Origin of the sequence: Polaromonas sp. (genome assembly GCF_029945895.1) — a bacterium.
Taxonomy (GTDB): Bacteria; Pseudomonadota; Gammaproteobacteria; order Burkholderiales; family Burkholderiaceae_C; genus Polaromonas.
Genome location: NZ_JAQSDL010000090.1, coordinates 1 through 57671, shown reverse-complemented (window position 1 = coordinate 57671; position 57671 = coordinate 1). Strand labels below are relative to the sequence as shown.

The window sequence follows — 57671 nt, the reverse complement described above, 5'->3', positions numbered from 1 at the left end:
CCAGATCGTTGGACTCAAAGTAGGTGCGACAGAAGTCAGTGAAAACCACTTTCAGGTCCTTGAAGCTGACGTTCTGGCCTATCCAAAGGCCCTCACACTGGTGAAACATCGGTGAGTGCGTGGCGTCGCTGTCCACCCGGTAAGTGCGGCCCGGCGCAATCACGCGGATCTCGGGCATCACGCCGCCGGCGTCAATCAGCGCGCGGTGTTTCTTGACATGCTGCACCGCATAGCGGATCTGCATCGGACTGGTGTGTGTGCGCAGCAGGTTGGGCGCGGCTTCGGTGCCGCCTTCCACATAAAACGTGTCGTGCATGGAGCGAGCCGGATGGTCTTCGGGCGTGTTCAACGCCGTGAAGTTGAACCAGTCGGTCTCGATCTCCGGGCCCTCGGCCACATCGAAACCCATGGAGCCGAAAATCGCCTCGATCCGCTCGAGCGTGAGTGACACCGGATGCAGGCCGCCGCCTGGCCGCTGGCGGCCCGGCAACGAGACGTCCAGCGCCTCGGCCTTGAGCTGCACCTGCAGTTCAGCGTCTGCCAGTGCCTGCCTGCGCGCGGTCAGCCCGGCTTCGATGGCCTGCTTGGCCAGATTGATGGCGGCGCCGCGTGATTTTTTCTCTTCCACGGGCAGCGCGGCCAGGCCCTTCATCAGCTCTGTGATGCGGCCGGATTTGCCGAGGAACTGCGCCTTGGCATTTTCCAGGTCAGCGGGCGTGACGGCCTGCGCAAAGCTGGTTTTGGCCGAATCCACCAGGACATCGAGTTCGTTCATATATTTCTTGTGATTGACAAACCAGTCCGGACGCCGCCTTCGCCTGCCGCCCGGACAAAGAAAAAGGGCCAGAGCCTTTTCAAGCTCTGGCCCCCGTCTTTTGTGCGCAACCAGCTATCAATTCAATAGCTGATTGCCCCTCAAAAATCAAGCAGCAAGCTTGGCCTTGACCTGCTCCACGATGGCACCAAAGGCAGCGCTGTCGTGAATCGCCATGTCGGAAAGGACCTTGCGGTCGATCTCGATACCGGCTTTTTTCAGACCGTTGGCGAACTGGCTGTAGGTCATGCCGAATGAGCGGCTGGCAGCGTTGATACGCGCAATCCACAACTGGCGGAACACACGCTTTTTGTTACGGCGGTCACGGTAGGCATATTGCCCGGCCTTCATCACCGCTTCTTTGGCGATGCGATAGACATTGCCGCGGCGGCCGCGGAAACCTTTTGCAAGGGCTAAAACTTTTTTGTGGCGGGCGCGAGCCGTTACACCACGTTTGACGCGAGGCATGTGAGTACTCCTTGTTCGTCGTTAATTAAATGCCCATGCCGGGCAGCATCTGTGCCATGTGACCCATATTGGTCTCATGGACAGCAACTGCACCACGCAGGTGGCGTTTGTTCTTGGTGGTCTTCTTGGTCAGGATGTGACGTTTGAAGGCTTGGCCGCGCTTGACGGTACCACCTGGACGAACGCGAAAACGTTTCTTCGCGCTGCTCTTGGTCTTCATTTTGGGCATGTAAATGCTCCTTTTCATTTGTGCTCGTGAGGCGCTGCGAACCTTCCGCAGACTTGATGGCCCCGAGCCACTTGTAGTGGCGAGTGTTTAATTCACCACTTGTCAGTGGCGAGTTTCAGGCTCACCACTGGCTGGTGGCGGGCTTTGACACCTGCCACCTTTGCAAAGGCCGGATTTCCCTGCCTTCACCGGAGACGCTTTCGCATCCCCGAAAAACCTGCCGGTGAAAACACCCGCAGGTTGAAATCCTTCCCGGCGACAGCCGCCCTCAGGCGCCTGTCGGTGCAGCCGGTGCCGTTTCCGCGGGCGCCGCTAGGGGCTTGGCAGCCACCTTCTTCTTGCCCGGCGCGATCATCATGACCATCTGCCGGCCTTCGAGCTTGGGAAACTGCTCCACCAGAATCAAATCCGCCAACTCGTCACGGATACGCGCCAGCAAGGCCAGGCCCAGTTCCTGGTGCGTGATTTCGCGACCGCGAAAGCGCAAGGTGATCTTGCACTTGTCGCCCTCTTCCAAAAAGCGCTTGATGTTGCGCAGTTTGATGTTGTAGTCACCATCATCGGTGCCGGGCCGGAACTTGATTTCCTTGACCTCGATGACCTTCTGCTTGGATTTCGCGTCCGCGGCCTTTTTCTGCTCGGCGTACTTGAATTTGCCGTAGTCCATCAATCTGCACACCGGCGGTACCGCCGTGGGCGAGATCTCAACCAGATCCACATCATATTCACCGGCAAGGCGCAAGGCTTCCATGATGCTGACAACACCCAGAGGTTCGTTGTCTGGCCCGGTCAGACGTACTTCAGGGGCCATGATTTCACGGTTCAAGCGATGCTTGCGTTCTTCGCGGTGGCGGCGGTCACGAAATTCAGTAGCGATGGTTCAAATCCTTTAACGTTTGCTATAAAAGCTATAGCAGCTTGCGCCCACCCAGCAAGGGCGACAGGCCAAAATCATCAACAAATGTGTCAGAAATCAGGCTTTTTGGGTAATGTCAGAAGCAATTGTCTGGACAAAGGCTTCGAGTGACATGACGCCAAGGTCTTTGTTACCCCGGGCGCGCACGGCAACTGCGCCAGCTTCCTTCTCCTTGTCGCCTACGACCAGGATGTAAGGCAGCTTTTGCATCGAGTGCTCGCGTATTTTATACGTAATTTTCTCGTTGCGCAGGTCAAGATTGACCCTAAGCCCTTGATTTTGAAGCCTTTTAGCTATTTCACGACAGTAATCGGCCTGGGCATCGGTGATATTGAGCACCGAAACCTGCACTGGCGCCAGCCAGGTAGGCAGCGCGCCGGCGTGCTCCTCGATCAGGATCCCGATGAATCGCTCCAGGCTGCCGACGATGGCCCGGTGCAACATCACCGGGCGATGGCGGGCACCGTCCTCGCCCACGTATTCGGCATCGAGCCGCTCCGGCATCGAGAAATCAACCTGCATGGTGCCGCACTGCCATTGCCGGCCAATCGCGTCTTTCAGCGTGTATTCGATCTTGGGGCCGTAAAACGCGCCGTCGCCGGGCGCGATTTCGAACTCGCAGCCGGAGGCCCGCAGACTTTCCATCAGCGCCTGTTCGGCCTTGTCCCAGCTTTCGTCGGAGCCAATACGCGCTTCGGGCCGCGTGGCCACCTTGTAGATGATGTTCTTGAAACCGAAGTCGGTATAGACCTTCTGCAGCAGGGTCGTGTAGTCGACACACTCCTTGAGTATCTGCTCTTCGGTACAGAAGATGTGGCCGTCGTCCTGCGTGAAGCCGCGCACACGCATGATGCCGTGCAGGCCGCCCGAGGGCTCGTTGCGGTGGCACTGGCCGAACTCGCCGTAACGCAGCGGCAGGTCGCGGTAGCTCTTGATGCCCTGCTTGAAGATCAGGATGTGGCCCGGGCAGTTCATCGGCTTGAGCGCGTACTCGCGCTTTTCGCTCTCGGTGGTGAACATGTTGTCGCGGTACTTGTCCCAGTGGCCGGTTTTTTCCCACAACGTCTTGTCGATGACCTGCGGACCCTTGACCTCCTGATAGCCGTTGTCCTGGTAGACCTTGCGCATGTACTGCTCGACACCCTGCCACACCGTCCAGCCCTTGGGATGCCAGAACACCAGGCCTGGCGCATGGTCGTCGATGTGGAACAGGTCGAGCTCACGGCCCAGCTTGCGGTGGTCGCGTTTTTCCGCTTCCTCGAGCATCAGCAGGTACTGCTGCAACTCGTCCTTGGTCGCCCAGGCCGTGCCGTAGATGCGCTGCAGCATCTCGTTGTGGTGGTCGCCGCGCCAGTAGGCGCCGGCCAGCTTCATGAGCTTGAAGAACCTGAGCTTGCCGGTGCTCGGCACGTGCGGGCCGCGGCACAGGTCTTCGAACTTGCCTTCGCGGTAGAGCGACACGTCTTCGTTGGCCGGAATGCTCGCGATGATCTCCGCCTTGTAGTGCTCGCCCTGCTCCTTGAAATAAGCCACAGCCTCGTCGCGCGGCAGCACGCGGCGTGTCACCGGCTCGTCTTTGGCCGCCAGCTCAGTCATCTTCTTTTCGATGGCTGTCAGGTCTTCAGGGGTGAAGGGGCGCTTGTAGGAAAAATCGTAGAAAAAGCCGTTCTCGATCACCGGGCCGATGGTGACCTGGGCATCCGGAAACAGCTCCTTGACCGCATAGGCCAGCAGGTGGGCGGTGGAGTGGCGAATCACCTCCAGTCCTTCCGGGTCCTTGGCGGTGATGATGGACAGCGGGCTGTCTGCAGAAATCAGGTAGCTGGTGTCCACCAGCTTGCCGTTGACCTTGCCGCCCAGGGCGGCCTTGGCCAGGCCGGCGCCGATGGAGGCGGCGACCTCGGCCACGGTCACGGGCTGGGGAAATTCGCGGATCGAAGCGTCTGGCAGCGTAATTTTGATCATGGTGGGCAAGCTCTGAAAAACAAAAAAGCGCGGAAACTGCCGCGCTTGGTAAAGGATGGGGATGGAGGGTTGCTATCTATTGAGTAGCTATAAATCACCAGGGGATGCGGCTAGCGCCCGGGTTGACTCCAAACTGGAGGCGTGATCGTAGTTCGCGGTGTCATAACCCGGACTATCCTTCCTGTTTCCAGTTTGATTGATTGCATGGTGTTATTTTACGGCAGCTTCAGCCCGCAGGACAGGGACAGGCCGCGCCAGGCCCAGCCCCATAAAAAAACCCGGCTGGCGCACAGGGCGCCGGCCGGGCCGCAGCCGCCTGGAAGCGGCGGCGTTCAGGGATGGTCAGTTCAGTGGAACTGCTCTTCTTCGGTGGAGCCGGTCAGCGCGGTCACGCTGGACTTGCCGCCCTGGATCACCGTGGTCACTTCGTCGAAGTAGCCGGTGCCCACTTCCTGCTGGTGCGACACAAAGGTGTAGCCACGCTCGCGTGCTGCGAACTCGGGCTCCTGCACCTTCTCGACATAGGCCGACATGCCGCGCTTGACGTAGTCCTGGGCCAAGTCAAACATGTTGTACCACATCGAGTGGATGCCGGCGAGCGTGATGAACTGGTACTTGTACCCCATGGCGCCCAGTTCTTTCTGGAACTTGGCGATGGTTGCATCGTCAAGGTTTTTCTTCCAGTTGAACGAGGGCGAGCAGTTGTAGGCCAGCATCTTGCCGGGGTGCACCTTGTGCACGGCGTCGGCAAACTTCTTGGCAAACGCCAGATCCGGCGTGCCGGTTTCGCACCACACCAGGTCGGCGTAATGGGCGTAGGCAATCGCGCGGCTGATCGCCTGGTCAATGCCCTTTTTGGTCTTGTAGAACCCTTCGGAGGTGCGCTCGCCGGTCAGGAAAGGCTTGTCGTTCTCGTCGTAGTCGCTGGTCAGCAGGTCGGCGGCTTCCGCATCGGTGCGGGCAATCACCAGGGTGGGCACGCCACAGACGTCAGCGGCCATGCGCGCAGCGATCAGCTTCTGGTTGGCTTCCACCGTCGGCACCAGCACCTTGCCGCCCATGTGGCCGCATTTCTTGACCGACGCCAGCTGGTCTTCCCAGTGCACGCCGGCCGCGCCGGACTTGATCATGGCCTTCATCAGCTCGAAGGCGTTGAGCACGCCGCCGAAACCGGCCTCCGCATCGGCCACGATGGGCGCAAAGTTGTCGATGTAGCCCTTGTCGCCGGCATCAATGCCCTTGGAATGCTGGATTTCGTCTGCACGGCGGAAAGTGTTGTTGATGCGCTCTACCACCTGCGGCACGGAGTCGACCGGGTACAGCGACTGGTCGGGGTACATGGACGAGTAGCTGTTGTTGTCGGCAGCGACTTGCCAGCCCGACAGGTAAATCGCTTTCACGCCGGCTTTCACCTGCTGCATGGCCTGACCGCCGGTCAGTGCGCCCAAGCAGTTGACGTAGGGCTCGGTGTTGACCAGGTCCCAGAGCTTTTCGGCACCGCGGCGGGCCAGCGTGTATTCGATCGGGAAGGAGCCGCGCAGGCGGATCACGTCGGCCGCGCTGTAACCGCGCTTGATGCCCTTCCAGCGGGGGTTGGTCGCCCAGTCTTTTTCGAGGGCGGCGATTTGCTGTTCGCGGCTCAGTTGTTCGGTGAGGGTCTGTGGCATGAGGTCACTCCGGAAGTTGAAAAAAATGGCGGGACAAACAGCCTTGCACTATCCATGCCCCTGCCGTTTGCTCTGGGATCAACTTTAAGTCTTCTACAAGACTTTGTGAAGCTCTTATGTCTTATATAAGATAAAATTTATTCTTAACAAAATCATAGATCTTTTCACAATATTTCAATATGTGAAAAGTATTTTCTTGTATTGAGAAATATTACTGCGCTGCAGCATTTCCAGATTTCGCAATACGGAAAGCTTTTACCGGATCATGAAATCAAGGGCTGGGCGTTCGTCCCGTCCATCCCGTTCATCGCTGTGGCCAAAGTGCGGCCAGGCAGCGGAAAACGGGCCCGGTCCGGGTTCATCCCCCCTCCTCTCCCGCCATCGACTGGTTCAGGAACGCTGCCCAAGGTGTTCGAGCCAGTCGCCGCCCATGATGAGCGGCTTGCCGGCCGTGCAGGCCGGGTTGATTTCATAAACCAGACAGTCCAGCGCCATCGCCCCGGGCGAGACCAGCGGCCGGTCCAGCTGCACCCTCACCGTCTGCTTGCGGTACTCGCCGGTCTGCTGCGGCCAGACTTCCTCGATGACATCGAGCTGGCGCTCGAGGTCGGCGCTGATGGCGTAAACCTCGCCGGTCACGCGGGCCGCGCCGCCCAGCACCACGCCGGGGTAAGGCCCCAGGTCGTAAAGGACGCCGGCCACACTGGCCAGGCCGACAAACTGCGGCGCCGGACGCAGCCGCGTGATGTCACGCACATCGCCGCGGCGCAGCGTACCGTAGACAAAAACATGGCGGCTGGCGGGAGGCGGCGTCGGTTCAGGCATGAAAGTAAGGCATGATTTCGGGCAAGAAGAATAAGCAAGCTGGAAGAACAAGCATCCTGGACTCTGCGCCGCCCCGGCAGCCGACGCGCTGACGGCAGCCGCAGCGGCCGCTCACCCTTTACGGAAACCCGGTGGAATGAACCGCATTGTGGCCTACGCCTGCCTGGCGCTCAGCATGTCCCTGGTCGGCAGTTATGTCGCGCTGTCCAAACCGCTGGTCGCGGTTTTCCCGGTCTTTCTTCTGGCCTGGCTGCGTTTCGGCATCGGCGGGGCGGCCATGCTGCACTGGCTCAAAAAACCGGCCGGAGAAGCCCCGATGACGCGGCAGACCCGGCAGCTGGTGTTCCTTGAATCCTTTCTCGGCAACTTTCTGTTCTCGATCTGCATGCTGTTCGGCGTGAGCCTGAGCAGCGCGGTGGCCGCCGGCGTCATCATGGCCGCCATCCCGGCCGCGGTGGCGGTGCTGAGCCGGCTCTTTCTTGGCGAGCGCATTCGCCCGCGGGTGGCGCTAGCCATTGCCTGCGCGGTCTTCGGCATCATGCTGGTTTCGCTATCAAAAACAGAGCTGTCTGCGCAGGCACCGAAAGGGCTGGAGGCCGATTTGGCATCCAGCCAGGCGTGGCTGGGCCATCTGCTGCTGGTCGGCGCCGTGCTCTGCGAAGCCGCTTATGCGGTGATCGGCAAAAAACTCACCGGCGCGCTCGGCCCCAAACGCATCACCGCACTGATCAACCTCTGGGGCTTTGCACTGGTGACACCACTCGGTCTGTGGATGGCCTGGGGTTTTGACTTTGCCGCTGTGGCACCCGGCAGCTGGCTGCTGCTGCTGTTTTACGCGCTGGCCGCCAGCGTCTGGACCGTGTGGCTGTGGATGACGGGCCTGAAAGGCGTGCCCGCCAGCCAGGCCGGGGTGTTCACCGTGATGCTGCCGATCAGCGCGGCGCTGGTCGGCGTGGGTGTGCTCGGGGAATCCGTAGGTGCGGCGCAACTGGCCGCTTTTGCCCTGGCGCTGGCGGGTGTGGCGCTGGCCACGCTGCCGGAAAAAACACGCGCCTGAAAGCAGGCCGGCAAATCGCCGGGCTGTCAGGCTTCAGGCAAACAGGGCCTTGTGCTGCTCGCGCAGAACGTTTTTCTGGACCTTGCCCATGGTGTTGCGCGGCAACTCGCCGACGATGAAGCAGCGTTTGGGAATCTTGAAGTTGGCAAGCTGCGCCTTGAGCCGCGCGATGATCTGCTCGGCATCCAGCTTTGCGCCAGGCTTGGCGATCACGATGGCGACGCCAACTTCACCGAAGTCCGGGTGCGGCACACCGATCACCGCGCTTTCGGCCACGCCCGACATATCGTTGATGTAACCCTCGATCTCGGCCGGGTAGACGTTGTAGCCGCCGCTGATGATCAGGTCCTTGCTGCGCCCGACAATGGTGATGTAGCCGCGCTCGTCGATCTTGCCGACATCGCCGGTCTTGAAATAACCATCGGCGGTGAACTCTTCTTTCGTCTTTTCAGGCATGCGCCAGTAACCCTTGAAGACGTTCGGCCCCTTGACCTGGATGCCGCCGATCTCGCCCGTGGGCAGGGGCTGGCCGGCATCGTCCTGCACCCGCAGGCTGACGCCGGGCAAGGCAAACCCGACGGTGCCGCCGCGTCGCTCGCCCTTGTAGGGGTTGGAGGTCAGCATGGCGGTCTCGCTCATGCCGTAACGCTCGAGAATGGTGTGGCCGGTGCGCTCCTGCCATTCGGTGAAAGTTTCAATCAGCAGCGGCGCCGAGCCTGCGATGAACAGGCGCATGTGGCGGCAGGCTTCGCGCGTCAGTCCGGGCTCGGCCAGCAGGCGCACATACAGCGTGGGCACGCCCATGAAGACCGTGGCCTCGGGCAGTTTCTGCACCACCAGCCTGGGGTCGAACTTCGCCAGCCAGATCATCTTGCTGCCGTTGATCAGCGCCCCGTGGATCGCCACGAACAGGCCGTGCACGTGGAAGATGGGCAGCGCATGGATCAGCACGTCGCCGGGTTCCCAGGCCCAGTAGTCCTTGAGCACCAGTGCATTGCTCAACATGTTGCCGTGCGAGAGCATGGCGCCCTTGCTGCGGCCGGTGGTACCGCTGGTGTAGAGAATGGCCGCCAGGTCGTCCGCGCCGCGCTGCACCACCTCGTGTCGGTCGCTGCCCTCGGGTAGTGCTGCGGCCCGCTCCAGCAGCGAGCCGGTGCGGTCGTCGTCGAGCGTAAAGACGTTCTGCGTGCCCGCCTTGAAGGCGATCTTGCTGACCCAGCCGAAGTTCTTTTTGCTGCACACCACCACCGAGGGTTCGGCGTTGGCGATGAAATATTCGATCTCGGCGCTCTGGTAGGCGGTGTTGAGCGGCAAAAACACATAACCAGCCCGCAGCGTGGCCAGGTAAAGCATCATGGCCTCGACCGATTTTTCAACCTGCACGGCGATGCGCGCGCCTGGCGGCAGGTCCAGCGACTGCAGCAGGTTGGCCAGCATGGCAGTGGAGCGTTCGAGGTCGCGCCAGGAGTAGTTCAGGCCGGTGTCGGTTTCCACCGCCACCGCATCGAGGTCTTTGGGAAAGGCTGCGCGCAGGGCGGCAAACAGGTTGTTGTTTTTCATCGCGTGGTTACCTGGAAATCGAAAAAAATCAAAGCTCGCTGCCCGCCCGGAAATGCGGGGGACGCTTTTCAATAAAAGCCGACACACCTTCGCGGTGTTCGGCGGAGTTGGCGTAGGCATACGCCGTTGCTATCAGATCAGTAGCAGCTTGCGCCCGCCCTTCCCGGGCCAGAGCCCGAAAAGTCTGCTTGTTCAGGCGTGCAGCCGCGGGCGCCAGCCTGGCCACACGGCCGGCCGTCGCCAGGCCCTGCGCGCCGACCTCGCCGTCCGGCAGCACGTGGTTCAGAAAGCCGCGCTGCAGCATGGCAGCCGCATCAAGCACCGCTGCTGCCAGCAGCATCTCGCGCGCCGTCAGCGCGCCCGCGGCGCGCATCACCAGCGCGGCCTCTCGCGGCGCCATCGGAAAACCGAGCTTGCCTATCGGCGCGCCAAAGGTCGCCGACACGCTGGACAGCCGGATGTCGCAGCAGCTCGCGATCTCCATGCCCGCGCCCATGCAGGCTCCCTCGATCTGCGCGACGATGGGAACGTCGCAATCGAGCATGGCCTGCAGGCCGCCCCAAACCTCGTTTTCATGGAAGCCGCGCAGGGCGGCCTCGTCAAAACGGAAGTCCGGGTACTCGGCGATGTCGCCGCCCGCGCAGAAACTGGCGCCCTCCCCGCGCAGCAGCACGCAGCGCACATCGCCGCGCTGTTGCAGGCCGGTGAACACCTCGCGCAGCTGCTGCCACATGGCACGCGACATGGCGTTGAGCTTGCCCGGGTGGGACAGGGTGACCATGGCGATGGGGCCGTCCGTGGCCAGCAGAACCTGTCCTGTCATGCAAGTCCTGAGCTCAGTCCAGCTTCGCGCCGGACGCCTTCACCACCTGCGTCCACTTCTTGACTTCGGCGCTGACGAAGCTGCCGAACTGCGGGCCGCTCAGGCCGGCAAACTCCGCTCCCTGGCGTGCCCAGACGGCCTTGGCTTCGTCGGTGGTGCAGGCCTTGCGGATTTCCTCGATCGCGCGGGCCTGCGCATCGGCCGGCATGCCCTTGGGGCCCCAGACGCCGTACCAGGTCGTCACGTTGTAGTCGGGCAGGCCCACTTCGGCGGCGCTCGGCACGTCCGGAATGGCGGGATTGCGTTTGTTGCCCGCCACCATCAGGGCCTTGATGCGACCGCCGGCAATATGGCTGGCCGATGAGCCCAGGCCGTCGAACATCATCTCGACATCGCCGGCAATCAGGCCCTGCAAGGCCGGGCCGGCACCGCGGTAGGGAATGTGGGTGATAAAGGTCCTGGTCTGCTGCTTGAACAGTTCGCCGGCCAGATGGTGGGAGGTGCCGGCGCCGGCCGAGCCGTAGTTGAGCTTGGCCGGATTTTTGCGGGTGTACTCGAGGAATTCCTTGAAATTGGCCACTGGAAGTTTCTGCGGGTTGACAACAATGACCTGCGGCACGCTGGCCACCAGGATCAAAGGCACCAGGTCTTTCTCGATGTCGTAGTCGAGCTTGGGGTACATGCTGGGCGCAATGGTGTGGTGCACCGCGCCCATGAACAGGGTGTAGCCATCCGGCGCGGCCTTGGCGGCGATGCTGGCGCCCAGCGTACCGCCGGCGCCACCGCGGTTGTCGATGATCAGTTGCTTGCCGGTCAGGCGCGCAAACTGCGCCGACATGGGACGCGCAAATGCGTCCGTGCCACCGCCCGCAGGAAAGGGAACAATCATGGTCACCGGCTTGGCGGGCCAGCCCGATTGCGCATGGCTGCCCAGTGAAAACGCGGCAACGCCGGCGGCCGCCGCACGCAGCACATTGCGTCGGGACGCGTTGATGTCAAAGTTCGATGTCATGTCTGTCTCCTGTCGTTGTTGAAATACGGCTTGGTTAGTGCGCTTACGAAATATACAAATCTTCGATGTCACCCGATACGGGGATTTTCCCCTGTGAAAGCAGCGCCCTGTGCTTGTCCAGGCGTTTGAGGTCGTAGAGATAGTTGACCATCAGGCCGCAGGACTGCCTGAGCCCCTTGGCTGACGGATCGCCCATCCAGTTGAGCCGCTCGATGCGTGCACCGTTGCCGAGGTGGAAACGCGCCACGGCGTCCAGTGGTTTGCCATCGTCGAGTTCGCGCCCCAGGTAATGCGCCGCGCAGCGCAGCAACATGCGGCGCACCGGCGACTTCTCGTCCAGCTGGGGCGCATGGTCGGTGGCGCTGAGGAAATGCTGCGCGGTGGGGGGTTCAAACCCGATCGCCCTGCCCAGCGCGGCGCGCTCCTTGTCGTCGATCTGCGTCAGCATCGCAGCAGCGTGTTTCCCCAGCCAGTGACGGAATCCGGGAATCGGCGAGAGGGTCGCAAAGTGTTTGAGCCGCGGAAATTCGGCACGCAGCGTTTCCACCACCCGCTTGATCAGCGAGTCGCCGAAACTCACGCCGCGCAGGCCCGCCTGCGTGTTGCTGATGGAGTAAAAAATTGCCGTGGTCGCCTTGGCCAGATCTGCCGGCGCGGCCGACTCGTCGAGCAGCGGTGTGATGCCGGCAGCCATCTCGTCCATCAGCGCCACCTCGACAAAAATCAGCGGCTCATCGGGCATGCGCGGATGAAAAAAACCGTAACAGCGCCGGTCGCTGTCGAGCCGGTTTTTCACATCGGCCCAGCTTTTGATGTCATGCACCGCCTCGTACTTGATCAGCTTTTCAATCAGCGATGCCGGAGAGTCCCAGCTGATGCGGCGCAGGTCCAGAAAACCCACGTCAAACCAGGTCGAGAACATGTACTCCATCTCGACATCGAGCGCCTGCAGCCGCCTGTCTGCCTTGAGATAAGGCAGCATGTCTGCGCGCATGTCGACCAGAAAGCGTATGCCTTCCGGAAATGCGCTGAAGCGCTGCAGCAAACGCCTGCGCGGGGACACGGTGGCGCGGCGGTAACGCACCTCGGCAACAGCCTCGTCGGGTGTCCCCACGGCGGCGGCAAACTGGGCCTGCGCGAGCTTGACCTTCTGTGCATCGGCGACAAACTGCTCGCTCATCAGCAGCCACATGTCGCGCCGCTCGTTCAATGCGGCGCCGGCATACCAGCCGGCCACACCCTTGGCGCGGCGACCGCCCTCAACCTCGCTGACCTGCGGGTCCACGATGGCCCTGAGTTCCTCCAGCGTGCGGCGCAACACACGCGGCGACAGCGCCTCTTCTTTTTGCCGCAAGGTAGCCTTCAGGCGTTCGCGGGTGGAACGGGCCGGCGACGGTGTCTCCGCTGGAGCCCCGGGCGCTACTTTTTTGGGCGCCTCATGCGCAGGCCCCATGGCGGCTTCGGCCGGTTTCGATGCCGTCTTTTTGTCGCCTGAAAAACGCGACACGCTACGGTTGATCCAGTCGGCAGCGGTCATGAGGCCACCCGCGTGCGCTGATGGCGGGCCAGTTCGCGCAAGGCTTCGCGCTGGCGCGTCAGGTGGGTGCGCATGGCGGCGTCGGCGCCTTCGCTGTCACGGGCCTTGAGCGCGGCAAACACCGCCATGTGCTCCGACAGGCTTTGCGCCAGACGCCCAGGCGCATGCAGCTGCTGCGCACGCGCCAGCTTGAGGATCTTGCGCAGATCGGCAATCGCCGTGGCCAGCCAGCGGTTGTCGGCCAGCGTGATGATGGCTTCGTGGATCGCGAAATTGGTGTCGTAGTACTCGTTGATGCGGCCGGCCCCGGCGTGCCCGGCCAGCCGCTCGTGCAGCGTGGTCAGCGCCGCCAGGTCGGCGTCGCTCGCATTGCGTGCAGCCTCGTAGGCGCAGCGCCCTTCCAGCAGGGCAATCACCGGAAAGATGTCGTCCAGGTCCTTCTCGGTGACCTCGCTGATGAAGCAGCCGCGCCGCGGCTCGTGGCGGAGCAACCCCTCCGCCGTCAGCACCTTCAGCGCCTCGCGCAGCGGCGTGCGGGAAATCTGCAGCCGCTCGCACAGGACCAGCTCGTCCAGAAAGCTGCCGGGCGCATAGGTGCCGGCAAAAATCTGCTCACGCAGGGTGGCAGCCACTTCCTGGTGCAATGAATTCTGGACGAGTCGCATGGTGGATATCCGTTGGTCGTCGTGTGCGGCACAGTGCCTGGGCGGTTGCGGTTGCGGGCGCCTCGCTTCTGCGAGCACCCGTCCCACCTTTTTTGGGCATCTGATTCGTAATTTTATGTAATTACACATAATTATGATGAACGACTCTGTCGGGCGCAAGCGGCTTCCGCGACAAACCAACAGGTAAAAACCCGCAGTCTCCGGAGCTTAAAAAAATGGCGGGTGAGCGCTGTTGCAGGTGGGGCGGGCCTGAAGTCAGCTACCAAAAAGATAGCTGTATGCGCCCGATCAGCAAGGGCTGAAGCCGTTTTTAGTTTCTTTTTTCAGCCCACAGCCAGAGCCAGACCCCGGCGGCGATCATCGGCAGGCACAGCCACTGGCCCATGCTCATGCCGAGTGCCAGCACGCCGAGGAAGTCATCCGGCTCGCGGAAAAATTCGGCGATGAAACGGAACACGCCGTAACCGACGAGGAACGCCGCCGACACCTGCCCGGTCTTGCGCGGCTTGCGTGCGTACAGCCACAGCAGCACGAAAAGCAGCAGCCCCTCCATCAGGAACTGGTAGACCTGCGAGGGATGACGCGGCAGCATGGAGCCGCTGTGTTTGAACACCATGCCCCAGGGCAGATCGGGACTGCTGAAGCGACCCCACAACTCGCCGTTGATGAAGTTGCCGACTCGCCCCGCCGCCAGCCCGGTGGGCACGCAGGGCGCGACCAGGTCCATCACCTGCAACCAGGGCTTTTTCCGCGTGCGCGCGAACCACACCTGCGAAAGCAACACGCCGATCAGGCCGCCGTGAAAACTCATGCCGCCTTGCCAGACGTAGAAAATTTCCAGCGGATGCGCCAGGTAATAACCGGGCTTGTAGAACAGGCAGTAGCCGATGCGCCCACCCACCACCACCCCCATCACCCCCAGAAACAGGATGTCCTCGATGTCCTTGCGGCCCCAGGCGGCCGCGCCCGTCATCGACGCATAGGGCTCATGCCGCAGGCGGCGCAAGCCGAGAAACAGGAACAGGCCGAAAGCAGCCAGGTAGGTCAGGCCATACCAGTGGATGGCCAGCGGCCCCAGTTGCAGGGCGACGGGATCGATGGTGGGGTGAATCAGCATGCGGCTTATTGTGCCAGCGTGCAACGGCGCCAGGCGACGTGCGGGGCCGTCAGACCGGCAGCGCCGGAGCTCTCGGTGCAAACGCCACCAGTCGCTCAAGACAGGGATTGACAGCCTCCACAGGCCAGAACAGGCTGGTCTCGCAAACCGGCACAGGCCGCCCCTTTCTGCCCGCCACGGTGCGATACACCACGCCGGGCCGCTGGAACTGCCGCACGCTGTCAGGCACCCAGGCGACGCCCAGGCCGGCCGATACGAGGTTCACGATGGTCTGCATCTGGATGGCCTCCTGCGCCACCTGCGGTGACTGTGCGGCGGCATGGTACATGCCGAAGATCGCGTCGTGCAGCGAGGGCAGGATGCGCCGCGGAAAAATCACCAGCGGCTGCGTCAGCACCTCGTCAAGCCCCAGGGTCGCCTTCGCAGCCAGCGGATGCTGCTCGGCCAGCGCCAGCACCAGCGCTTCCCGGGCGATCAGCCGGCGCGTCAGACCGGCTGGCGCAAAACCCGGGGAATGCAGCATGATCCCCGCGTCAATGTCATGGCGTTCAAAAGCCTGCAACTGCATGTCGCCGGTGGCCTCAAGCAGTTCCAGCTGCACCTGCGGCTCCTGTTCACGAAACGCCCGAACCCAGGCAGGCAGCAGTGAAAAGCCGGCGGTCGATATGAACGCCAGGCGCAGGCGACCGATTTCACCCGCCGCTGCGGCCCTGGCCTGCCCCGGCAGCGCCTGCGCCCGCGCCAGCAGGTCGAGCACCTGCGGCAGCAGCGCCACGCCCGCTGCGGTCATGTGCACGCTGCGTGTGGTGCGCTCGAACAGCTGCACCGCCAGCAGCTTTTCCAGATGGGCAATCGCCTGGGTCAGCGGCGGCTGCGTCATGTGCAGGCGTACCGCGGCGCGCCCGAAATGCAGCTCTTCGGCCACGGCCACAAACTGGCGCCAGAGCCGGAGTTCTATGGTCGGAGTAGTCATATCCCATACATATTAATGCACCATTAAAAATATATTGGAGCCGCTTGATGGCGCGGCGCATACTCTGGCTTTTGCCTCATCTTTCCCATCTTTCCCATCTTCCCCACCCCCGAGACATTCCATGACACAACAGGACAAAGACAGCATCGGCGACGCCATCAACCGCCGCAGCAGAAACATCACCGAAGGCACCTCGCGCGCACCGAACCGTTCGATGTACTACGCCATGGGTTACGAAGCCGGGGACTTCAAGAAGCCCATGGTCGGCGTGGCCAACGGGCACAGCACCATCACGCCCTGCAACAGCGGCTTGCAAAAGCTCGCCGATGCGGCGATTGCCGGCATCGAGGAAGCCGGCGGCAATGCGCAGGTCTTTGGCACACCGACCATTTCCGACGGCATGGCCATGGGCACCGAGGGCATGAAGTATTCGCTGGTCAGCCGCGAGGTGATCTCCGACTGCATCGAGACCTGCGTGCAGGGCCAGTGGATGGACGGCGTGCTGGTGGTCGGCGGCTGCGACAAGAACATGCCGGGCGGCCTGATGGGCATGCTGCGCGCCAACGTACCCTCCATTTACGTCTACGGCGGCACCATTCTTCCGGGCCACTACAAGGGCAAGGATCTGAACATCGTGAGCGTCTTCGAGGCCGTCGGTGAACACGCCGCCGGTCGCATGAGCGACGAAGACCTGCTGCAGATCGAGCGCCGCGCGATTCCCGGCACCGGCAGCTGCGGCGGCATGTACACCGCCAACACCATGTCGTCCGCCTTCGAGGCGCTGGGCATCTCCCTGCCCTACTCGTCGACCATGGCGAACCCGCACGACGAAAAAGCCAACTCGGCCAAGGAGTCCGCCAAGGTGCTGGTCGAAGCGATACGCAAGAACATCAAGCCGCGCGACATCGTGACCCGCAAATCCATCGAAAACGCCGTCGCCGTGATCATGGCGACCGGCGGCTCGACCAACGCCGTGCTGCATTTCCTGGCCATCGCCCATGCCGCCGACGTGGACTGGACCATCGACGACTTCGAACGCGTGCGCCAGAAAACCCCGGTGCTCTGCGACCTCAAGCCCAGCGGCCAGTACCTCGCGGTGGATTTGCACCAGGCCGGCGGCATTCCGCAGGTCATGAAGATGCTGCTCAAGGCCGGTCTGCTGCACGGCGACTGCCTGACCATTGAAGGCAAGACGATTGCCGAGGTGCTGAAAGACGTGCCCGACGCCCCGCGCGCCGACCAGAAGGTGATTCGCCCCATCGACAAGCCGATGTATGCCCAGGGTCACCTGGCCATCCTCAAGGGCAACCTCTCGCCCGAAGGCTGCGTCGCCAAGATCACGGGCCTGAAAAACCCGGTGATGACCGGCCCGGCCCGTGTTTTCAACGATGAGCAGTCCGCGCTCGAAGCCATTCTGGCCGGCAAGATCGTCGCAGGCGACGTGATGGTGCTGCGTTACCTCGGCCCCAAAGGCGGCCCGGGCATGCCGGAAATGCTGGCACCGACCGGCGCGCTCATAGGAGCGGGCCTCGGTGAAAGCGTCGGCCTGATCACCGACGGCCGCTTTTCGGGCGGCACCTGGGGCATGGTGGTGGGTCACGTCGCGCCGGAAGCGGCGGCCGGCGGCAACATTGCCTTTATCAACGAAGGCGACTCGATCACCATCGACGCCAAACAACTGTTGCTCCAGCTCAATATCAGCGATGCCGACCTGGCCAAACGCAAAGAGGGCTGGAAAGCGCCCCTGCCGCGTTATATCCGCGGCGTGCAGGCCAAGTTCGCCTTCAACGCCTCCAGCGCCAGCAAGGGCGCGGTGCTCGACGACTATTGAATCGCAGCAGCGCCCTCACCAACAAAAAAGCCCCGGCAAAATTGCAGGGGCTTTTTTGTTTGCGCTGGAGCGCAGCGAGCGGCTCTTATTCAAGCAGGGGCCGCGGATCTGGCTCCGCCAGTCCGCAGGCGCAGCGGCCCCCTCGGGGGCAGCGCAGTACACGAAGTGACAAGCGTGGGGGCTCTACTTCCTTTTTTTGAGCATGCCCATGGCATCGCGTTGCCGGTCAATCCGCTCTTTCTTGCGTTTTTCCATTTTCTCCATGGCATTTTTCTCGGTGAGTCCGGACTTGTCGGCCCACCACCACCAGATCACCGCCAGGCCGAACGGCGCCAGCACCACCCACCAGGGCCAGCCGGCCACCGGCGCAACCTCGAGATACTTCAAGGCAATGCCGACGATGCCCAAAAACAAAAATAACATGGAAGACTCCTGAAAAACCGGGGGTAACCCTTTGAAAGCAAGGTCAACCCGGCCTACTACAATGACGTTGAATGACTGTAACCGAATCCGAATCCATAACTCCCCCACGAGGTCAACGATGAAACGTCTCTGCTTAGTGATTGCTTCCCTGGCCGCCGGTTTTGCCGTGTCCACCCCCGCCCTGGCGGACCTGCAACTGGCTACCGCCAAAAATTGCATGGCCTGCCATGCCGTGGCGACCAAGCTGGTCGGCCCGTCCTACAAGGACGTGGCGGCCAAATACGCGGGTCAGAAGGACGCCGTTGACAAGCTCGCTGCAAAAATCGTCAAGGGCGGTTCGGGGGTGTGGGGCCCTGTGCCCATGCCGGCCAATGCCCAGGTCAATGCCGATGAAGCCAAAAAACTGGCAGCCTGGGTACTGACGCAAAAATAAACCGGTCCTCCGGTATAAAAAAGCCCGCTGGTTCAGCGGGCTTTTTTCATGGGCGCGGCGCTACTGGCGCCGCCCTCGATCACAAGTTTTCCGAAATCTGATCGAGGATCGCCGGGTTTTGTGGCCACCTCACATCGCTTCGCGATATGAGTGTCCCCCGCACCCGGCCACAGCTTCGCTGGCGCGGCCTTTCGGCCGCCCTTGATCAAAGATTCTCGGAGAGTTGATCAAGGATGGCCGGGTTTTCCAGGGTCGAGGTGTCCTGGGTGATGGCTTCGCCCTTGGCGATGCCGCGCAGCAGGCGGCGCATGATTTTTCCGCTGCGGGTCTTGGGCAGGTTGTCGCCGAAACGGATGTCCTTGGGCTTGGCAATGGGCCCGATCTCCTTGCCGACCCAATCGCGCAGCTCTTTCGCAATCGCCTTGGCTTCTTCGCCGGTGGGCCGCGAGCGCTTGAGCACCACGAAGGCCACAATCGCCTCGCCGGTCAGGTCGTCGGGCCGGCCCACCACGGCCGCCTCGGCCACCAGTGCCGAATGCGAGACCAGCGCCGACTCGATTTCCATCGTGCCCATGCGGTGACCGGAGACATTGAGCACGTCGTCAATGCGGCCGGTGATGCGGAAGTAGCCGCGGTCGGTACTGCGCACTGCGCCGTCGCCCGCCAGGTAGATCGTGCCGCCCATCTCCTCGGGGAAATAACTCTTTTTGAAACGCTCGGGATCGTTCCAGATGGTGCGGATCATCGACGGCCACGGGCGTTTGACCACCAGCATGCCGCCGGAGCCATTGGGCACGTCCTTGCCGAGTTCATCCACGATGGCCGCCATGATGCCGGGCAGCGGCAAGGTGCAGCTGCCGGGGACCAGGGGCGTTGCGCCCGGCAGAGGCGTGATCATGTGCCCGCCGGTCTCGGTTTGCCAGAAGGTGTCGACCACCGGGCAGCGCTCACCACCGACGTTTTTGTAGTACCACATCCAGGCCTCGGGGTTGATCGGTTCACCCACCGTTCCGAGAATGCGCAGGCTGCTCAAATCAGAACGTGCCGGATGGATTTTTTCGTCGGCTTCGGCCGCCTTGATCAGCGAGCGGATCGCGGTCGGTGCGGTGTAGAAAATCGTGACCTTGTGTTTTTCGATCATCTGCCAGAAACGGCCGGCATTCGGGAAGGTGGGAATGCCTTCAAAAATCACCTGCGTTGCGCCAGCGGCCAGCGGGCCATAGGCGACATAGGTGTGGCCGGTGATCCAGCCGATGTCGGCCGTACACCAAAACACGTCGGACGGCTGGATGTCGAAGGTCCAGTCCATGGTCAGCTTGGCCCACAGCAGGTAGCCGCCGGTGCTGTGCTGCACACCCTTGGGCTTGCCGGTCGAGCCGGAGGTATAAAGGATGAACAGCGGGTGTTCTGCGCCGACGAATTCGGGCTCGCAGGTCGCCGGCTGTTTCGCCGTGATCTCGTGCATCAGGCTGTCGCGCCCGGCGACCATGTTGCAGGCGGTGGCCGTACGCTGGTAGACGATCACGTTCTTGATCGACTCGCAGCCGCCCATGGCGATGCCCTCGTCGACAATCGCCTTGAGCGGCAACTCCTTGCCGCCGCGCAGCTGGTAGTTGGCGGTGATGACGGCGACCGCGCCGGCGTCCTGGATACGCTCCTGCAGGCTCTTGGCGGAAAAGCCGCCGAACACCACCGAGTGGGTCGCGCCTATGCGCGCACAGGCCTGCATGGCGACCACGCCTTCGACCGTCATCGGCATGTAGATGACGACGCGGTCGCCCTTTTTGATGCCCATGGCCTTGAGCGCATTGGCAAACTGGCAGACCTTGCCGTGCAGTTCCTTGTAGGTGACGTTGGTGACCTTGCCGTCGTCGCTCTCGAAGATGATGGCCTTCTTGTTCTCGGTGGCGGTGCCGAGGTGCCTGTCCAGGCAGTTGAAGGAGGCGTTGAGTTCGCCGTCGGCAAACCATTGGTAGAAAGGCGCGTTCGACTCGTCCAGCGTTTGCGTGAAGGGTTTCTTCCAGCTCAGGTTCTCGCGCGCCAGCCGGGCCCAGAATCCCTCGAAGTCTTTCTCGGCTTCCGCGCACAACGCCTGATAGGCCTCCATGCCGGGGATGCGGGCCGACTTGGCCAGTTCGGGGTTGGGGAAAAAGACCCGGTTTTCAACCAGTGTGGACTCGATGGCAGAGGATGAAGGCGCGCTCATGGTGATGGTCTCCTGGGTTTTAGGCGAATGCGTGCAAATGTCACATTCGGCACTTACAGTCCACTGACTGGCATTGAGCTTGCCAATTTAACCCGAATCCGGGCCCATGGGGTAGCGCGCCTACAATCCGGCCATTCCGTACAAACCCTCACTCCCCCCATGTCAGAACCCAAGAACACCCCGGCCAAAGTTTCGCCGCTGCGCCCGATTCCCAATTTCATTTTCGCCAGCCGCTGGCTGCAGTTGCCGCTGTATGTCGGCCTGATCGCTGCGCAGGGCGTCTATGTCTTTCATTTTCTGGTCGAGCTGCTGCATCTGATCGAGGCGGCCTTCGGCAGCCAGACCGCCTTGCAGGCGCTGATCACGAGCATAGGCTACAAGACCTCGGCACCCATCGTGACGCTCAACGAAACGGTCATCATGCTGGTGGTGCTGGCGCTGATTGACGTGGTCATGATCTCGAATCTGCTGATCATGGTGATTGTCGGCGGCTACGAAACCTTCGTCAGCCGAATGAACCTTGAAGGCCACCGCGACCAGCCCGAGTGGCTGAGCCACGTCAACGCGTCAGTGCTCAAGGTCAAGCTCGCCACCGCCATCATCGGCATCAGTTCGATCCACCTGCTCAAGACTTTCATCAACGCCGACAACTACACCGACCGGGTGTTGATTGCGCAAACCGCCATCCACATCACCTTCCTGCTGTCGGCCCTGGCGATTGCCTACACCGACAAACTGATGTCGGGCTCCGGCTCGCAGAAACACTGACCACGTCCGCGGGACCTTCCACCCCCCGAACCCGCTCCACGAAAGCCATAAATGACCATACTGCTGTTCATAGGCGGCCTGATTGGCCTGGTGGCTGGCGCCGAGTTGCTGGTACGAGGTGCATCGAAACTGGCGCTGTCCTTTGGCATTTCACCGTTGGTCGTGGGACTGACCATCGTGGCTTTCGGAACCAGCGCACCGGAGATGGCGGTTTCCGCGGGCGCGGTCCTCAACGGCCAGACCAATCTGGCCCTGGGCAACGTGGTGGGCAGCAACATCTTCAACGTGCTGTTCATTCTGGGACTGTCGGCGCTGGTCATTCCCCTGGTGGTCAACATCCAGCTGATTCGCCAGGAGGTGCCCATCATGATAGGCGCCAGTCTGCTCTTGCTGGTCTTTGCCCAGGACAACAGGCTGGGCTTCATGGATGGCGTCATCCTGTTCGCGCTGTTGATCGCCTACACCGTCTTCCTGGTCATCCAGTCGCGCAAGGAGACACGGGCTGCGCAGGACGAATACGCCGCCGAGCTGCCGCCCGCCCGGCCCGGCGGCTGGGATGCCAGCCTTCCCGTCCAGCTTCTTCTGATCGTCGTCGGGCTGGGGTTGCTGGTGCTGGGGTCTGAATGGCTGGTGAATGCCTCGGTGATTTTTGCCAAGGCCCTGGGCATCAGTGATCTGGTCATCGGCCTGACCATCGTCGCGGCGGGCACGTCCATGCCCGAGGTGGCAACGTCGCTGATGGCCGCGCTCAAGGGAGAGCGCGACATCGCCGTTGGCAACGTGGTGGGCAGCTGCACCTTCAACATTCTGGGCTGTCTCGGTCTGGCCGCCATGCTCTCGGGCGACCTGGGGCTGGCCGTTCCCACCGCCCTGCTCAACTTTGACCTCTGGGTCATGATGGCCGTCGCCCTGGCCTGTCTGCCCGTGTTTCTGACTGGCCGCGAAATTGCGCGCTGGGAAGGTGGTGTATTCGTCCTGTACTACGTGGCCTATGTCGTTTATCTGGTGCTGGCCAGCCAGCAGCACGCCGCGCTGGGCCTGTACTCGATGGCCCTCATGGGTTTTGTGATTCCCATCACCGTGATCACGCTGATCGTGGTGCTGATCCGGCGTGTACCGCCGGCACAAAACCCGCCCTGAGGCTTCCAGGAGCCCCGACTTCTGAAGGGCGCGCGCGGCACGATGCAGCAGGCGCGCTCATCAGCCCTGGAACCATCGGGAAACGTTTCTGCGGCCGTCCTGCCGGGACATTCACACTACCCTGAGGGTCGGCGCGAAGGCAGCCCCTAGAATGGAATGAACACCCGGGACTTCCAGACCTTGCTGCTACTGATCATTTTTCTTCCGCTGATTGCTGGCACTGTGCTCACCGCCTGGTCCGGCTCAGCCGCACGCCCGTCTTCCGGCCAGCGCAGCCGCACCGCCTGGCTGGCCGCCGCGGTCACTGCCGCCAGCTTCACCCTGCTGCTGATGCAGGCGCCCGCGATCATGGGCGGGCAGGCGCAAACCAGCTTCACCGCCTGGGTGCCCGAGATCGGCCTGAATCTCGGCCTGCGGCTGGACGGCCTGTCCCTGATGTTTGCGCTGCTGATCACCGGCATCGGCCTGCTGATCATCCTGTACGCGCATTTCTACCTGGGCAAGGCCGATCCGGTCGGAAAGTTTTTCAGCACCCTGATGCTGTTCATGGCGGCCATGCTGGGCATTGCGCTGTCGGACAACCTGCTGCTGCTGATCGTGTTCTGGGAACTGACCAGCATTTCTTCTTTCCTGCTGATCGGTTACTGGAACCACCGCGCCGAATCCCGCGAAGGTGCGCGCATGGCGCTGGCGCTTACCGGCGGAGGCGGTCTGGCCATGCTGGGTGGCTTTGTGCTGCTGGGCCAGATTGCCGGCACCTACGAGCTCAGCCTGATGCTGGACCAGGGCGCACGTATTCAGGCCGACAGCCGTTATCCCGCAGCGCTGCTCCTGATTCTGCTGGGCTGCTTCACCAAAAGCGCGCAGTTCCCTTTCCATTTCTGGCTGCCGCAAGCCATGGCCGCCCCCACCCCGGTGTCGGCCTACCTGCACTCGGCCACCATGGTCAAGGCCGGGATCTTCCTGATGGCGCGACTGACCCCCGTCATAGGCGGCACCGACCTTTTCTTCGGCATTGTCTCCACCACCGGACTGGTGACCATGGCCTTTGCGGCCTTCGTCGCCATTTTCAAACACGATCTCAAGGCCTTGCTGGCGTACTCCACCATCAGCCATCTGGGGCTGATCACCTTCCTGATCGGGCTGGGCTCGCCGCTGGCCGCCGTGGCCGCGATGTTTCACATCCTCAACCATGCCAGCTTCAAGGCGGCACTGTTCATGATTGCCGGCATCGTGGACCATGAAACCGGGACGCGAGACATGCGACTGCTCGGCGGCCTGCGCCACCTCATGCCCTGGACCGCGACGCTCGCCATGGTGGCCGCCGCCGCCATGGCGGGGGTGCCGCTTTTCAACGGTTTTCTGTCCAAGGAAATGTTCCTGACCGAGGCCGTGACTTTTGCGCAGGCCGGCGGCTGGCGCTGGGCGGTGCCCGCGGCCGCCACGCTGGCCGCGCTGCTGAGCGTGGCCTACTCGGTGCGCCTGGTGCACGATGTCTTTTTCAACGGACCCGCGGGCGATTTGCCCCATCCGCATCCGCACGAGCCCCCCCTGGGCATGAAAGCCCCGGTGATCCTGCTGGCCGGTGTCTGCGTGGCAGTCGGTATCCTGCCGTCGCTGCTCCTCGGGCCCATGGTGCTGGTCGCCGCCACCGCCATGCTGGGTACCGCCCCGCCTGACTACCAGCTGGCAATCTGGCACGGCCTGAACCTGCCGCTGTTGCTGAGCGTGCTGGCGCTGGCCGGTGGCGTCGGCCTGTACTTCCTGCTGGCGCGCGGCCGCCGCCTGCATCGCCTGAATTCCGAGAACTGGTTCGGCCTGCTGACCGGCCTGAACCTCTTTACCCGCGGCTCGGACCGGCTCTTCAACCTGGCCGGTCGCCTCACCGGCAGTCTGGAAACGGCCTCGCTGCAGCGCTACATCGCATGGATGCTGATCGCCACCGTGACAGTGGCGGCTGCGGCGCTGCTTTCAGGAGAGGCACCCGGCACCGGCTCTCGCGTTTTATTGCCTGCGTCGCCTGCGGCTCTGGTGGTCTGGGGCCTGCTGCTGCTGGCCTGCACCTCGTTGGTCCTGCACCACCACCAGCGTTTCCAGTCGGTCGTGGTGGTCGGCGTGGTGGGCCTGGTGACCGCGCTGGCCTTCGTCAGTTTCTCGGCGCCCGACCTGGCGCTCACGCAACTGACCGTGGAAGTGGTTTCCACCGTGCTGCTGCTCATGGGGCTGGCGCTGCTGCCGCGGCACTCTCCGCACGAGTCTTCGAACGGGCGCCGCACGCGCGACGCCGCGCTCGCGCTGTGCGGCGGCGCGGGCATCGCCTGGCTGGCCTGGGTCATGCTGACGCGCGATCATGATTCGATTGCGTGGTACTTCCTGAACCAGTCGGCGATTGCCGGCGGCGGCACCAACGTCGTCAATGTGATTCTTGTGGACTTCCGCGGTTACGACACCTTCGGCGAGATTACCGTGCTCGGGATCGCGGCCATCGGTGTGCTGGCGCTGATGGACGGAATGCGGACCCGCCGCCCGGCCACCGATGAGCAGGGCCTGACCTGGACATTTGCCGCCCAGCCCTTGATGCTGCGCGTGGCCGCGCGTGTGGTGCTCCCGCTGGCGCTGGTGGTCACCCTCTATATCTTCATGCGCGGCCACAACCAGCCTGGCGGAGGATTCATTGCCGGGCTCATCACCGCCGTGGCGCTGGTGCTGCAATACATGGCCATGGGCCAGTCGCGCGCAGAGGCTTTGCTGCGGGCTGATGGCGGAAGCCGTTTTGTGCGCTGGATTGGCCTGGGTCTGGGCATCGCCGGGCTCACGGGGGTGGGTGCTTTTGTCCTTGGCCAGCCTTTCCTGACCAGCGCGCACGGTCATCCCCATGTGCCGCTGCTGGGCGACCTGCCGCTGGCCACCGCCGCGCTGTTTGACCTGGGCGTGTACATCACTGTGGTGGGTTCCACGCTGCTGTCACTTTCCACACTGGGATCGGTGAGCCGCGAATCGGGCACAGCCCGGGCCCCCAGCTCGCGCCAGGGAGTGCAACCATGAGTCTTGAGTTTCTGGTGGCCAGCGGCATCGGCATGGTCACGGCCACGGGTATTTACCTGATCCTGCGCGGACGCACCTGGCCGGTGGTGCTGGGCCTGAGCCTGCTGGGTTACGCCGTCAACCTGTTCATTTTCGCCATGGGTCGCCTCTGGCAGGATGCCGCGCCCATTCTTTCTGCTTCTGGCCGTGTTGCCGACCCGCTGCCGCAAGCGCTGGTGCTGACAGCCATCGTGATCGGCTTTGCCACGACGGGTTTTGTGATTGAACTGGCACTGCGCAGCCGCCACGAGTCCGGCAGCGACCATGTGGACGGGCATGAGCCCGGCCATGGTCCCGGCAAAGCCCGGGACGAGGCGCCATGAGCGACTTGCTGCACGCCGTTTTTTCTGCTCACCTGCCGGTGCTGCCGGTGCTGTTGCCCTTGTTCACGGCCGTGGCACTGCTGCTCATGGGCGACCATGGCGGCGAAGCCAGCCACGGCGGGCCGCTGCTGCAGCGCAGACGCCTGATCAGCATGGTCTCGGTCGTGTTGGGTGCCATCCTGTCCTGGCGCCTCATGACGGAAGCGGCCACAGGCGCCCTCACCGTGTACCCGCTGGGCGGCTGGCCTGCGCCTTTCGGCATCGTGCTGGTCATCGACCGCCTGAGTGCCATGATGCTGGCCCTGACCTGGACCATCGCGGTGCCGGTTCTCTGGTATGCCGCAGGCGGCTGGGACACCCATGGGCGCCACTTTCACACCATGACCCACTTCCTGCTCATGGGGGTGTCGGGCGCCTTCGTGACGGGCGACCTGTTCAACCTGTTCGTCTTTTTTGAAGTCCTGCTGATCGCCTCCTATGTGCTGCTGGTGCATGGCCAGGGGCGTGAGCGGTTCAGGGCGGGCGTGCACTACGTTGTGCTGAACCTGGTGGCCTCCGCGCTGTTTCTGGTGGGCCTGGCCATCGTTTACGGCGTGACCGGCACCCTCAACATGGCCGACGTGGCGCTGCGTGTGGCGCAACTCGGTCCCCAGGAAGCCACCCTGTTCAAGGCCGGCGCCATGGTGTTGCTGGTCGTGTTCGGCCTCAAGGCGGCGATTGTGCCGCTCTACCTGTGGCTGCCCGGCACCTATGCGGCAGCCAGCGCCCCCGTTGCCGCGATGTTTGCCATCATGACCAAGGTCGGCGTCTACGGCATCATCCGCGTTCATGCGGTGATTCTTGGCGAAGGGGCGGGGCACGCCGCGCTGGCTGCCGAGCCCTGGCTGCTGCCGGTCGCGTTGATCACCATGGCACTCGGCGTGCTGGGCGCGCTGGCGGCGCACAGCCTGACGCGGCTGGTGTCCTACCTCACCGTGGCGTCTGTCGGCACCATCCTGGCCGGTATTGGCCTTTTCACCCCGCAGGCCATGTCGGCCGCGCTTTATTACATGGTGCACAGCACACTGGTGATCGCTGCGCTTTTCCTGTTGGTCGAACTCGTGGCCACCCAGCGCGGCGAAGCCGGTGACCGGCTGCGGCCCGCCACCCCCGTGGAACAACCCGTGCTGCTGGGCCTGATGACGCTGCTGGGTGCGGCCTCGGTCGCCGGCCTGCCACCGCTGCCCGGTTTTCTGGGCAAGCTGATGATTCTGGAAAGTTCGGCGACCGGGCCGGCCCATGTGTGGGTCTGGACGGTGGTGCTGGTGGTCAGCTTCCTGACGCTGATCGGGCTGGCACGCGCCGGCTCCATCCTGTTCTGGAGCGTGTTGCCGGCGGATCACCTGTCGGCCCGACCGGGCAGCAGCTCGCGCCTCACGCTGGCGACGCTGAGCCTGCTGGCCCTGAGCCTGCTGCTGGCGGTGGCAGCGTCCCCGCTCAAGCGCTACACCGATGCAGCGGCCTTGCAACTGGCCGACCATGCCGCTTACGCCAGGGCCGTGCTGGGCCCGGTCGGCGGCACAGAGGCCACGACCACGCGCCCCTATCGCGGCGGCGAAGGCGAAGTGCGGCTGCCTGCCGCGAAAGGCCAGTGATGGAAAGACCGCGCTGGTTCCCCCACCCCTGGCTGTCGGTGCTGCTGGCCGCCAGCTGGCTGCTGCTGCAACACACACTGGCACCGTTTCACCTGATCTCTGCCGTGCTGATCGGCCTGCTGGTCCCGCGCCTGCTGCACAACTTCCTGCCTGCCACAAAATCCATGCGTCTGGCCCCGGCACTGCGTCTGGTGCTGGTCGTGCTGTGGGACATCGTGGTGTCCAACATCACGGTGGCGCGGCTGGTGCTGGGACCCATGTCGCGCCCCCAGCCCGCCTGGGTGACGGTGCCACTGGCGCTCAGCCACCCGACGGCCATTGCCCTGCTGGCCAGCATCATCACAACCACGCCGGGCACAGTCTCCTGCCTCATCGACGAGGAACGCAAACACATCCTGGTTCACGCACTCGATTGCAGCGACCCGACGCAGATGGCGGCCGACATCAAGACACGTTACGAAAACCTGCTGCTGGCCATTTTTGAACCCCAGCCCGATGCCCCTGGAGCTAGCTCATGAATATCCTGATCCTGGCGCTCAACATCGCCGTCGGTGCCATCGCCCTGTCCATGGCGCTGTGCGCGTGGCGTCTGATGCGCGGGCCTCATATCACCGACCGCGTGCTGGCCATCGACACGCTCTACCTCAATGCGGTGGCGCTGGTGGTCCTGCTGGGCATCCGCCTGCAGACGCCCGTGCTGTTTGAAGCAGCCCTGGTCATGGCGATGCTCGGTTTTGTCTCCACCGTGGCGCTGGCTCGTTACCTGACGCGCGGCGACGTGATCGAATGAAACGGAGGGCATGACCATGGGACTTCATCCTGTTGCTGAATGGCTGGCCTCCGCCTTTTTGCTGATGGCGGCCTTTTTTTCGCTGGTCGGCGCCATCGGCCTGGTGCGCCTGCCTGACTTTTTCATGCGCCTGCATGCGCCGACCAAAGCATCTACGCTGGGTGTGGGTGGCGTACTGCTGGCCAGCATGATCCTGGCGGCGGCGCAGGGCCGGGCCGGTTTCGCAGAGCTGCTGATCACGCTGTTTGTCTTTGTCACTGCACCGGTCTCGGCCAACCTGATGGCGCAGGCCGCCTTGCACCTGCGCCTGCCCGGCAAGGCCGCGCCGCCCGATGATGCAGTGCCTGAGCGCCGCCCGTCCTGACACTTCGCGGCCGGGGTGCCGCGCCAGGGGAAAGGGCCGATCAGCACTCTTTTTATGTACAAAAAAGGCTTCCAGCCCTTTCCCTATCTGCGCAGACAGCTATCAATAGGATAGCAACAAAAAACTCAGAGGCCGGTCATGTCGCCCGGCACCACCCACTGGTCAAACTGCGCCGCCGTCACATGGCCGGACGCGATGGCCGCGTCACGCAGGCTGCTGCCCTCCTTGTGGGCCTTCTTGGCGATGAAGGCCGCCTTGTCGTAACCGATGTGCGGGTTGAGCGCCGTCACCAGCATCAGGGAGCTGCCTACCAGCTCGGCGATGCGCTCGCGGTTGGGTGTGATGCCAACGGCGCAGTGGTCGTTGAAGCTGCGCATGCCGTCGGCCAGCAGGCGAACGCTCTGCAGGAAGTTGTGCGCGATCATGGGCCGGAACACATTGAGCTCGAAATTTCCCGAGGCACCCCCCAGGTTGATGGCCACGTCGTTGCCAAACACCTGGCAGCACAACATCGTCACGGCTTCGCTCTGCGTCGGGTTGACCTTGCCCGGCATGATGGACGAGCCGGGTTCGTTCTCGGGAATCGACAACTCGCCAATGCCGCTGCGTGGCCCGCTGGCCAGCCAGCGCACATCGTTGGCGATTTTCATCATGCTGGCGGCCAGCGTCTTGAGCGCGCCATGCGCATGGACCAGGGCGTCGCAGGAGGCCAGAGCCTCGAACTTGTTGGGCGCCGTCACGAAAGGCAGGCCGGTCAGGCGCGCCAGCTCGGCGGCCGCCTGCTCCGCATACCCTTTGGGCGCATTCAGGCCGGTGCCGACGGCCGTGCCGCCCAGCGCAAGTTCGCACAGGTGCGGCAAGGCGGCACGCACATGTTTTTCACCGTGCGCGAGCTGGGCCACGTAGCCCGAAAATTCCTGGCCCAGTGTCAAGGGCGTGGCATCCTGCAGATGGGTGCGGCCAATCTTGACGATGTCGTCGAAATCGCGCGCCTTCTGTGCCAGTGTGACGCGCAGCCTGTCGATGGCCGGTAGCAGCCGGTGCGTGATGGCATACACCGCGGCCACATGCATGGCCGTGGGAAACACGTCGTTGGACGACTGGCTGCGGTTGACCTCGTCGTTCGGGTGCACGAGACGGTTTTCGCCGCGCTCGCCGCCCAGCAGCACGCTGGCGCGGTTGGCCAGCACCTCGTTCACATTCATGTTGCTCTGCGTGCCCGAGCCGGTTTGCCAGACCACCAGCGGAAACTCGCCGGCGTGCTGTCCGGCAATCACCTCGTCGGCCGCCGCCATGATGGCCAGTGCCTTTTTGCCATCCAGCAGGCCCAGGGCCAGGTTGACGCTGGCCGAAGCCCGCTTGACCTGCGCCAGCGCCCGGATGATCTCGCGCGGCTGCAACTCACCGGAGATGTCGAAGTTCTGCAGCGAGCGTTGCGTCTGCGCGCCCCAGAGCCGCTCGGCCGGTACGCCAATCGGGCCAAAGGTGTCTTTTTCAGTGCGGGTTGTCATGCTTTTTCCTTGATGTGAAAAGGTGGCTTTTCGCACCCTGTCAAAATAGGGGGTTGCGCTTACCGTATCACACGGGCGGCCACGTGAAAAGCCATCCTCCCACGAACACCCTGACCATGACCACCATCATCCAGCAAGCCGACCTGATCGAATCCGTTGCCGCCGCCCTGCAGTACATCAGCTACTACCACCCGGCTGACTACATCGCCCACCTGGCGCGCGCCTATGAGCGCGAGCAGAGCCCGGCAGCCAAGGACGCGATCGCGCAGATCCTGACCAACAGCAAGATGAGTGCGACCGGCCACCGCCCGATCTGCCAGGACACCGGCATCGTCAACGTCTTCCTCAAGGTCGGCATGGACGTGCGCTGGGGCGGCTTCACCGGCAGTCTCGACGACGCCATCAACGAAGGTGTGCGGCGCGGCTACAACCACCCCGACAACACCCTGCGCGCCTCGGTCGTGGCCGACCCGCAGTTCGACCGCAAGAACACCAAAGACAACACGCCCGCGGTGATCTTCACCGAGATCGTTCCCGGCAACACACTGGAAGTCACCGTGGCGGCCAAGGGCGGCGGCAGCGAGAACAAAAGCAAGCTGGCCATGCTCAACCCCGGCGACTCCATCGTCGACTGGGTGCTCAAGACGGTGCCGACCATGGGCGCCGGCTGGTGCCCGCCCGGCATGCTGGGCATAGGCATAGGCGGCACCGCCGAAAAAGCCGTGCTGATGGCCAAGGAAAGCCTGATGGACGATCTGGACATGTACGAGCTGCAGGCCAAGGCGGCTTCCGGCGCGGCGCTGACCAAGGTCGAGGCGCTGCGGCTGGAGCTGTTCGAAAAAGTCAATGCACTGGGCATCGGTGCGCAGGGTCTGGGCGGCCTGACCACGGTGCTGGATGTGAAGATCCAGATGTACCCGACCCATGCGGCCAGCAAGCCGGTGGCCATGATTCCCAACTGCGCCGCCACGCGCCATGCGCACTTCGTGATGGATGGCAGCGGCCCGGTGTATCTGGACCCGCCGAGTCTGGACCTGTGGCCCAACGTCAACTGGACGCCCGACTATGTGAAGAGCCAGAAGGTCAACCTCGACACGCTGACCCCGGCCGAGGTGGCCAGCTGGAAACCCGGCCAGACCCTGCTGCTGTCCGGCAAGATGCTGACGGGCCGGGACGCCGCACACAAACGCATTGCCGACATGCTGGCCAGGGGCGAAAAGCTGCCGGTGGACTTCACCAACCGCGTCATTTATTACGTGGGCCCGGTGGACCCGGTCGCCGGCGAGGCGGTCGGCCCCGCCGGCCCGACGACCTCCACGCGCATGGACGGTTTCACCGAAATGATGCTGGCGCAGACCGGCCTGATCTCCATGATCGGCAAGGCCGAGCGGGGCCCGGTGGCGATCGAGGCCATCAAGAAACACAAAAGCGCCTACCTGATGGCCGTCGGCGGCGCCGCCTACCTCGTCAGCAAGGCCATCAAGAGCGCCACCGTTGTCGGTTTTGCCGACCTCGGCATGGAAGCGATTTACGAGTTCGACGTGGTCGACATGCCAGTGACCGTGGCGGTGGATTCCGGCGGCACCAGCGCCCACATCACCGGCCCGGCCGAGTGGCAAAAGAAGATCGCCACGGGCGAGTTCAAGGGCATCGCCGTTGCGGCAGCCTGAACAAGGCAACAGCCAGCATGGTTCCCCGTCTTCTCAAGCAGGGGCCGCGGGTCCGGCTCAGCCGGCCCGCAGGCGCAGCGCCCTCCTGCTCCGTGCCAGGGGCAGCGCACCGCCGAAGGTACGCGAAGCGACAAGCGTGGGGGTAGGCGTCTTCGACAGCGGCGTCGGTGGCCTGAGCGTGCTGCAGGCGCTGCGCGCCGAACTGCCGCACGGCAACTTCATCTACATCGCCGACAGCGGCCACGCACCCTATGGCGAGCGGGACCAGGCCCATGTGGTCGCCCGCTCGCGCGCCCTCACCGCCCATTTGCTGGACCAGGGCGTGCAGGCGCTGGTGATCGCCTGCAACACGGCCACGGCCGCAGCCATCGACCTGCTGCGCGCCGAGCATCCCCAATTGCCCATCATCGGGGTGGAGCCGGCCCTCAAGCCTGCGGCCGCGCTCAGCAAGACCGGACGCGTTGGCGTCATGGCGACACGCAGCACGCTGGGCAGCAGCCGCTTCCGGGCTTTGCTGGACAGCCTGGGGATGCAGGCCGAGTTTGTGCTGCAGCCCTGCGACGGCCTGGCCGAGGCGATCGAACGCGACGCACACAACCTGGCCAGCCCTCAAACTGCTACGGAAATAATAGCTGCTTGCGCCCGTCACACAAGGGCCATGGGCCGATTTGGCTTGAAAGACGGGGAGATCGACACACTGGTGCTGGGCTGCACGCATTACCCGTTTGCCGCTGCCGTGCTGCGTGATCTGATCGGGCCCGATGTGCAGCTGGTGGACACCGGCGAGGCGGTGGCCCGACAGACCCGCCTGCGGCTGGCTGGCGCCGTTCCACCACCCCTTGCAGACAGCGCGCCGGGCCGGATCAGCCTGTTCAGTACTGGCCCGGCAGCCCGCCTGCAAGCCGCTGCGCGGCGCTGGCTGGAGTTTGACGGCCCCGTCAAAACGCTACACTTTTAAGAGCATCCAGCGCAGGTGCAACAAGGGCTGGAGCCCTGAAACACTCTAAATCCGAGATTCGCCCAGCGCCGCCACAGTGGCCGCACGGCAAACACCGGTCAGTGCCGGTCAGGGCGTGGTGGTGCCAGGCACCGCTGCAGCCGCCACCGGCTCCTTCCAGCCGCCACCGAGCGTTTTGTACAGCGTGACCTGGTTCTGCAACTGCAGCAGCCGCGTCTGCACCACGGCCTGCCTGGCGGCAAACAGGGAGCGCTGGGCATCCAGCAGGTCGAGCTGGCTGGCAATGCCGTTCTGGTACCGCAGGTCTGACAGTTTGAAACGGGTGGCTTCGGCGCTGGCCTGGGCCTGCTGCGCACGCAGTTGCTCGCCCAGCGTGGCGCGGCCGGCCAGCGCGTCGGCCACCTCGCGGAACGCGGTCTGAATCGCCTTCTCATACTGCGCCACGGCAATGTCGCGATTCACCTTGGCGGAGTCCAGCCCGGCGCGGTTGCGGCCGGCGTCGAACAGCGGCAGAAACAGCTGCGGCGCCAGCGTCCAGCCGTAGGTGCCGCTTTCGAACAGCCCCGACAGGTGGTTGCTGACACTGCCGGCCGAAGCCGTCAGCGAGATGCGCGGGAAAAACGCGGCACGCGCCGCGCCGATATTGGCGTTCGCCGCCAGCAGTTGCTGCTCGGCCTGACGGATGTCGGGGCGTTTGGTCAGCAGGTCCGAAGGCAGGCCCGCGGGCACGTCCACCATCAGCGGCGCATCGGCCAGCGCCTGGCCGGCCGGCAGCGCGGCCGCCAGTTCGCCAGTCAGCGGCTGACCCAGCAGCAGCGTCAGCAGGTTTTCATCGAGCGCGCGCTGGCGTTGCAGCTGCGCCAGGCTGATGCGCGCAGCCTCGGTCAGCGACTCGGCCTGGCGCAGATCCAGCTCGGAGGTGGCCCCGTTGTCAAAACGCAGCTGGCTGAGCTTGAAGGATTCCTCGCGCGTGGCCAGTGTCTGCTGCGTGATCGCCAGCAGTTCCTCGTCGGCCAGCAGGCTCAGCCAGGTGTTGGCCAGCGTCGCGATCAGGCTGATCTGGGTGGTCTTGCGGCCCTCCTCGGTCGCCAGGTACTGCGCCAGCGCGGCGTCCTTGAGGCTGGCGACCCGGCCGAAGAAATCAATCTCGTACGAGGTCATGGCCAGGCCGGCGGTATAGACGCTGGAAATATTTCCTCCGGCTGCGGGCTGGCGTGTGCCGGTCGCCGCTGCCCCCACGGTCGGGAACTGGTCGGCGCGCCGGATCTGGAACTGCGCCCGCGCCTGCTCGATGTTGAGCACAGCGATGCGCAGGTCGCGGTTGTTGCGCAACGCCGCCTCGATCAGCAGCCGCAACTTGGGGTCGCTGAAAAAACTCTGCCACTCGATGTCGGCTGCCGCGATGGTTTGAACGGCCGTCGATGCCCCGGTCGGGGCGACGGCCAGTGAACGTGCCAGACGCAGCCCCGGCCAGTCGGTCGCCACCGGCGCCTCGGGGCGTTCATATTTGGGCGCCATCGAGCAGCCCGCCGCCAGCGCGACGGCGCTCAACACCAGCGCCTGCGCCAGCCGGGTCTTAGTCATGGGCTTTGCCTTCATTTCCATCTCCGTCAAAACCAGCCGCCTTGGCGTGGTCAGAATACATTTTTCTCTGCCGCTCGCTGCTCTTGAACAGGCTGCGCACAACAACAAAAAAGATCGGTACAAAAAACACGGCCAGCGCGGTCCCGGTGATCATGCCGCCGATCACGCCGGTGCCGATGGCGCGCTGGCTGGCCGAGCCGGCGCCGGTGGCCAGCGCCAGCGGCAACACCCCCATCATGAAGGCCAGCGAAGTCATCACGATGGGACGGAACCGCAAATGGGCGGCGGCCAGCGCCGATTCGATCGCGCTTTTTCCCTGCGCCTCCAGGTCCTTTGCAAACTCGATGATCAGGATCGCGTTTTTCGCCGACAGGCCGATGATGGTGATCAGGCCGACCTGGAAATACACGTCATTGGAGTAGGCGCGCAGCAATGTAGCCAGCAACACGCCGAGCACCCCCAGCGGCACCACCATGATCACCGCCAGCGGAATGGTCCAGCTCTCGTACAGTGCGGCCAGGCACAGGAACACCGCGAGGATGGCAAAACCGTAAAGAATCAGCGCCTGCGAGCCGGCGAGTTTTTCCTCGCGCGACTGACCGGTCCACTCGAAACCAAAACCGGCGGGCAGCTGGCCCGCCAGCTTTTCCATCTCGGCCATGGCCGCGCCCGAGCTGTAGCCCGGCGCCGCAGAACCCGAAATCCGCATCGCCGGATAACCGTTGTAGCGAATCGTCTGCTGCGCACCGGTCACCCAACGCGTGCTCGCAAAGGCCGACAGCGGCACCGGCCGGCCCTGGCTGTTGCTCGCATTGATGCGCAGCAGGTCGTCCGGCTGCATGCGTGCCGGTGCATCGGCCTGCACCACCACGCGCTGCAGGCGGCCCTGGTTGGGAAAGTCATTCACATAACTGGAGCCCAGCGCGGTGGACAGCGTGGTGTTGATGGAATCAAAGGAAACCCCCAGCGCATTGGCCTTGTCGCGGTCAATGTCGATCTGCAATTGCGGACCGTCTTCCAGGCCGTCCGGGCGCACCTGCGCCAGCACCGGGCTCTTGCCGGCCATGCCCAGCATCTGGTTGCGGGCGTTGACCAGCGCCTCATGCCCGGCGCCGGCCCGGTCCTGAAGGCGGAAGGTGAAGCCGCTGGCCGTTCCCAGCTCGGGAATGGGCGGCGGGCTCAGCGGAAAGATGAACGCGTCGCGGATGCCGGACAAGGCGCCGAAGGCCCGGCCCGCCAGCGCCTCGGCCGACTGGCCGGGACCTTCGCGCTCGGACCAGTCCTTGAGCGTGACAAACGCCAGCGCCGCATTCTGGCCCTGACCGGAGAAGCTGAAGCCCAGCACACCGACCATGCCCTGCACTTCGGGCTGTTTGAGGATGTAGGCCTCCACCTGCTGCATGACAGCCAGCGTCCGGTCCTGGGTCGCTCCGGGCGGCAACTGCACATTGACCAGCATGGTGCCCTGGTCCTCGCCCGGCAGAAAGGAGGTGGGCAACCGGGTGTAGACCACCGCCACCGCCGCGATGATGGCGACGTAGATGACCAGGTAACGCGCGGCCCGCTTGAGCACACGGGCGACGATGCCTTCATACCCCTTGGCGGTGCGTGAAAAGCTGCGGTTGAACCAGCCGAAAAAGCCACGCTTTTCGTGGTGGTGGCCCGCTTCCACCGGCTTGAGCAAGGTCGCGCACAGGGCCGGGGTGAGCGACAGCGCCATGAAGGCGGAAAAGCCGATCGACGCCACCATCACCGCCGAGAACTGGCGGTAGATGTTGCCGGTCGAACCGGCAAAAAAAGCGAGGGGCACAAACACCGAGATCAGCACCACGGTCACGCCGATGATGGCGCCCGAGATCTGCCGCATCGCCTTGCGCGTGGCTTCCAGCGGAGACAGCCCCTCCTCGCTCATGATGCGCTCGACGTTCTCGACCACCACGATCGCATCATCGACCACGATGCCGATCACCAGCACCATGCCGAACATGGTCAGCACGTTGATCGAAAAGCCCAGGGCCAGCAAGGTCCCGAAGGTCCCCAGCAACGCAATCGGCACGACGATGGTTGGAATCACGGTGTAGCGCCAGTTCTGCAGGAACAGGAACATCACGAGAAACACCAGTGCCACGGCTTCGAGCAGGGTCACGGCGACCTGGGAGATCGAGATCTGCACAAAACGCGAGCTGTCGTAAGGAATGGTCCAACTCACGCCCTGCGGAAAATACCGTTCCAGGTCGGCCATCTTCTCGCGCACGGCCTTGGCCGACGCCAGCGCATTGCCGCTGGGCGACAGCTGCAGGCCGATACCGACCGCTGGCTTGCCATTGAGCCGCGCGGAGGTCGCATAGGCCTGGCCACCGAGCTCGATGCGCGCCACATCCTTGAGCCGCACGGCCGAACCGTCGGTGTTGGCGCGCAGGATGATGTTGCCGAACTGCCCGACATCGGACAGCTGGCCGTTGACCACCACGGTGGCGGCGATGCCCTGGCCCGCGACATTGGGCAGGTCACCAATGGTGCCTGAAGACACTTGCGCGTTCTGCGCGCGGATGGCGGCGGTGACCTCGGCGGACGACAGGTTGAAGCCAGACAGCTTGACAGGATCGATCCAGATGCGCATGGCGCGTTCGGAACCGAACAGCTGGGCCTGGCCGATGCCGGGAAGGCGCTGCAGCTCCGGCACCACGTTGCGTGAGGCATAGTCGCCCAGCGCGATCGGATCGAAGGCCGGGTTGGTGGACGACAGCATGGTGAACATCAGGAAGTTCGAGCGCGACTTGTCGACACGCACGCCCTGCTGCGTCACGGCCTGCGGCAGGCGCGGCGATGCGCGCGACAGGCGGTTCTGCACGTCCACCTGGGCCAGGTCGGCATTGGTGCCGGGCTGGAAGCTGATGGTGATGCTGCCGGTGCCGTTGGCCTGGGCCACCGACTCCATGTAGATCAGGCCGGGGGATCCGTTCATCTCGCGCTCGATCACCGACAGCACGCTGTCCTCCAGCGTCTGCGCCGAGGCGCCGGGGTAGGAGGCATTGATGACGATGGACGGCGGCGCGACCGGCGGGTACTGGGAGATCGGCAACTGCGTGATGGCCACGCCGCCCATCACGATGATGAACAGCGCGATCACCCAGGCAAAGATAGGCCGATCAATAAAAAACTTGGCCATGCAGAGCGCTCCTTATTTGGCGGCTGCGGAGGCAGCAGAGGCAGCAGGTGCGGCAGCTGGTGCAGCTGGTGCAGACGGTGCAGAGGCTGGCGCTGAAGCCGCCCCGGCCGGCGCTGCACCTGCGGGCTGCCAGGGCACGGGTTTGACGCTGGCGCCCGGCCGCAGTTTCTGGAAACCGTCGACCATGACCTGCTCGCCGGTTTTTAGCCCCTCAAGAATCACCCACTGGTTGCCTTTGGCCGAACCGATTTTCACCGGCCGCGTCGAGACCTTGCCTTCGGCATCGACCACCATGACCGTGTCGCCCTGTCCAGAACGCGTGACGGCCTGCTGCGGCAGGGTCAGGGCATTGGTGGCCTGCGCCTGCTCGAGGCGCACCCGCACAAACAGACCGGGCAGCAACTGGCCGTTCGGGTTGGGCACCTCGGCGCGCAGGGTGATCTGGCCCGTGGTGGCGTCGACCGTCAGGTCCGAAAACAGCAAACGGCCGGGGCGTGCGTACTCCGTGCCGTCTTCAAGCAGGATGCGCACGCTGGCCGCATCGCCGCCGCTGGCACGTTTGAACTGGCCGCTGTCCATGGCAGCGCGCAGCTTCATCACATCCGAAGCCGATTGGGTGAAGTTGACGTACATCGGGTTGATCTGCTGGATCACCGCGAGCTGGGTCGCGTCACCTTGTCCGACCAGCGCACCTTCGGTCACCAGGGCGCGTCCGATGCGGCCCGAGATCGGGGCGGTCACCGAGGCATAACCGAGGTTGATGCTGGCGGTCTGCACATTGGCCTTGCCCACGGCCACATCGGCCTCGGCCTGCTTCTGCGCCGCTACGGCGTTTGCGTACTCCTGCTTGCTGATGGCATTGGCCTCCACCAGTGGTTTGTAGCGCTGCGCCAGTGCCGTGGCCTGGGCCAGATTGGCTTCGGCACGAGCCTGGCCGGCTTTGGCGCTGGCCGCCGCAGCGGCATACGGCGCGGCATCAATGCTGAACAGCGGCTGCCCGGCTTTCACGTCGCTGCCCTCACGGAACAGCCGCTTCTGCAAAATGCCGGCGGCGCGCGCCCTCACCTGCGCCACGCGGGAGGCCTCCAGCCGCCCAGGCAGTTCGGTCACCAGACCCACGTCGCCCTGGGTCACTGTCACCACCCCCACCTGCGCAGGCGGAGGGGCGGCTGGCGCCTGGCTGGCGCCCTTGCCGCAGCCCGCGAGAAACAGCGACAAGATCGCAACGAACAGCAGCCGCTGCTGGTTGCCGGCGGGGAATGCCTCGAAGGGCTGATGATTGGCGCGAGACATGGGCATGCTGATCCTCGAATTTTCTGGAGTGAAGCGCAAAAGGTGGTCCTGGATGGCAAGCCTGACGGCACTCGGCACGCGGCCCCCATCGGACGAAAGGCGAAAGGCGAAAGGCGAAAGGCGAAAGAATAAGGGTTTTTGCGAGTGGTATAGTTTACATACATTTATGAATGTATAAACACCGCCCTCTTAAAACACTGTTTTCAGGAGAAGCATGGTCCGACGAACCAAAGAAGAAGCCCTGGCCACCCGCCACAAGCTGCTGGATGCAGCCGAGCACCTGTTCCAGGCGCAGGGCGTCTCGCGCACCAGCCTGCAGGACATCGCCCGGCGGGCCGGGGCGACCCGCGGCGCGGTCTACTGGCACTTCAAGGACAAGGCCGATCTCTTCAACGCCATGATGGAACGGGTCACCCTGCCGCTGGAGCAGTCCTTCCAGGGCCAACTCGGGCAAGAGGGTCGGGAGGGTCAGGAGGGGCACACCGACCCGCTGGCACGCATCCGCAGCGGCGTGGGAGAAGCGCTGCTGCGCATTGCCAGCGACCCGCAGACGCGCCGTGTCTTTGAAGTTGCCACCCACAAGGTGGAGTACGTCGGCGAGCTGCAGGCGGTGCGGCTGCGTCACCTCAAGAGCCGAAGTGACTTTCTGGGACGTGTTGAGCGTGGTTTCCAGGCCGCAGCCCGGCAACATGCGATGGAACTGCCGGTGCCCGCCGCTGCGGCGGCACAAGGCCTGCACGCGATCATCGATGGCCTGATCCAGAACTGGTTGCTGGAAAGCGCGGATTTCGATCTGGTGTCCCTGGGACGGGACGTGGTGGAGGTCTACATGCGCGGGCTGGGATTTCCCGGCGCTGACAAGGACGGAGCGACCCCGTCCTAGAACTGCTTAATGCAGATGCCGCGGCTTTCGTCCGCCGCCGCCATGGCCGGAGCCCCCCTGGGGCCCCCCCATTCCGCGCGGAGGCCTGCCCAGCTGCATGGAGCTGACCAGCGCATCAAAACGCTGCTCGAACAACTTGTCGACAGCCGACACCACCTCGCCGAGTTCGGAGGCATCAAAATGACGCTCCATCAGGCCGATCATGTCCTGCACCAGCAGATCGCGCTGGACTTGCATGATCGCCGCCGGCGTGGGGCCGACAAAATACATGGCGAAGTCGTCCCTGGCCTCTTCGCCATCGGGCTCCTCATCCTCGTCGAAATCAGCATCGTAGAAAGTGACCTCGATGGGGGCACCACTGGCGGCCAGCTCGTTCAGGGCCATGCAGACCTCGTCGAGCACCTGACGGAAATCCTCGTCGCCGGGAACCGTCCAGCACAGTTGCAGCAGGTGCTGGTGGACATCGAAGCGTATGCCGGGCTCTTCCTCGTAGGTGCTGGCGGCACCGTCTGCCAGCGACTTGGCGCCCGCGTATTTCCAGAGCGGCTTCAGGGCTTCCTGCAACTGCTCAAAGCCGACATCCTCACGCAACGGCACTTCGCCGTGGACGTGTATTTCAAAAGGAGGGGTGGTGTAGCGGGCCATGGAATCTATCTTAACCAGTTGCGGTCTGAAATGGGCATCGGCAACACGCCGGCAAGACCGGAAAGGCGTTGTTTCCGGTGGCTGGTGCCTGAGACCGGAATCGAACCGGTACGCCCGTTTTCACGAAGCGGCGGATTTTAAGTCCGCTGTGTCTACCTATTTCACCACTCAGGCCGGGGACATGCTGACGAACAAAAAAGCCCCTGGCAAGGGGCTGCAAAAAACATGGATGGAGGCGCGGGCCGGAGTCGAACCGACCTACTCGGATTTGCAATCCGGTACATAACCGCTTTGTTACCGCGCCGTAATCTGTCTGCTTCCAGCAGAACCAACAGGATGATTCTACTGAATAGCTTGTGAACTATCACCAATGAAAAAGGACAGCATTTTTAAGTGCTGCCCTTTTCGAATTGGAGCGGGAGAAGAGTCTCGAACTCTCGACCTCAACCTTGGCAAGGTTGCGCTCTACCAACTGAGCTACTCCCGCGTTATCAGCCTCGAATTATAGCGTGATTTTTTGCGCTTTGCGAAGAAACCTGAAAAATTTGCAAAGACTCAATGCTTGATGCTTCCCGCGACTTCAACCACCGGCGCGGCAGGCGCTGCCGCCACAGCGGGCTCGTCGTCCGGCAGGGGAACCGGCTGGCGCACCAGTGCGATCTGCAACACCTGGTCAATCCATTTGACGGGCACGATCTCCAGGCCGTTCTTCACGTTCTCAGGAATCTCCTGCAGGTCCTTTGCGTTCTCTTCGGGGATGATGACGGTCTTGATGCCGCCGCGCAAAGCCGCGAGCAGTTTTTCCTTCAGGCCGCCAATGGCCGTCACTTCGCCGCGCAGCGTGATCTCGCCGGTCATCGCGACATCGCCGCGCACCGGAATGCCGGTGATGGCCGATACGAAGGCAGTGGTCATCGCCGCACCGGCGCTGGGACCATCCTTGGGCGTAGCGCCATCGGGAACGTGGATGTGGATGTCACGCTTCTCGAACATTTCGTCCTTGATGCCCAACACCCGCGCCCGGCTACGCACCACCGTGCGCGCGGCTTCCACGGATTCCTTCATCACGTCGCCGAGCGACCCCGTGCGCGTGATCACGCCCTTGCCGGGCATCATGGCCGCCTCGATCGTCAACAGGTCACCGCCGACTTCCGTCCAGGCCAGCCCGACCACCTGACCGACCTGGTTGAGCTCCCCGGCACGGCCGTAGTCGAACTTGCGCACACCCAGGAAATCATTGAGGTTGTCGGCGGTCACCACCACCTTGGGCTCCATCTTCCTGAGCTGGATGCCCTTGACCACCTTGCGGCAAATTTTGGACAGTTCACGCTCAAGTGAACGCACACCGGCCTCACGTGTGTAATAACGCACGATGTCGCGAACCGCCTGTTCCTTGATCTCCAGCTCGTCTTCCTTGACGCCATTGTTCTTGAGCTGCTTGGGCAGCAGGTAACGCATGGCAATGCTGGTTTTTTCGTCTTCGGTGTAGCCCGACAGCCGAATCACTTCCATGCGGTCCAGCAGGGCCGGCGGGATATTCATCGAGTTCGAGGTGGCCACGAACATCACGTCGCTGAGGTCGAAGTCGACCTCGACATAATGGTCGCCGAAAGTGTGATTCTGTTCGGGGTCCAGCACCTCCAGCAGTGCGCTGGAAGGGTCGCCGCGGAAATCGGTGCCGAGCTTGTCGATCTCGTCGAGCAGGAACAGCGGGTTGCGCGTGCCGGCCTTGGTCAGGCTTTGCAGCACCTTGCCCGGCAACGCGCCGATGTAGGTGCGGCGGTGCCCGCGGATCTCCGCCTCGTCACGCATGCCGCCCAGCGCCATGCGCACGTACTTGCGCCCCGTGGCCTTGGCAATCGACTGGCCCAGCGAGGTCTTGCCAACGCCAGGAGGGCCGACCAGACAGAGGATCGGCGCCTTGAGTTTGTCAACGCGCTGCTGCACCGCGAGGTATTCAACAATGCGGTCCTTGACCTTCTCCAGGCCGTAGTGGTCTTCGTCCAGCACGGCCTCGGCGTTGGCCAGGTCGTGCTTGATCTTGGTCTTCTTGCTCCAGGGCAGAGCAGTCAGCACATCGATGTAGGAGCGCACCACGGTCGCCTCGGCCGACATCGGCGACATCAGCTTGAGTTTTTTCAGCTCGCTCTCCGCCTTCTTGCGCGCTTCCTGCGGCATCTTGGCCATCTTGATCTTTTTCTCGATCTCTTCGATGTCCGCGCCCTCTTCTCCCTCACCAAGCTCCTTCTGGATCGCCTTGACCTGCTCGTTCAGGTAGAAGTCGCGCTGGTTTTTCTCCATCTGGCGCTTGACCCGGCCGCGGATTTTTTTGTCCACATTGAGGATATCGACTTCGCGTTCGAGCTGCTCGTAGAGGTTTTCGAGACGGGCCTTGACGTTGTCCAGGTCGAGGATGACCTGCTTGGCGTCCAGCTTGAGCGGCAGGTGCGCGGCAATGGTGTCAGCCAGGCGACCGGCGTCATCAATGCTGGAAATCGAGGTGAGAATTTCCGGCGGAATTTTCTTGTTCAGCTTGACGTAGTGGTCGAACTGCTGCATCACGGCGCGGCGCAGCGCTTCGGTCTCGCTGGTCTTGTCGCCGGGCGTGAGCACGGCCGCCTCCACCGGCGTCACGTTGGCACTGAAGTGGGCCTCACCCTCTTCGATCTTGTTGACGACAGCGCGCTGCTGGCCTTCAACCAGCACCTTGACGGTGCCGTCCGGCAGCTTGAGCATCTGCAAGATCGTGGCCACACAACCGACTCCGAACATGTCCTCGACAGAGGGCTCGTCCTTGGCGGCGGCTTTCTGGGCCACGAGCATGATGCGGCGCTCGGCCTCCATGGCCGACTCCAGGGCCTTGATGCTCTTGGGACGGCCCACGAACAACGGGATCACCATGTGGGGGAACACCACCACGTCACGCAGCGGCAGCAGCGGCAGGTCGATGGGGCTGGAAGGCAATGTGGTTTGTGCGGACATATCAACCCTTGAAGGTAGGCCTTTAACGAAAACCGTGGCGCCAGGGCGTCCGGGGATTTTCAGTATCGGTGAAAACAGTTATCTCGAAAGTGGGGAACAGCGGCCACATTTCAAGCCTGCGGCCCATTTATGCCGCTTCAGGCACACGCGGGGCCTTCCCTGCCGATGTGCGGTCTCAGGCCTGTTTGGCGGCTTCGCGGTACACCAGCAGCGGCGGCTTGTTTTCCTCAATCGTCGACTCGTCAACCACCACTTTTTCAACATTGCTCGTATTGGGGAGGTCAAACATGGTGTCAATCAGGGACTGCTCAAGGATCGAGCGCAGGCCGCGCGCGCCGGTCTTGCGGGCCAGCGCCTTGCGGGCAATCGCCTTGAGCGCCGAGGGGCGAATCTCCAGATCCACCCCTTCCATGGACAGCAACTTGCTGAATTGCTTGACGACGGCGTTTTTCGGCTCCGTCAGGATCTGCACCAGCGCGTCCTCGGTCAGTTCGGCCAGGGTCGCAACCACCGGCATGCGGCCCACCAGTTCGGGGATCAGGCCGAACTTGATCAGGTCTTCAGGCTCCACATCCTTGAAGGCCTCGGTCAGGCTCCGGGCCTTCTTGCTCTTGACCGAAGCGCCGAACCCGATGCCGGACGACTCGGTGCGGTTTTCAATGACTTTTTCCAGCCCCGAGAAGGCCCCGCCACAGATGAACAGGATGTTGGTGGTATCGACCTGCAGGAAGTCCTGGTTCGGGTGCTTGCGGCCGCCCTGCGGCGGCACCGAGGCCATGGTGCCCTCGATCAGCTTGAGCAGCGCCTGCTGCACGCCCTCGCCAGAGACGTCGCGCGTGATCGAGGGGTTGTCGGACTTGCGCGATATCTTGTCGATCTCGTCGATGTAGACAATGCCCTGCTGCGCGCGCTCGACTTCATAGTTGCAGCTCTGCAGCAGTTTCTGGATGATGTTTTCGACGTCTTCACCGACGTAACCGGCTTCGGTCAGCGTCGTGGCGTCGGCCATCACGAAAGGAACATTGAGGGTGCGCGCCAGGGTCTGGGCCAGCAGGGTCTTGCCGGAACCGGTGGGGCCGATCAGCAGGATGTTGCTTTTCGTCAGCTCCACATCGTCTTTTTTGGCCTTTTCCTTGTGGCGCAGGCGTTTGTAGTGGTTGTACACGGCGACCGCCAGCGTGCGTTTGGCCGGTTCCTGGCCGATGACGTAACCGTCCAGCGTGGCCTTGATTTCCAGCGGCGTCGGCAGGTCGCCACGCGTTTCGCGCACGTCATCCCCGGCGGGCAACTCATCGCGGATGATTTCATTGCACAGGTCGATGCATTCATCACAGATGAAAACCGATGGCCCTGCAATCAACTTCTTGACTTCGTGCTGGCTTTTGCCGCAGAAGGAGCAGTACAGGGTTTTTTCGCTGGAAGAGCCTTTTTTATCGGCCATGTATGTAATGCCTTTGGGTGCCCGTGGGACGTGTTAGCTAATGATAACCAAATAAACCTGGCCCTACGCACGGTAAAACAGGCCTCAGCCAGCTCTCGGGGAGCGGCCAGTAAAAACGGCGTTCCCTGTTACAGAAACGCCGTTGCTATGTTGCAACCAGGGGATGCGAACGCTGCTTCAGGGGCGTTTGGCAATGACCTGATCCACCACGCCATAAGTCTTGGCTTCCTCGGCAAACATGAAGTAGTCGCGCTCGGTGTCACGCTCGATTTTCTCGACGGTCTGCCCGGTGTTGGCGGCCAGGATGCGGTTGAGCTGCTCACGTGTCTTGAGGATGTCGCGGGCGTGGATCTCGATGTCGGTGGCCTGGCCCTGCGCACCGCCCGAGGGCTGGTGAATCATCACGCGCGAGTTGGGCAGCGAGAAGCGCTTGCCTTTGGCACCAGCCGCCAGCAAAAAGGCGCCCATGCTGGCTGCCATGCCCACACACAGGGTGGAAACGTCTGCCTTGATGAACTGCATGGTGTCGTAGATCGCCATGCCGGCGGTCACAGAGCCGCCTGGGGAATTGATGTAGAACGAGATGTCCTTGTCCGGGTTCTCGCTCTCGAGGAACAGCAACTGCGCCACCACCAGGTTGGCCGTCTGGTCGTTGACCGGGCCCACCAGGAAAATGACGCGCTCCTTCAGCAGTCGCGAATAGATGTCATAGGACCGCTCGCCGCGGCCGGACTGTTCAATCACCATCGGCACCATGCCGAGGCCCTGGATGTCCTGTGCACTGCTGTAAATGTTCATGCTTTCTCCAAATGTTGGGACTACTTTACCCAAAATAAATGGGGCTTGAAGCCTTGGCCGCAAGCCCCCGCACCAGAAATCAGCTTTGCGCCGGGCCGATGGCCCGCCACCGGCTTCAGTTCTGCGCCATCAATTCATCAAAAGGCACTGATTTCTCGACGATTTTGGCCTTGCCCAGCACAAAATTCGTGACATTGTTTTCAATCACCACAGACTCGACCTCGGCCATGCGTTTTTCGTCGCTGAAGTACCAGCGCACCACGTCTTCCGGTTTTTCGTAGCTGGAAGCCAGTTCTTCGACGTGGGCCTTGACTTGTTCGGTCTTAGGGAACAGGTCGTTGCTACGGGTCAGTTCGGCCACCACCAGGCCCAGACGCACGCGCTTTTCGGCTTGCGGACGGAAAATGTCGTCGGGAATCGGCGCTTTGTCGGCGTCCTTGATGCCGCGCTGCTTGAGGTCGGCGCGGGCGCCTTCCACCATGCGATCCAGCTCGGCCTGGACAATCGACTGGGGCACGTCGAGTTCGGCGTGGGCCAGCAACGCGTCCATGACGGCGTTTTTGTTGCGGGCCAGCAGGCGGAACTTGACTTCACGCTCGAGGTTTTTGCGGATGTCGGCGCGCAGGCCTTCGACGGTGGCGTCGGCGATGCCCAGGGATTTGGCCAGGGCTTCGTTGACTTCAGGCAGGTGGGCGGCTTCGATCTTCTTGACCGTGACCATGAAGTCCGCCTGTTTGCCGGCGACATCCTTGCCGTGGTAATCGGCCGGAAAATTGAGCGGGAAGGTCTTGCTCTCGCCGCTTTTCATGCCGCGCACCGCGTCTTCGAACTCCTTGAGCATCTGGCCTTCGCCGACCAGGAACTGGAAGGCTTCCGCCTTGCCGCCAGCGAAGGTCTCGCCATCGATCTTGCCTTCGAAGTCGATGGTGACGCGGTCGCCGTCCTGCGCAGGCGCGTCGACGGCGCGCTGGGCAAAGGTACGGCGCTGCTTGCGCAGGATGTCCACCGTCTTGTCGATGGCTTCGTCGGTCACTTCCGCAGTGATTTTCTCCACTTCGGCGCTGGAAAGGTCGCCGATCTTGACTTCAGGATAAACCTCGAAAATCGCGTCAAACGCCAGCTCGCCCTCGGGCGCGCCTTCCTTTTCGCTGATGCGCGGCTGGCCGGCCACGCGCAGCTTGGCTTCATTGGCGGCAACGGAGAAAGCCTCGCCGACCTTGTCGTTCATGACTTCGTAATGCACCGAGTAGCCATAACGCTGGGCGACCACGTTCATGGGCACCTTGCCGGGACGGAAACCGTCCATCTTGACCGTGCGGGCCAGGCGTTTCAGGCGCGAGTCCACTTCGGACTGGATGGTGCCTACGGGCAGCGTCAAAGTGATCTTGCGCTCCAGCTTTTCAAGGGTTTCAACAGTCACGGCCATGATCTACTCCTAAATATCCGAAAAATGTGTAAAAGACGGATGGGCACCGGTCAGCCGGTACGGCCATCGTCCTGAAAGTCTCAATCGTGGTGCGCGGGGCGGGACTCGAACCCGCACATCCTTGCGGACGTCAGGACCTAAACCTGGTGCGTCTACCAATTTCGCCACCCGCGCGCCTGAAATAAAAACGGGAATCCTCAGCTTTTCGGCTTCCGGACCCCCGCCTGAAATCGGTCAACTTTCTATTTTAGCCTGTATCGGCTGCCGCTTCAGCGCCCAACCACCCCGCAGACGGGGTCAGGCCGGAACCGGTGACGCCCGTTTCACCCGGAACCACGCGGGTCTGGCGCTGCGCGCCGGCCCGCCGGGCGAATTATTGAAACGCCGGTGTTTCACGTTTCACGCGAAACCATGCGGCGTACATCGCCGGCAAGGCCAGAAGGGTCAGCACCGTGGCCACGATCAGGCCGCCCATGATGGCGACCGCCATTGGCCCCCAGAACACGCTGCGCGACAGCGGGATCATGGCCAGCACGGCAGCGGCAGCCGTCAGCACGATGGGACGCAAACGCCGAACCGCCGACTCCACGATCGCGTCCCAGGCGGGAACGCCAGCCGCGCGGTCCTGCTCGATCTGGTCGATCAGGATCACCGAGTTGCGCTGGATCATGCCCATCAGCGCGATCACGCCCAGCAAGGCCACGAAGCCGAAAGGCCGGCCCAGCAGCAGCAGGGCCCCGGCCACGCCGGCAATGCCCAGTGGTCCGGTCAGGAAGACCAGCATCGCGCGGCTGAAGCTGTGCAGCTGCAGCATCAGCAAGGTGAAGGTCAGAAAGAGCATGACGGGAATGCCGGCTGCAATCGAGCTGGAGCCCTTGCTGCTCTCCTCGACAGCGCCCGCCACCTCGATGCGGTAGGCGCCCATGCCCGTTTGCCGCCACTTCGACTCCAGCGCCTTCAGCCCCGGCAGGAGCTGGTTGGTCACCGTGGCCCCCTGCAGGCCTTCGACGATGTCGCTTTGCACCGTGATCGCATAGTCGCGGTTCTCGCGCCACATCACGCCGGGCTCCCAGGTGAACACCGGTTTGGCGATCTGCGTGAGCGGAATCGACTTGCCCGACGCGGTCGGCAGGTAGGCATTGGCGATGTCGGTGATGGCATTGCGTTCGTCCGGCGGCTGGCGAAGCACGATGTCAATCAGCTTGTCGCCCTCACGGAACTGGCCCACGGTGCTGCCTGCCAGGATGGTCTTGGACGCCTGGGCGATCGACTGGCTGGTCACACCCAGGGCGCGCGCCTTGGATTGGTCCACCTCCAGGCGCAGGACCTTGACCGACTCGTTCCAGTTGTCGTTGGTGCCGCGCGTATTGGGACTCTCGCGCAGCACCGCCTTGACCTCGTCGGCACGTTCGCGCAACACCAGCGGATCCGCGCCCACCACGCGGAACTGCACCGGATAGGGGACGGGCGGGCCATTGGGCAGCAGCTTGATGCGGCCGCGCACCTCGGGAAATTCCTGGGCCAACAAGGCCGGCAGCTTGATACGCAGGGACTCGCGCACCTTCAGATCCTGTGGCAGCACGATGAATTGCGACACATTGGTCTGCGGAAAAACCTGGTCCAGCGGCAGGTAAAAACGCGGTACGCCCGAGCCGATCCAGGTACTGACCGAGCGCACGCCGGCTTCCTGGAGCAGGCGCGTCTCGACGCGTTTGGCGGTCAGTTCATTGGCGGCGAACGAGGTGCCCTCGGGAAACCAGATATCCACCATGATCTCGGGACGGCTCGAATCCGGGAAGAACTGCTGCTGCACCTTGCCCATGCCGACAATGCCCAACGCGAAAAACAGCACCGTCGCGCCAATCGTGATCCAGCGGTACTCGACACACCAGTTCACGGCCCGCCGGAAGCCGCGGTAAAACGCTGTGTCGAAGTGCTCCTGGTGCCCTGCTTCGGCGCCGGCCGGCACAGGCTTGGCCTTGAGCAGCAAGGTTCCCAGATAAGGCACGAAATACACCGACACGATCCAGCTCAGCACCAGCGCGATCACCGTGACCGCAAAAATCGCATAGGTGTATTCGCCCACGGTGGATTTCGCCATGCCGATCGGCAAAAAGCCTACCGCCGTGATCAGCGTTCCGGTCAGCATGGGCATGGCGGTGATTTCATAGGCAAAGGTCGCGGCGCGCACCTTGTCGTAGCCCTCTTCCATCTTGCGCACCATCATCTCGACCGCGATGATCGCGTCGTCCACCAGCAGGCCCAGCGCAATGATCAGCGAACCGAGCGAGATCTTGTGCAGCCCGATGCCGAAGTAGTTCATGGCCAGAAAGGTCACGGCCAGCACCAGCGGAATCGTGATGCCCACCACCAGGCCGGGCCGCATGTCGATGTAATACCGCTTCCACAGCGGGTGCTGCCCGGGCCGGCGGTGAAAACCCAGCGCGATGAAACTCACCGCCAGCACAATCACCACCGCCTCGATCAACACCTTCACGAACTCATTGACCGAGGTCGCCACCGCGGTCGGCTGGTCCTGGATCTGCACCAGCTCGATGCCGGCGGGCAGGCCGGTGGCCAGGCCGGCGGTGGTCGCTTTCAGCGCCTTGCCCAGCGCAATGATGTCGCCACCCTTGGCCATGGAGACACCCAGCGCGATGACTTCCCTGCCCTGGTGGCGCACCTTGACGGCCGGCGGATCGACGTAGCCGCGCTTGACCTCGGCAATGTCGCCCAGCCGCAGCTGGCTGCCCGAGGCGCCGCGTATCGGCATGGCGCGCAGCTGCTCAATGGCTTCAAACTGACCGGCCACCCGCACCTGCACCACGTCCAGCGGTGTCTGCACCGCGCCGGCCGATTCCACCGCGTTTTGCTGGCCCAGCTGGCTCAGCACCTGGTTGAAGTCCAGCCCGAGCTGGGCCAGGCGCTTTTGCGAGATCTCGATGTAGAGCTTTTCGTCCTGCACGCCGAACTGCTCGACCTTGGCCACATCGGGCACACGCAGCAGTTTCTGGCGCACCTCGTCGGCAAAGGTCTTGAGCTCGGCATAACTGAAGCCGTCGGCCTGCAGCGCATAGATCACGCCATACACATCGCCGAAGTCGTCATTGAAAAACGGCCCCTGCACGCCGCCGGGCAGGGTGTAACGCATGTCACCGATCTTCTTGCGCACCGCGTACCAGACGCCGGCCACATCGGCGGCTTTCGACGAATCCTTGATCTGGAAAATGATCTGCGACTCGCCAGGCTTGGAGTAGCTGCGGATCTTGTCGGCAAACGGCACTTCCTGCAGCGTGCGCTCGATCTTGTCCGTCACTTGCTCGGCCACCTGCTGCGCGGTGGCGCCCGGCCAGTAGGTCCGTACCACCATGGCCCGGAAGGTGAACGGCGGGTCTTCGTCCTGGCCGAGCTGGAAGTAGGCGGCAAAGCCGAGCAGCATCAGCACCACCATGAGGTAACGCGTCAGCGCCGGATGGTCCAGCGCCCATTTGGACAGGTTGAAACTGTCTTTTGGTTGTTCCTGGTTCATGCCGGCCTCACTTCGCGGGCGCTGCGGCGGGCGTGGCAGCAGCAGCAGATGCTACCGGATTGATAGCTGTCTGCGCAGGCGGGGCAAGGGCTGCAGCCACTTTTGGCTGATAAATCGTGACCTTCTGCCCGGGCGAAAGCACATGCACACCGGCGCTGACCACCAGCATGCCAGGCTGCAGGCCCGACGCCACCACCGCTTCGTTGCCGTCGGCCGTCGCGATCTGGATGGTCTGCGACTTCACTGTCATGCTGGCCTGGTCCAGCACCCAGACCGCCGTTGCCCGGCCTTCCTGGCGCAGGGCCGTGGTCGGCAGCTTGATCACCTGCACGCCCGCGGCACCCAGGCCCTGCGGCTGCACGTAAACCGTGGCGCCCAGCACCGGTGGATCCTGGGTGGCCAGCACCACCTTCACCGGATAGGTTCGTGTGAGCGGATCGGCGCTGGCGCCCACTTCACGCACCTTGCCGTCCAGCCCGGCGTTCTGCGCCCAGACTCGCACCTTGACCGGCATGCCGACCTTGATGGCCGCCACCTTGTCTTCGGGCACGGAAAACACCACGTCGCGCGGGCCGTCGGCAGCAATGCGCAGGACCGGGGTGCCGGCAGAAACTACCTGCCCGACCTCGGCTTCCACGGCGGTGACCACCCCCGACACGTCGGCCACCAGCACGGCGTAACCGGCCTGGTTGCCCTGCACAGCCAGTTGCGACTGCGCCTGCTCGAGCTGTGCCTGCGCCGACTTGAGCGTGGTCTCGCGGCGCTCGAGTTCGGCGCCGCTGATGAAGTTCTGGTCCCGCAGTTCCTTGTAGCGCTTGTAGTCGGCCGAAGCCAGGTCGCGCTGCGTGGCCGCCGCCGCGACCTGCGCGCGCGCCGCATCGGCTGCCAGCTTGTAGTCCTGCGGGTCCAGCTGGGCCAGCACCTGGCCGGCCTTCACACGCTGCCCGAGTTCGGCCTGCCGCCGGATGATTTTTCCGCCGACCCGAAAGCCCAGCCGCGACTCGGTCTGGGCCTTCACCTCCCCGGCAAACTCGTAAGAGCTGGCGAAAGAATCTGTCCCCACGGTCATGACCTTGACGGCACGCACCGGCTCCTCGGGCGGGGCTGGCTTGGAACAGGCAGCCAGCAACAAGGCGCTGCTGAGGACGGCAAAAGCGGTTTTATTCATGATGACATTGAGGAAAAACGGTGGCAAAAAGGCCAGAGAGCAGGAAACAGGCAAGCCCGACAAGCTGGTTAATGACTGACCGGTTAGTAATCTAGGGTAATTCCTAAGGCTTGTCAAGCGACAATCCAGCCCATGACTTCCGGCCCCCATCCCGACCTTGCGCAGCCGCTGCAGCCTCCTTCCAGCCACTACGAAAACTTCCCCGTGGCCTCGCTGCTGTGCCCGCCGCGCCTGCGCCCGGCGGTGGCGGCGATCTACTGGTTCGCCCGTACGGCGGACGACATCGCCGACGAGGGCGACGCCCTGCCCGCCCAGAGGCTGGCCGACCTGGCGGCCTGCCGCGCCGACCTGTTTGCCACGGCGCAGGGCCAGCCGGTCTCGGCGCGTTGGCCGGCCGTCTTTGGCGCGCTGGCGCCGGTGATCCGTCAGTTCCAGCTGCCAGTGCCGCTGCTGGACGACCTGCTCAGCGCATTTGAACAGGACGTCGTCAAACAGCGTTACGCCAGCGAGGCCGAGCTGCTGGACTACTGCCGCCGCTCGGCCAACCCGGTCGGCCGCCTGCTGCTGCATCTCTATGGCGTCAACGATGCGGCGTCCCTGGTGCAGAGCGACGACATCTGCACGGCGCTGCAGCTGATCAACTTCTGGCAGGACCTCAGCGTGGACATTCCGCGCGGGCGCATCTACCTGCCGCAGGAGCTGTGGACCGCGCACGGCGTGGATGAAGCCCGGCTGCTGGCCCTGGACGTGAACCCGGCCACTACAAAATTGATAGCTGCCTGCGTCCATTCGGCAAGGGCGCGCATGCTGAAAGGCTTGCCTCTGGTGAAGAAGGTGCCGGGGCGCGCGGGTTGGGAGTTGCGCCTGGTCGTGCAAGGCGGCCTGCGCATCCTCGACAGGATCGAAGCGATCGACTTTGCCACGCTGCGCCAGCGCCCCAAACTCACGCCCTGGGATGTGGCGCTGATGCTGTGGCGCGCGATCCGGATGTGATCCCGACAGCAGCCGGCTTGCCACCGCGCCAAGCCTGCGACAATCCCGCCCATGAACCCCGAGGAATACGTCCAGCAGAAAGCCGCCGCGTCGGGCAGCAGTTTTTATTACGCCTTCCTGTTTTTGCCCCGGGAGAGGCGCGCGGCCATCACGGCCTTTTATGCCTTCTGCCGCGAGATCGACGACGTGGTCGATGAAGTGACCGACCCCGGCGTGGCGCACACCAAGCTCGCCTGGTGGCAGACCGAGGTGCTCAAGTCCTATGCCGGCACGCCCAGCCATCCGGTGATGAAGGCGCTGATGCCGCTGGCACCGACCTACCAGATCGAAGCGCGGCACCTGCAGGCGGTGATCGAAGGCTGCCAGATGGACCTGACGCAAAACCGCTTTCTTGATTTTCCGGGCCTGAAGACCTATTGCCACCTGGTCGCCGGCATCGTCGGCGAGGTGGCCGCGCGGATTTTCGGACAGACGCAGCCGCAGACGACCGCGTACGCGCACAAGCTCGGACTGGCCTTCCAGATGACCAACATCATCCGCGACGTCGGTGAAGATGCCTTGCGCGGCCGCATTTACCTGCCGGTCAACGAGCTGCAGCAATTCGACGTGAAAGCGCACGAAATCCTCAAGCGCCAGTACTCGGACCGCTTCACCGCGCTGATGCAGTTCCAGACGCAGCGTGCGCTTGGCCTGTACGACGAGGCGCTGGCGCTGCTGCCCGAGGCCGACCGCCGCGCGCAAAAGCCAGGCCTGATGATGGCCAGCATCTACCGCACCTTGCTGCGCGAGATCGAGGCCGACGGCTACCAGGTGCTGCACCAGCGGGTCAGCCTGACGCCGCTGCGCAAGTTCTGGCTGGCATGGAAAACACAGGCCTTCGGCAAGGTTCAATGAGCCCCCACGTTCCCCCACTTCGTGTGGGTCACTGCCCCCCGAGGGGGCTGGCCTTGCTCGGGGCGGCCCTTCGCTACGGCCCTCGCCCCCACGCTTGTCGCTGCGCGCACTGCGCTGCCCCCCGAGGGGGCCGCTGCGCCTGCGGGCCGGCAAAGCCGGACCCGCGGCCCCTGCTTGCAAAAGCGCGCTTCGGCCAAGGCCTGATGAGGACGGGCTTGCTGGCTCCGTGGATTGCGGCGTGAGAGTTGCCGTCATCGGTGCCGGCTGGGCCGGCTGCGCGGCGGCGGTCGAAGCCACGCGGCTCGGCCAGCAGGTCACCGTCTTTGAAGCGGCCCGTATTCCCGGTGGGCGCGCGCGACGCGTCGACGGCCAGTGGCCCGACGGCTCGGCGCTGGCGCTGGACAACGGCCAGCACATCCTGATCGGCGCCTACAGCGAAACGCTGCGCCTGATGGCCAACGTCGGTGTGCCTGCCGACACGGCCCTGCTGCGCCTGCCGCTGACCCTGCAGTTCCCCGACGGCACGGGTCTGGCCTTTCCACGGCTGCCCGCTCCGCTCGATGCACTGGCCGGCATTTTGCGTGCGCGCGGCTGGAGCTGGCGCGACAAACTCTCGCTGCTGCGCGCCGCCGTCGGCTGGCAGCTCTCGGGATTCAGCTGCGCGCCCGGGCTGTCTGTTGCGCAGCTGTGCCGCCAGCTGAGCCCGGCGGTGATGGCCACCCTGATCGAGCCGCTGTGTGTGTCGGCGCTGAACACGCCGGCCGACCGCGCCAGCGCCCAGGTGTATTTGCGTGTGCTGCGCGATGCGTTATTCGCCGAATCGGGCGGTTCCAACCTGTTGCTGCCGCGTGTGGACCTCAGTGCGCTGCTGCCCGACGCGGCACTGGCCTGGGTCGCGCAGCATGGCGGGGAGGTCGGCCTCGGTCGCCGCGTGCAGGGGCTGACGCGCCTGTCCGGAAGCTGGCAGGTCGATGCCGCGCTCTTTGACCGGGTGGTGCTCGCCTGCCCGCCAGCGGAAGCTGCGCGGCTGGTTGAAACAGCGGGCCTGCCCTGCCCGGGATGGCTGGCACAGACCCGCGCATTGCAGTTTGAAGCGATCACCACGGTGTATGCGTTTTCACCCGGCGCAGGCCTGGCGCAGCCCATGCTCACGCTGCGCGCCGGCGCCCCCGACGGCGAGGCGCCGGCGCAGTTTGTGTTTGACCGCGGCCAGCTCGGCGGGCCCGCCGGGCTGCTGGCTTTTGTGGTCAGCGCCAGCAGCGCCGACAAGGACGGACTGACCCGGCGTGTGCTGGCCCAGGGCGAGCGGCAACTCGGACTTCCGGCCCTGCGGGCCGTGCAGACGATTGTGGAAAAGCGCGCGACCTTCGCCTGCCTGCCGGGCCTGCAGCGCCCCGCCGCGCAGGTGCTGCCGGGCTTGTTCGCCTGCGGCGACTACCTCGACGGTCCCTATCCGGCCACGCTGGAAGGTGCTGTGCGCTCGGGTTTGCAGGCCGCAAGAATTGCTATCAGATAAATAGCTGCTGCCGCAATCACAGAAAGGGCTGCGACCTGATTTGGCTATAAATTCCGGCCGCTGTCGCGCCGCGCCAGTGCGCGCACCTCTTGCTGCGCGGGCCGGTCCAGGCAACGCGCCAGCCAGGCGCTGAGCGGCGGACATTGCGCGTTCAGTTCACCCGAACGCTGCACCCAGGCGAGCACCGAAGCCACGCAGATGTCGGCCACGGTGAAACGCGCACCGGCCAGGAACGGACGGGTTTGCAGGTGCTGATCGAGTACGCGCAGCGCTGGCAGCAGGCGCCGCTCGGCTTCCTGCGCCAGCTGCGGCTTGCGCCGCTCCTCGGGCATGGCGACGGTGTGCATCAAAAACGTCAGTGCGTCCTTTTCGCATTCGGTCACGGCCCAGAAGCTCCAGCGCAGGATCTCGGCCTGTTCGGCGTGGTTCACTGCAGCAAGCGATGGGGCGCCGTCACCCTGGAAACGCCCCGCCAGGTAAAGCGCGCAGGCCATGGACTCCCAGACCAGTACGCCCTCATCCTCGATCACCGGGATATGCCCGTTGGGATTGAGTGCCAGAAACGCCGGCGTGCGCGTTGCGCCGCCCTGGTAAGGCTGGGCAATGTGTTCGTAGCTCAGGCCCAGTTCCTGCGCCACCCACAGCGGCCGCGATGCGCGCGAAGCCGCGATGCCGTAGATCTTCAGGGTCATGGCTGCGGGTCAGCAACGCGAAACAGGTCACACAGCTCTGTCAGGCTGGTCACGGTTTCGTGCGGCACGGCCTCGTGCGTCCACAGGTGATCAGCGCGATTCACCCAGGCGGTCTGCATGCCCGCGTTCAGCGCGCCCAGCACATCCAGCGCTGCATCGTCACCCACATGCAGCACGTTGTGCGGCTGCACATCCACGGCGCCTGCTGCAGCATGGAAAATTCGCGGGTCCGGCTTGCCCACACCGAACGCCTGTGCACTGATCGCGGCGCGAAAGTACGGCGAGAGCCCGATGCGCGCAATATCGGCATTGCCGTTGGACAGCGCAACCACCGGGTACCGCGCCGAAAGAAACTCCAGCGCCAGCATCGCGTCGTCGAACAGCGTCACGTCATGGCGCGCGGCAAAAAAAACTTCAAAAGCCTCTTCCGCCAGCAGGGGATTCTCCCGGGAGCGGTACAGGGCCAGGCGGATGGCCTCGCGCCGGATGCCACTGAGGTTGTGCCTGAGCTCGGGGCGCGTCCTGACGATCTGCTCGCGGATATCGTGGCGCGCCGTGGGGTTGGCAAACAGGGCCGCCGTCATCGGTGCATGGCGCCCCAGCCATTCCTCAAGTGCGGCTTCGGCTTTTTCTATGACCGGCCAGACCGGCCAGAGGGTGTCGTCAAGGTCAAGGGTTATGGCTTTAATAATTGTCAGGTCAAGCATAGGTAAGGGAGAATAACCCATGTCTTTTTCTCCCGAACCCACCTTTGAGCACGGCCAGCCTCCCAGCGCGCCCAGCGGCACCGCCGTGTTGTACTGCAACCTCGGAACCCCCGACGCGCCCACCGCCGCAGCGCTGCGTCCCTACCTTGCGCAGTTCCTCAGCGATCACCGCGTGATCGAGATTCCGAAGGCCTTGTGGTGGTTCATCCTGCACGGCATCATCCTGCGCGTGCGGCCGAAAAAGTCGGCAGCCAAATACGCCAGCATCTGGACCGCGGAAGGCTCCCCGCTGAAGGTCTGGACGGCCAAACAGGCGACGCTGCTGCGCGGCTACCTGGGCGAGCGCGGACACCATGTGGAGGTGCGTTACGCCATGCGTTACGGCCAGCCCTCCGTGGCCGCACAACTGAACTCGCTCAAGGCCGAAGGCGTCACCCGCATCCTGGTGTTGCCCGCCTACCCGCAATACAGCGGCACCAGCACCGCCAGCGTGTTCGACGCGGTCTACAGCTGGGCCGCCAAAACCCGCCGCATTCCCGAACTGCGGTTTGTCAACCACTACCACGACCACCCGGGCTACATCGCGGCGCTGGCAGCGCGCGTGCGCGCGCACTGGGCAACCCAAGGCCGCGCCGACAAGCTGGTCATGAGTTTTCACGGCGTGCCCGAGCGCACACTGCATCTGGGCGACCCCTACCACTGCGAGTGCCACAAAACCGCCCGCCTGCTGGCCGAAGAACTGGGTCTCGCCAAAGAGCACTACCGCGTCACCTTCCAGTCACGCTTCGGCAAGGCCAAGTGGCTGGAGCCCTACACCGAGCCCACGCTGGTGGCGCTGGCCAAGGCCGGCGTCAAAAGCGTCGATGTGATGTGCCCGGGCTTCACCGGCGACTGCCTGGAGACCCTCGAAGAAATTGCGCAGGAGGCCAAGGAAGCTTTTGTGCATGCAGGCGGCAAGACCTTCAACTACATCGCCTGCCTCAACGACAGCCCGGAATGGCTGGCCGCCCTGCGCGACATTGCCCTCCAGCATCTGTCGGGCTGGCCAACCCAGAGCTCACCCGATGTGCAGGCGCTGGCCGCGTCAAGGGCGGCAGCGCTTGCCCGGGGCGCCCGGCAGTAAGCCCTTATTGCAGGCGCAGCTTCAACGCCGCCTGCACCTGCTCCAGCACACCGGCCCAGTCCCCC

47 protein-coding genes and 4 tRNA genes (1 of these 51 running past the window's edge) are annotated in these 57671 nt (G+C 63.6%); 18 read left to right on the top strand and 33 right to left on the bottom strand.

Annotated features, from left to right (window positions below; translation table 11 throughout):
• The 7 genes from pheS to PSV33_RS12775 all read right to left on the bottom strand — a co-directional run.
• Positions 1-775 carry the 5' portion of a phenylalanine--tRNA ligase subunit alpha gene (gene pheS / locus PSV33_RS12805; RefSeq protein WP_300562394.1) on the bottom strand. 278 nt of this gene lie to the left of the window's left edge, so only the first 775 of its 1053 coding nucleotides appear in the window; its start codon is at positions 773-775; its stop codon lies beyond the left edge, outside the window.
• Between the two features lie 147 nt (positions 776-922).
• Complete coding sequence (gene rplT, locus PSV33_RS12800) at positions 923-1282, bottom strand: 50S ribosomal protein L20 (protein ID WP_096668383.1); 360 nt, start codon at positions 1280-1282, stop codon at positions 923-925.
• A 25-nt stretch (positions 1283-1307) separates the two neighbouring features.
• Positions 1308-1511 (bottom strand): 50S ribosomal protein L35, encoded by a 204-nt coding sequence (gene rpmI, locus PSV33_RS12795; RefSeq protein WP_077595745.1) that lies wholly within the window; start codon positions 1509-1511, stop codon positions 1308-1310.
• A 268-nt stretch (positions 1512-1779) separates the two neighbouring features.
• On the bottom strand, positions 1780-2388 hold the full coding sequence (gene infC / locus PSV33_RS12790; RefSeq protein ID WP_300562557.1) for a translation initiation factor IF-3: 609 nt from the start codon (positions 2386-2388) through the stop codon (positions 1780-1782).
• A 96-nt stretch (positions 2389-2484) separates the two neighbouring features.
• Positions 2485-4392, bottom strand: coding sequence for a threonine--tRNA ligase (gene thrS, locus PSV33_RS12785; protein WP_300562392.1), 1908 nt, complete (start codon positions 4390-4392; stop codon positions 2485-2487).
• A 347-nt stretch (positions 4393-4739) separates the two neighbouring features.
• Positions 4740-6059: an isocitrate lyase gene (gene aceA / locus PSV33_RS12780; protein ID WP_300512622.1), complete on the bottom strand. Its 1320-nt coding sequence runs from the start codon at positions 6057-6059 to the stop codon at positions 4740-4742.
• Positions 6060-6449: 390 nt separating this feature from the next.
• Positions 6450-6884, bottom strand: a complete 435-nt coding sequence (locus PSV33_RS12775; RefSeq protein ID WP_300562390.1) for a gamma-glutamylcyclotransferase — start codon at positions 6882-6884, stop codon at positions 6450-6452.
• A 136-nt stretch (positions 6885-7020) separates the two neighbouring features.
• Between PSV33_RS12775 and PSV33_RS12770 the strand changes: the two genes are divergently transcribed.
• On the top strand, positions 7021-7941 hold the full coding sequence (locus PSV33_RS12770) for a DMT family transporter (RefSeq protein WP_300562389.1): 921 nt from the start codon (positions 7021-7023) through the stop codon (positions 7939-7941).
• A gap of 33 nt (positions 7942-7974) precedes the next feature.
• Here the strand turns inward: PSV33_RS12770 and PSV33_RS12765 are convergent, their stop codons facing one another.
• From PSV33_RS12765 to PSV33_RS12735, 7 genes are all read right to left on the bottom strand, one after another.
• Positions 7975-9501: a malonyl-CoA synthase gene (locus tag PSV33_RS12765; protein ID WP_300562388.1), complete on the bottom strand. Its 1527-nt coding sequence runs from the start codon at positions 9499-9501 to the stop codon at positions 7975-7977.
• Positions 9502-9529: 28 nt separating this feature from the next.
• A complete protein-coding gene (locus PSV33_RS12760) occupies positions 9530-10324 on the bottom strand; it encodes an enoyl-CoA hydratase-related protein (protein ID WP_300562387.1) in 795 nt (264 codons plus the stop codon).
• A 13-nt stretch (positions 10325-10337) separates the two neighbouring features.
• Positions 10338-11336: a tripartite tricarboxylate transporter substrate binding protein gene (locus PSV33_RS12755; RefSeq protein ID WP_300562386.1), complete on the bottom strand. Its 999-nt coding sequence runs from the start codon at positions 11334-11336 to the stop codon at positions 10338-10340.
• A gap of 43 nt (positions 11337-11379) precedes the next feature.
• Positions 11380-12873, bottom strand: coding sequence for a malonyl-CoA decarboxylase (locus PSV33_RS12750; RefSeq protein WP_300562384.1), 1494 nt, complete (start codon positions 12871-12873; stop codon positions 11380-11382).
• Positions 12870-13538: a GntR family transcriptional regulator gene (locus PSV33_RS12745; RefSeq protein ID WP_300562382.1), complete on the bottom strand. Its 669-nt coding sequence runs from the start codon at positions 13536-13538 to the stop codon at positions 12870-12872. The genes PSV33_RS12750 and PSV33_RS12745 overlap by 4 nt, the downstream gene beginning before the upstream one ends.
• Before the next feature lie 310 nt (positions 13539-13848).
• A complete protein-coding gene (gene lgt, locus PSV33_RS12740) occupies positions 13849-14655 on the bottom strand; it encodes a prolipoprotein diacylglyceryl transferase (protein ID WP_300562380.1) in 807 nt (268 codons plus the stop codon).
• Positions 14656-14704: 49 nt separating this feature from the next.
• Positions 14705-15628 carry a LysR family transcriptional regulator gene (locus PSV33_RS12735; RefSeq protein ID WP_300562379.1) on the bottom strand — a complete coding sequence of 308 codons (924 nt, stop codon included), beginning with the start codon at positions 15626-15628 and terminating at the stop codon, positions 14705-14707.
• 121 nt (positions 15629-15749) lie between these two features.
• On the opposite strand from PSV33_RS12735, the gene ilvD reads away from it, so the two are divergent.
• Positions 15750-17459, top strand: coding sequence for a dihydroxy-acid dehydratase (ilvD, locus tag PSV33_RS12730; RefSeq protein ID WP_300562377.1), 1710 nt, complete (start codon positions 15750-15752; stop codon positions 17457-17459).
• Between the two features lie 183 nt (positions 17460-17642).
• Here the strand turns inward: ilvD and PSV33_RS12725 are convergent, their stop codons facing one another.
• Positions 17643-17882, bottom strand: coding sequence for a TIGR04438 family Trp-rich protein (locus PSV33_RS12725; protein WP_300512651.1), 240 nt, complete (start codon positions 17880-17882; stop codon positions 17643-17645).
• 118 nt (positions 17883-18000) lie between these two features.
• On the opposite strand from PSV33_RS12725, the gene PSV33_RS12720 reads away from it, so the two are divergent.
• Complete coding sequence (locus PSV33_RS12720) at positions 18001-18315, top strand: c-type cytochrome (RefSeq protein WP_300562375.1); 315 nt, start codon at positions 18001-18003, stop codon at positions 18313-18315.
• A gap of 205 nt (positions 18316-18520) precedes the next feature.
• On the opposite strand, the gene acs is transcribed toward PSV33_RS12720, so the two are convergent.
• A complete protein-coding gene (acs, locus tag PSV33_RS12715; RefSeq protein ID WP_300562373.1) occupies positions 18521-20521 on the bottom strand; it encodes an acetate--CoA ligase in 2001 nt (666 codons plus the stop codon).
• Between the two features lie 159 nt (positions 20522-20680).
• On the opposite strand from acs, the gene PSV33_RS12710 reads away from it, so the two are divergent.
• The 8 genes from PSV33_RS12710 (at position 20681) to PSV33_RS12675 (ending at position 28624) form a co-directional block, all read left to right on the top strand.
• Positions 20681-21289: a YqhA family protein gene (locus PSV33_RS12710; RefSeq protein ID WP_300512657.1), complete on the top strand. Its 609-nt coding sequence runs from the start codon at positions 20681-20683 to the stop codon at positions 21287-21289.
• A gap of 51 nt (positions 21290-21340) precedes the next feature.
• On the top strand, positions 21341-22429 hold the full coding sequence (locus PSV33_RS12705; protein ID WP_300562371.1) for a calcium/sodium antiporter: 1089 nt from the start codon (positions 21341-21343) through the stop codon (positions 22427-22429).
• 156 nt (positions 22430-22585) lie between these two features.
• Positions 22586-25474, top strand: coding sequence for a monovalent cation/H+ antiporter subunit A (locus PSV33_RS12700; RefSeq protein ID WP_300562369.1), 2889 nt, complete (start codon positions 22586-22588; stop codon positions 25472-25474).
• Entirely contained in the window at positions 25471-25836 is a 366-nt protein-coding gene (locus PSV33_RS12695; RefSeq protein WP_300562367.1) for a Na+/H+ antiporter subunit C, read from the top strand. Before PSV33_RS12700 ends, PSV33_RS12695 begins: the two co-directional genes overlap by 4 nt.
• On the top strand, positions 25833-27470 hold the full coding sequence (locus PSV33_RS12690) for a monovalent cation/H+ antiporter subunit D (protein WP_300562366.1): 1638 nt from the start codon (positions 25833-25835) through the stop codon (positions 27468-27470). Before PSV33_RS12695 ends, PSV33_RS12690 begins: the two co-directional genes overlap by 4 nt.
• Positions 27470-27988 (top strand): Na+/H+ antiporter subunit E, encoded by a 519-nt coding sequence (locus PSV33_RS12685; RefSeq protein ID WP_300562364.1) that lies wholly within the window; start codon positions 27470-27472, stop codon positions 27986-27988. Before PSV33_RS12690 ends, PSV33_RS12685 begins: the two co-directional genes overlap by 1 nt.
• Positions 27985-28260: a K+/H+ antiporter subunit F gene (locus PSV33_RS12680; RefSeq protein WP_300562362.1), complete on the top strand. Its 276-nt coding sequence runs from the start codon at positions 27985-27987 to the stop codon at positions 28258-28260. Before PSV33_RS12685 ends, PSV33_RS12680 begins: the two co-directional genes overlap by 4 nt.
• Positions 28261-28270: 10 nt before the next feature.
• Entirely contained in the window at positions 28271-28624 is a 354-nt protein-coding gene (locus PSV33_RS12675; RefSeq protein ID WP_300562361.1) for a Na+/H+ antiporter subunit G, read from the top strand.
• A 125-nt stretch (positions 28625-28749) separates the two neighbouring features.
• Here the strand turns inward: PSV33_RS12675 and fumC are convergent, their stop codons facing one another.
• Positions 28750-30135, bottom strand: a complete 1386-nt coding sequence (fumC, locus tag PSV33_RS12670) for a class II fumarate hydratase (RefSeq protein ID WP_300562360.1) — start codon at positions 30133-30135, stop codon at positions 28750-28752.
• A 116-nt stretch (positions 30136-30251) separates the two neighbouring features.
• On the opposite strand from fumC, the gene PSV33_RS12665 reads away from it, so the two are divergent.
• Together PSV33_RS12665 and murI are read left to right on the top strand one after the other, a co-directional pair.
• The gene (locus PSV33_RS12665) at positions 30252-31805 is read left to right on the top strand and encodes a fumarate hydratase (protein ID WP_300562359.1); all 1554 of its coding nucleotides are present in this window, start codon (positions 30252-30254) and stop codon (positions 31803-31805) included.
• A 136-nt stretch (positions 31806-31941) separates the two neighbouring features.
• Positions 31942-32763 carry a glutamate racemase gene (gene murI / locus PSV33_RS12660; protein ID WP_300562356.1) on the top strand — a complete coding sequence of 274 codons (822 nt, stop codon included), beginning with the start codon at positions 31942-31944 and terminating at the stop codon, positions 32761-32763.
• A 108-nt stretch (positions 32764-32871) separates the two neighbouring features.
• Here murI and PSV33_RS12655 read toward each other — a convergent pair whose 3' ends face one another.
• Genes PSV33_RS12655 through PSV33_RS12645 form a run of 3 tightly spaced genes read right to left on the bottom strand, consistent with a single transcriptional unit; the run spans position 32872 to position 38815 of the window.
• A complete protein-coding gene (locus PSV33_RS12655) occupies positions 32872-34347 on the bottom strand; it encodes an efflux transporter outer membrane subunit (RefSeq protein ID WP_300562354.1) in 1476 nt (491 codons plus the stop codon).
• A complete protein-coding gene (locus PSV33_RS12650) occupies positions 34340-37516 on the bottom strand; it encodes an efflux RND transporter permease subunit (RefSeq protein WP_300562351.1) in 3177 nt (1058 codons plus the stop codon). Before PSV33_RS12650 ends, PSV33_RS12655 begins: the two co-directional genes overlap by 8 nt.
• Before the next feature lie 12 nt (positions 37517-37528).
• Complete coding sequence (locus tag PSV33_RS12645) at positions 37529-38815, bottom strand: efflux RND transporter periplasmic adaptor subunit (protein WP_300562348.1); 1287 nt, start codon at positions 38813-38815, stop codon at positions 37529-37531.
• Between the two features lie 208 nt (positions 38816-39023).
• Here PSV33_RS12645 and PSV33_RS12640 point away from each other — a divergent pair, with 208 nt between their 5' ends.
• On the top strand, positions 39024-39692 hold the full coding sequence (locus PSV33_RS12640; RefSeq protein ID WP_300562345.1) for a TetR family transcriptional regulator: 669 nt from the start codon (positions 39024-39026) through the stop codon (positions 39690-39692).
• Positions 39693-39698: 6 nt separating this feature from the next.
• On the opposite strand, the gene PSV33_RS12635 is transcribed toward PSV33_RS12640, so the two are convergent.
• From PSV33_RS12635 to PSV33_RS12585, 11 genes are all read right to left on the bottom strand, one after another.
• Positions 39699-40337: a DUF6806 family protein gene (locus PSV33_RS12635; RefSeq protein WP_300562342.1), complete on the bottom strand. Its 639-nt coding sequence runs from the start codon at positions 40335-40337 to the stop codon at positions 39699-39701.
• 82 nt (positions 40338-40419) lie between these two features.
• Positions 40420-40511: transfer RNA gene (locus PSV33_RS12630), tRNA-Leu, on the bottom strand.
• Between the two features lie 56 nt (positions 40512-40567).
• A tRNA-Cys gene (locus tag PSV33_RS12625) sits at positions 40568-40641 on the bottom strand.
• 107 nt (positions 40642-40748) lie between these two features.
• Positions 40749-40824, bottom strand: a tRNA-Gly gene (locus PSV33_RS12620).
• A 68-nt stretch (positions 40825-40892) separates the two neighbouring features.
• The gene (lon, locus tag PSV33_RS12615) at positions 40893-43319 is read right to left on the bottom strand and encodes an endopeptidase La (RefSeq protein WP_300562340.1); all 2427 of its coding nucleotides are present in this window, start codon (positions 43317-43319) and stop codon (positions 40893-40895) included.
• A 175-nt stretch (positions 43320-43494) separates the two neighbouring features.
• Entirely contained in the window at positions 43495-44760 is a 1266-nt protein-coding gene (clpX, locus tag PSV33_RS12610; protein ID WP_096699741.1) for an ATP-dependent Clp protease ATP-binding subunit ClpX, read from the bottom strand.
• 177 nt (positions 44761-44937) lie between these two features.
• Positions 44938-45558 (bottom strand): ATP-dependent Clp endopeptidase proteolytic subunit ClpP, encoded by a 621-nt coding sequence (clpP, locus tag PSV33_RS12605; protein ID WP_300512694.1) that lies wholly within the window; start codon positions 45556-45558, stop codon positions 44938-44940.
• A gap of 115 nt (positions 45559-45673) precedes the next feature.
• Complete coding sequence (gene tig, locus PSV33_RS12600; protein ID WP_300562338.1) at positions 45674-46984, bottom strand: trigger factor; 1311 nt, start codon at positions 46982-46984, stop codon at positions 45674-45676.
• An 87-nt stretch (positions 46985-47071) separates the two neighbouring features.
• A tRNA-Leu gene (locus tag PSV33_RS12595) sits at positions 47072-47158 on the bottom strand.
• Positions 47159-47357: 199 nt separating this feature from the next.
• Positions 47358-50513, bottom strand: coding sequence for an efflux RND transporter permease subunit (locus PSV33_RS12590; RefSeq protein WP_300562337.1), 3156 nt, complete (start codon positions 50511-50513; stop codon positions 47358-47360).
• 7 nt (positions 50514-50520) lie between these two features.
• The gene (locus tag PSV33_RS12585; RefSeq protein ID WP_300562334.1) at positions 50521-51681 is read right to left on the bottom strand and encodes an efflux RND transporter periplasmic adaptor subunit; all 1161 of its coding nucleotides are present in this window, start codon (positions 51679-51681) and stop codon (positions 50521-50523) included.
• 132 nt (positions 51682-51813) lie between these two features.
• On the opposite strand from PSV33_RS12585, the gene hpnC reads away from it, so the two are divergent.
• The 3 genes from hpnC to hpnE all read left to right on the top strand — a co-directional run bounded on the left by hpnC (position 51814) and on the right by hpnE (position 55084).
• Positions 51814-52674 (top strand): squalene synthase HpnC, encoded by an 861-nt coding sequence (hpnC, locus tag PSV33_RS12580; protein WP_300562331.1) that lies wholly within the window; start codon positions 51814-51816, stop codon positions 52672-52674.
• Between the two features lie 51 nt (positions 52675-52725).
• The gene (gene hpnD / locus PSV33_RS12575) at positions 52726-53568 is read left to right on the top strand and encodes a presqualene diphosphate synthase HpnD (RefSeq protein WP_300562328.1); all 843 of its coding nucleotides are present in this window, start codon (positions 52726-52728) and stop codon (positions 53566-53568) included.
• A 238-nt stretch (positions 53569-53806) separates the two neighbouring features.
• On the top strand, positions 53807-55084 hold the full coding sequence (hpnE, locus tag PSV33_RS12570) for a hydroxysqualene dehydroxylase HpnE (protein ID WP_300562325.1): 1278 nt from the start codon (positions 53807-53809) through the stop codon (positions 55082-55084).
• A 44-nt stretch (positions 55085-55128) separates the two neighbouring features.
• On the opposite strand, the gene PSV33_RS12565 is transcribed toward hpnE, so the two are convergent.
• Complete coding sequence (locus PSV33_RS12565; RefSeq protein ID WP_300562322.1) at positions 55129-55776, bottom strand: glutathione S-transferase family protein; 648 nt, start codon at positions 55774-55776, stop codon at positions 55129-55131.
• Positions 55773-56483 (bottom strand): HAD family hydrolase, encoded by a 711-nt coding sequence (locus PSV33_RS12560; RefSeq protein ID WP_300562319.1) that lies wholly within the window; start codon positions 56481-56483, stop codon positions 55773-55775. Before PSV33_RS12560 ends, PSV33_RS12565 begins: the two co-directional genes overlap by 4 nt.
• A 19-nt stretch (positions 56484-56502) precedes the next feature.
• Between PSV33_RS12560 and hemH the strand changes: the two genes are divergently transcribed.
• Complete coding sequence (gene hemH, locus PSV33_RS12555) at positions 56503-57606, top strand: ferrochelatase (RefSeq protein ID WP_300562316.1); 1104 nt, start codon at positions 56503-56505, stop codon at positions 57604-57606.
• Positions 57607-57671 lie beyond the last annotated feature (65 nt).

Excerpts from the sequence above, each read along its gene's own strand:
- PSV33_RS12725 (WP_300512651.1), bottom strand. The coding sequence starts at position 17,882 with ATGTTATTTTTGTTTTTGGGCATCGTCGGCATTGCCTTGAAGTATCTC.
- PSV33_RS12775 (WP_300562390.1), bottom strand. The coding sequence starts at position 6,884 with ATGCCTGAACCGACGCCGCCTCCCGCCAGCCGCCATGTTTTTGTCTAC.
- PSV33_RS12720 (WP_300562375.1), top strand. The coding sequence starts at position 18,001 with ATGAAACGTCTCTGCTTAGTGATTGCTTCCCTGGCCGCCGGTTTTGCC.
- PSV33_RS12665 (WP_300562359.1), top strand. The coding sequence starts at position 30,252 with ATGACCACCATCATCCAGCAAGCCGACCTGATCGAATCCGTTGCCGCC.
- PSV33_RS12655 (WP_300562354.1), bottom strand. The coding sequence starts at position 34,347 with ATGACTAAGACCCGGCTGGCGCAGGCGCTGGTGTTGAGCGCCGTCGCG.
- clpX (WP_096699741.1), bottom strand. The coding sequence starts at position 44,760 with ATGGCCGATAAAAAAGGCTCTTCCAGCGAAAAAACCCTGTACTGCTCC.
- PSV33_RS12760 (WP_300562387.1), bottom strand. The coding sequence starts at position 10,324 with ATGACAGGACAGGTTCTGCTGGCCACGGACGGCCCCATCGCCATGGTC.
- PSV33_RS12745 (WP_300562382.1), bottom strand. The coding sequence starts at position 13,538 with ATGCGACTCGTCCAGAATTCATTGCACCAGGAAGTGGCTGCCACCCTG.
- rpmI (WP_077595745.1), bottom strand. The coding sequence starts at position 1,511 with ATGCCCAAAATGAAGACCAAGAGCAGCGCGAAGAAACGTTTTCGCGTT.
- fumC (WP_300562360.1), bottom strand. The coding sequence starts at position 30,135 with ATGACAACCCGCACTGAAAAAGACACCTTTGGCCCGATTGGCGTACCG.
- lon (WP_300562340.1), bottom strand. The coding sequence starts at position 43,319 with ATGTCCGCACAAACCACATTGCCTTCCAGCCCCATCGACCTGCCGCTG.
- PSV33_RS12710 (WP_300512657.1), top strand. The coding sequence starts at position 20,681 with ATGTCAGAACCCAAGAACACCCCGGCCAAAGTTTCGCCGCTGCGCCCG.
- hpnD (WP_300562328.1), top strand. The coding sequence starts at position 52,726 with ATGAACCCCGAGGAATACGTCCAGCAGAAAGCCGCCGCGTCGGGCAGC.
- PSV33_RS12765 (WP_300562388.1), bottom strand. The coding sequence starts at position 9,501 with ATGAAAAACAACAACCTGTTTGCCGCCCTGCGCGCAGCCTTTCCCAAA.
- PSV33_RS12700 (WP_300562369.1), top strand. The coding sequence starts at position 22,586 with ATGAACACCCGGGACTTCCAGACCTTGCTGCTACTGATCATTTTTCTT.
- clpP (WP_300512694.1), bottom strand. The coding sequence starts at position 45,558 with ATGAACATTTACAGCAGTGCACAGGACATCCAGGGCCTCGGCATGGTG.
- hpnC (WP_300562331.1), top strand. The coding sequence starts at position 51,814 with ATGACTTCCGGCCCCCATCCCGACCTTGCGCAGCCGCTGCAGCCTCCT.
- rplT (WP_096668383.1), bottom strand. The coding sequence starts at position 1,282 with ATGCCTCGCGTCAAACGTGGTGTAACGGCTCGCGCCCGCCACAAAAAA.
- PSV33_RS12565 (WP_300562322.1), bottom strand. The coding sequence starts at position 55,776 with ATGACCCTGAAGATCTACGGCATCGCGGCTTCGCGCGCATCGCGGCCG.
- PSV33_RS12560 (WP_300562319.1), bottom strand. The coding sequence starts at position 56,483 with ATGCTTGACCTGACAATTATTAAAGCCATAACCCTTGACCTTGACGAC.
- PSV33_RS12680 (WP_300562362.1), top strand. The coding sequence starts at position 27,985 with ATGAATATCCTGATCCTGGCGCTCAACATCGCCGTCGGTGCCATCGCC.
- acs (WP_300562373.1), bottom strand. The coding sequence starts at position 20,521 with ATGAGCGCGCCTTCATCCTCTGCCATCGAGTCCACACTGGTTGAAAAC.
- PSV33_RS12695 (WP_300562367.1), top strand. The coding sequence starts at position 25,471 with ATGAGTCTTGAGTTTCTGGTGGCCAGCGGCATCGGCATGGTCACGGCC.
- PSV33_RS12640 (WP_300562345.1), top strand. The coding sequence starts at position 39,024 with ATGGTCCGACGAACCAAAGAAGAAGCCCTGGCCACCCGCCACAAGCTG.
- hemH (WP_300562316.1), top strand. The coding sequence starts at position 56,503 with ATGTCTTTTTCTCCCGAACCCACCTTTGAGCACGGCCAGCCTCCCAGC.
- PSV33_RS12705 (WP_300562371.1), top strand. The coding sequence starts at position 21,341 with ATGACCATACTGCTGTTCATAGGCGGCCTGATTGGCCTGGTGGCTGGC.
- PSV33_RS12750 (WP_300562384.1), bottom strand. The coding sequence starts at position 12,873 with ATGACCGCTGCCGACTGGATCAACCGTAGCGTGTCGCGTTTTTCAGGC.
- PSV33_RS12675 (WP_300562361.1), top strand. The coding sequence starts at position 28,271 with ATGACCATGGGACTTCATCCTGTTGCTGAATGGCTGGCCTCCGCCTTT.
- PSV33_RS12690 (WP_300562366.1), top strand. The coding sequence starts at position 25,833 with ATGAGCGACTTGCTGCACGCCGTTTTTTCTGCTCACCTGCCGGTGCTG.
- PSV33_RS12685 (WP_300562364.1), top strand. The coding sequence starts at position 27,470 with ATGGAAAGACCGCGCTGGTTCCCCCACCCCTGGCTGTCGGTGCTGCTG.
- PSV33_RS12590 (WP_300562337.1), bottom strand. The coding sequence starts at position 50,513 with ATGAACCAGGAACAACCAAAAGACAGTTTCAACCTGTCCAAATGGGCG.
- tig (WP_300562338.1), bottom strand. The coding sequence starts at position 46,984 with ATGGCCGTGACTGTTGAAACCCTTGAAAAGCTGGAGCGCAAGATCACT.
- PSV33_RS12735 (WP_300562379.1), bottom strand. The coding sequence starts at position 15,628 with ATGACTACTCCGACCATAGAACTCCGGCTCTGGCGCCAGTTTGTGGCC.
- PSV33_RS12585 (WP_300562334.1), bottom strand. The coding sequence starts at position 51,681 with ATGAATAAAACCGCTTTTGCCGTCCTCAGCAGCGCCTTGTTGCTGGCT.
- PSV33_RS12770 (WP_300562389.1), top strand. The coding sequence starts at position 7,021 with ATGAACCGCATTGTGGCCTACGCCTGCCTGGCGCTCAGCATGTCCCTG.
- PSV33_RS12755 (WP_300562386.1), bottom strand. The coding sequence starts at position 11,336 with ATGACATCGAACTTTGACATCAACGCGTCCCGACGCAATGTGCTGCGT.
- aceA (WP_300512622.1), bottom strand. The coding sequence starts at position 6,059 with ATGCCACAGACCCTCACCGAACAACTGAGCCGCGAACAGCAAATCGCC.
- lgt (WP_300562380.1), bottom strand. The coding sequence starts at position 14,655 with ATGCTGATTCACCCCACCATCGATCCCGTCGCCCTGCAACTGGGGCCG.
- PSV33_RS12650 (WP_300562351.1), bottom strand. The coding sequence starts at position 37,516 with ATGGCCAAGTTTTTTATTGATCGGCCTATCTTTGCCTGGGTGATCGCG.
- PSV33_RS12635 (WP_300562342.1), bottom strand. The coding sequence starts at position 40,337 with ATGGCCCGCTACACCACCCCTCCTTTTGAAATACACGTCCACGGCGAA.
- thrS (WP_300562392.1), bottom strand. The coding sequence starts at position 4,392 with ATGATCAAAATTACGCTGCCAGACGCTTCGATCCGCGAATTTCCCCAG.
- PSV33_RS12645 (WP_300562348.1), bottom strand. The coding sequence starts at position 38,815 with ATGCCCATGTCTCGCGCCAATCATCAGCCCTTCGAGGCATTCCCCGCC.
- ilvD (WP_300562377.1), top strand. The coding sequence starts at position 15,750 with ATGACACAACAGGACAAAGACAGCATCGGCGACGCCATCAACCGCCGC.